Here is a 57,671-nt window from a genome sequence, read left to right on the forward strand (position 1 = left end):
GCTGCGCGCGGAATATTGAATGCTGGAATCTCGTGGGTGATATCGACAATATTAACATCAGACAACTGCGTTAAAAGGCTCCCTTTTAGCGCAGCTTGATAAAAATCTTTATGTCCTAGATCTGTCGTTAACGTAATTACTGCCATTATAACCTATAAATAGACCGAATTGCTGTCGAATTCCCTTTTTGAATGAATAGAATAGATCTTCTGTTGTTTACTTGCTCTGTTGTTGAAAAATCTATTTAAATAGAGAGCAAAATTACTATTTATCAGCTGATTTGTAAAGCTAATTGAAGAACTTATTTTGAATATATCTTTTTTCGATTGATATACACAAACATAGCTTTGTCTTCTGTTGTAAAGAATCGATTTGTGCAGCCTGAAGATCTGCTTTTAATAGCAAAACTCAAGTATGAAATGCAAAAAAAAATATTTGGTTTTCTTTTTGCAAAAATCTCTGTAGGATGGCATATTTTCTCATTAGAATACGTTAATTTTGAATAGTATTACGCTTAGGAGCTATTGCGTAATAGCTACAATCTAATTAATTCTAAAATAGGATAAAATTTGAACGAATTACTAATTGCATTAGATGGTCTGAATTTGCCCATATTATGGGGAGCAGACAATGAGCACTTTGATTATTTGAAGAAACAATTCCCAAAACTGCGAATTGTAGCTCGTGGAAGTGAAATGAAAGTGTTGGGAGATGCGAAGGAATTGGAACTATTTGAGCAATCGTTTAAGGAAGTCATGGCTCATCTAGAGAAATTCAACAACATTACCTTGTTGGATTTTGAAAATCTCCTAGGGGCGAGCGCAGGCTCAGCCGCGCAGCAGGAAAAGGAGATTGCGGCTAAGCAAGCGGCATTTGGTTCTGAGCCCATTGTTTATGGACCTAATGGTGTGATTGTTCGGGCACGGACGGCCAACCAACGACGAATGGTTGATAGTATTTCGAAAAATGATATCTTATTTGCCATTGGTCCAGCAGGGACGGGGAAGACATACACCGCTGTCGCACTTGCTGTCAGGGCACTTCGCAATAAAGAAATCAAACGGATTATTTTGACAAGACCAGCGGTAGAGGCTGGAGAAAATCTAGGTTTTTTGCCCGGTGACCTGAAAGAAAAGGTAGATCCCTATTTGAGGCCACTTTACGATGCGCTAGATGATATGATTCCGGCAGAGAAATTAAAAGGATATTTGGAAAATCGTACCATTGAGGTTGCACCATTGGCATTTATGCGGGGCCGTACACTTGATAACTGTTTTGTCATTTTGGATGAAGCTCAAAATGCAACGGATATGCAGTTAAAGATGTTTTTGACCCGCATGGGGCCTACTGCAAAATTTATTGTCACCGGAGATATGACGCAGGTAGATCTTCCTAAAAAGAATCAATCCGGACTTTCAACATCGATCCGTTTGCTGGAAAATATTGAAGGTATCGATATTATCCACCTAAGCGGTGGCGATGTGGTTCGTCATAAATTGGTGCGACGCATTTTGGAAGCATACGGCGATATTTAAATTATTCGTTGTGACACGGATCGTTGAAATACCCATGATCGCAAAGGAATGATACTGATGTCAATCTGGATATTCGCTATAGCCTAAAAAGGGCACAATATCTGTACTTATCTATGCTGTCAAGTATAGGCATAAACGAATAGTTAAGTGGAATGGATTCATTGAGATGAATGAAAGCCAACATTGATTATTTAATTATATTATTTGAATTTTACTTTGAACATGAACGCTATAAAAGAAACAAATTTCAATTTCGAGAATCAAACTGCTTTTTACAGAGGAAAAGTACGTGACGTGTATACGATTGCCGACACCTACCTGGCGATGGTAGCCTCTGACCGTATTTCGGCATTTGATGTGGTACTCCCTCGACCTATTCCCTACAAAGGACAGGTGTTGAATCAAATTGCAGCTAAATTTTTAAAAGCGACAGCTGATATTATTCCAAATTGGGTCGTATCAGTACCAGATCCCAGTGTGACGATAGGTCAAATGTGTGAACCGTTTAAAGTAGAAATGGTTATCCGTGGGTATCTGTCTGGACATGCTTGGCGTGAGTATGCTGCGGGTAAACGTGAGGTTTGCGGGGAGTCTCTTCCTGAAGGATTGAAGGAGAATGATAAATTGCCTGAGCCAATTATTACACCAACGACCAAAGCCGCCGTAGGTCACGATGAGGATATTTCACGTGCAGATATTCTGAAAAAAGGTATTGTGAGTGAAGAAGATTACGTGCAACTAGAAAGGTACACCAAAGCTTTGTTTCAACGCGGAACCGAAATTGCAGCACAAAGGGGGTTGATCTTGGTGGATACCAAATATGAATTTGGAAAAAAAGATGGTAAAATAGTGTTGATCGATGAGATTCATACACCAGATTCTTCCCGTTATTTCTATGCGGATGGATACCAAGAACGCCAAGAAAACGGGGGAGCTCAAAAGCAATTGTCAAAGGAGTTTGTTCGAAAATGGTTGATTGATAATGATTTTCAAGGTAAAGATGGACAGGTTGTGCCTGAGATGACAGATGAAATCATTGCTTCAATTTCCGAACGCTACATTGAGCTATATGAGCATATCGTGGGTGAAAAATTTGTTTACCCGGATCAAGAGAATGTCTTGGAACGAGTGGAAAGAAATGTGACAAAGGCCTTAAAAGAGCTAAATTATTAGTACATTGTATCCTCAAACTAAGGAGATAGACTTATGAAGTATACTATTGATAAACACGATCGCTATATTGTCATAGAGCCTCATGTCGAAGTGATAGATGCGGAGAATGCAGCTAAACTTAAAGGGGAGTTTTTGTTGCGCAATACAATTGGTCAACGTAATATCGTACTGGATATGATTCATGTCCAGAAGACGGATGAAGTTGGCATACGTCTAGGTATACTGGCGCACCGTTTATGTCAATCTGTTGGCGGGGTATTTATTTTGGTCAATCTTTGCCCTAAATTAATGGATATGGTCCGTGTATCACATTTGGATAAATCGTTAAAAATTGCGCCATCGCTGAAGGTTGCTGAAGATTTGATCTTTGCACACGAATTGGAATCTGAATACCGCGGGACAATCGAGGATTAATATGAAGTTTGAAGTTCTAATATTAGGAAATAGTTCGGCGACACCAATGTTTGATCGGCATCCGACTAGCCAAGTGTTGAACTTTAATGAACAATTATTTTTAATAGACTGCGGTGAAGGCACACAAATGCAGTTGAGCCGATACGGAATTAAAAGCAATCGCATTGCACATATTTTTATTAGCCACTTACATGGAGATCACTATTTAGGATTGGTGGGGCTGCTCTCTTCGATGCACCTCGTTGGCCGCAAAAGTGATCTTCATTTGTATGGACCGGCTGCCTTGAAAGAGATTTTGGATATCCAATTTCTGCATTCTGAAACAGTCTTACGCTATAATCTTATTTTTCATCCGATATCACCCGAAGAGCCCGGTGTTATCTTTGAAAATCGGACCTTAAAAATAAGCACTTTCCCTTTAATACATCGTATAGCCTGCACTGGTTTTCGTTTTGATGAGGGACCAAGGGCCCGGACCTTGCTTGGCGATGTGGTCCAAGCGTTAAATATTCCCACGGTATATTACCCTGCCATTAAGAAAGGGGTTGATTATGTCGACGAAAAAGGGAATGTTTATCCGGCAGATCAATTGAGCTTACCTGCTCCCAAGTCTAGAAGTTATGTGTATTGTTCAGATACAGTGCGCACGGGCGATTATTTGTCCTATATTCAGCATGCTGATCTCCTTTACCATGAATCTACATTTTTGCATGATATGGTAGACCGGGCAAAGGAAACCTTTCATACAACAGCCTTAGAGGCGGGGGAAATCGCGAAAGAAACCCATGCAAAGAAATTATTGCTAGGCCATTACTCTGCTCGGTACCGTGACCTGGGGCCGTTATTGGAAGAAGCCCGAACGGTATTCCCAAATACCGAACTCTCGGTTGAAGGTAAGTGGTTTTCAGTGTAGTTTTTATTGCGCTTCTTGTTGTCATTCCCTTTTAATCGATCCTTTTTTGCACAATGGGAAAAGGATAATTTGCATACAACCATGTCTACCGGTCAGGGACAGTCTTCTGCGAATAAATTGCTTATTATATTGCATTTGATAAACAATTTATCTAAGTTTACGGCTCTAATTTTTTTATAATGGATAATCCATTCAACTTAAACAACCTATTACGGGAAAATATCAAGAAGCTCGTACCGTATTCGTCCGCAAGAGATGAATTTAAAGGGGATGCATCTATATTGATTGATGCCAATGAAAATCCTTTTGGATCCCCACTAAACCATGATTACAACCGATATCCAGACCCACTCCAACATCAAGTCAAAGCAAAACTTTCAACAATAAAAGGTGTTCCATCTGAAAATATTTTTTTGGGCAATGGAAGTGATGAGGCTATTGATATTTTGTACCGCGCATTTTGTACACCCGGCGTGGACAATGTTATCCTCGTTCCGCCGACCTATGGCATGTATGAAGTGTCCGCAAATATCAACGATGTAGCGTTCAGGAAAGTAAACCTTACCGCAGACTATCAATTGGATTTGGATGGAATCGCGAATGCCATAGATGCCCGTACTAAGTTAATTTTTATCTGCTCGCCCAATAATCCCACTGGAAATTCTATCCGACGTCAGGATATAGAAACGATATTGAATAATTTTCAGGGACTAGTTGTGGTTGATGAAGCTTATATCAATTTTTCAGCTGTGAAATCATTTACGCAGGAATTGGCTGAATATCCTAACTTAGTCGTATTACAAACTTTATCCAAAGCCTGGGGACTTGCTGCGTTGCGATTGGGCATGGCATTTGCAAGTAAAGAGATTATAGCGGTTTATAATAAAATTAAACCCCCTTATAACATTAATCAAGCAACACAGGATATTGTGTTGGAGGCGTTGAATAATGTGGATCAAGTCAACGACTGGATCAAAGAGACGGTAGCAGAACGTGATAAACTTGTTCGCCAACTCCTCGAACTGGATTACGTGCAACATATCACACCTTCCGATGCCAATTTTATTTTGGTCAAGATGGAGCAACCCAGACAAGTGTACGACTACTTGGTTCAATATGGAATCATTGTCCGTGATCGGTCTAAAGTAGAACTCTGTGAGGGCTGTTTACGGATTACAGTGGGAACGCCTGCGGAGAATCAAATATTATTAGAAAAACTTAATCAAATCAATAAATAATACTATGCCTGATAACTTAAAACGTGTACTGTTTATAGACCGTGACGGAACGTTAATTTTGGAGCCAGAAGATGAGCAGATCGATTCTTTCGCAAAATTAAAATTCTATCCGGGTGCGTTGCAGTACCTGCCACGTATCGCGAAGGAGCTGGATTTCGAATTGATCTTGGTTTCTAACCAAGATGGCCTCGGGACATCTTCCCATCCGGAAGAAAACTTCTGGCCTGTCCATCATTTTGTGCTAGATACGTTTGCTGCAGAGGGTGTAGTATTTGCCAAAGAACATATAGATAAGACTTTTCCACACGAAAATGCCGATACACGTAAACCGGCTATTGGTATGCTCGGTGAATATTTCGATTCGTCAAAATATAATTTAAGTGAATCGTTCGTTATCGGTGACCGTGTCAATGATGTGAAGCTCGCGCAAAATCTTGGTGCCAAGGCAATATGGCTGCGTGCCAATGATCAATTGGGTGTGTTGGAGAACGTCGACATTGACCCGAAAGTGGTGGCTTTGGAAACAATAGACTGGAAGACAGTATACGAATTTCTTAAGCTTGGCACGCGTACTGCCGAACATCATCGTAAGACAAATGAAACTGATATTTTTATTCAGTTGAACTTGGATGGCTCCGGGAAATCAGAAATTGAAACTGGACTGCCATTCTTTGACCACATGTTGGATCAATTAGCGAGACACGGCGCGCTGGATTTAACGATAAAAGCAAAGGGAGATCTTCATATTGATGAACACCATACCATCGAAGATACAGGGATTGCCCTAGGCGAGGTGTTTTTGAAGGCTTTGGGCGACAAACGTGGTATTGAACGCTACTCGTACACCCTGCCGATGGATGATTGTTTGGCGCAGGTTGCACTGGATTTTGGCGGACGCAACTGGATTGTATGGGATGCGGAATTTAAACGGGAGAAAATAGGTGATATGCCAACAGAAATGTTTTTCCATTTCTTTAAATCCTTTTCTGATGCCTCTAAATCAAATCTAAATATCAAAGCCGAAGGGGATAATGAGCATCACAAGATCGAAGCTATTTTTAAAGCTTTTGCCAAATCAATTAAGAAAGCGGTACGTCGGGATGCGGATCATATGCAATTACCAAGTACAAAGGGAGTTTTGTAGTTTTGTTTAATTAAAAAGGAGAATCAATGCGTAAAGACTAAGGATGACCGCATACCGCGTAAGCTTGTGGCTCCAAAGTCTTAATACTCAAGTCTCAATACTCAAATCTCAAAAATGATAGGAATTATTAATTATGGCGCTGGAAATATCTTTTCCTTAACTGCTGCGCTAGAGCGGGTGGGGCTGTCCTATGGTATGATTAATACGGCGGAGGAGATTGATCTTTACGATCGTATTATCATTCCAGGCGTAGGCCATGCCGGAGCAGCCATGAATAAATTGCGTGAGTCAGGGTTAGTACCTTATATTAAAGAACTCCGTAAACCTGTTCTAGGTATCTGTGTTGGCATGCAATTGTTGACGGATTATTCTGAGGAAGGGGAGGCCGAGATGCTGAAGTTGTTCCCGCTGAAAACGTTACATTTTGAGGCTGGAGTAGCGGGAAAAGTGCCCCATATGGGTTGGAATAGCGTTTCAATACAGGCAAATAATCCTTTATTTGCGAATATAGAAGATCAGAGCTACTTTTATTTTGTCCATTCGTATTATATCGAATACGACACGGCATTCACTGCTGCTAAATGTGATTATGGATTACCATTTTCAGCAGCAATTTCCAAAGATAATTTCTTTGGCGTACAATTTCACCCGGAGAAGTCGGGAAAGGCAGGTGAGCAGTTGTTGCTCAATTTTTCAACAATTCAATTAGACTAAAAATATTCTATTATGTATATCATCCCAGCAATTGACGTATTGGACAAAAAAGTTGTCCGCTTAAGAGAGGGTAACTATGACGACGTTACAACATATGATATTAGTTTAGAAGCTCAAATAGAAAATTACCATGCAAATGGCACCGAACTGGTTCATATTATAGATCTAAATGGTGCCAAAGGAGATTTTAGTAATCAGGCATATTTGTTTGATATCATTCAGAAGACAGAAATGAAAATTCAGTACGGCGGTGGCGTCAGAAGTATTGAAAAGGTAAAGGAATTGGTCGACGCTGGTGTATACCGGGTAATTGTTGGCACACAAGCGATCACAAATCCTTCTTTTTTGGAAGAACTTGCAACGCTAAATGAAGGGCAGGTTAAATACGCGGATCATATTGTGATTGCAATTGACGTATTGGACGAAGTGATTAAATACTCAGGCTGGCTAGAAAGCTCACCAATTAAATTGATCGAGTATATTGATAAATGCTTAGCGCTAGGATTTTTTAGGTTTCTTTGTACTGATATTAGTAAAGATGGTAAATTAGGCGGTGCAGGTGTGGAATTGTATCAAAAATTGTTGAACCATTCACCGATCATCAAATTGATTGCTTCAGGAGGTATCAGTTCGATGGATGACATTCAAAAGCTTCAGGAATTGGGCGGAGTAGAATCAGTAGTTGTTGGAAAAGCAATTTATGAGAATCGGATCTCTATCGATGAAGTCAAAGACTGGAATCTTAAATCATTAATCAGATTTTAACATGTTGGCAAAACGGATAATTCCCTGCTTGGATGTTAAAGATGGACGTACTGTCAAGGGAGTCAATTTTGTTGATCTGCGCGATGCAGGCGATCCTGTTGAACTCGCTTATGAATACTCCCAGCAAGGAGCTGATGAACTTGTATTTTTAGATATTACAGCTACACATGAAGGGCGCAAGACGACAATCGACCTCGTAAAAGCGGTGGCTCGCCAGGTGAATATCCCGTTTACAATTGGTGGCGGTATCAACGAAATCAAAGATGCCGACATTCTATTAAATGCGGGGGCTGACAAGATATCTATCAATTCAGCTGCGGTACGTAATCCGGACCTGATTAATCAAATGGCAGCCGCGTTTGGTGCGCAGTTTGTTGTGGTCGCTGTCGATACGAGATCTATTGAATGTCAGGATTTTGTCCATCTAAGTGGTGGGCGCATCAAGACGGAGATCAATACGCTGGATTGGATCCTCGAAGCGCAAGAACGCGGTGCTGGAGAAATTTTGCTCACATCGATGGATCATGATGGAACAAAGAATGGATTTGACAACGGATTCTTAAAAGCTGTAAACGATCGCATCCATATTCCTTTGATTGCATCGGGTGGAGCAGGCAATCAACAGCATTTTGTCGATGTATTTCAACAAACCAATGTAGATGCCGCATTGGCAGCTTCAGTATTCCATTATGGAGAAATATTGATTCCAGACCTTAAACAGACTTTACGCCATAATGGTATTGTCGTTAGATAGTAGCGAATAAAGTAGCAAAGAATAAAGGAGTAATGATAATATTAGGTAAGCCATCAGGGCTTGCAGAATAAGAAAATTGATTAATGAGTAAGGAGTAGGAACAAAGCTTGTAAGCCCTAGGCTGACACAAGTAAGATCTAAATACTCATATCTCAATACTAAATACTAATACCATGTTAGATTTTGCAAAAAGTGACGGCCTTGTTCCAGTGATTGTGCAGGACGCCCAGACCTTGGAAGTGTTGATGCTAGGTTATATGAATGAAGAGGCTTGGCAAAAAACACAGGCTGAGAAGCGCGTGACTTTTTTCTCCCGTAGCAAAAATCGTCTCTGGACCAAAGGAGAGGAGAGCGGAAACTTTTTAAATGTAAAAAGCATCCATGTTGATTGCGATAAAGATACGGTGTTGATCAAGGCTGATCCTATGGGGCCAACTTGTCATACGGGAAGCCGGAGTTGTTTCAATACAGAATTCAATCAGAATTTTATTTTGGAACTGGAACGTATTGTAAATCATCGTTACGAAAATCCTTCTGACGAATCCTATGTTAATCGTCTGCGTTCTAAAGGGATTAATAAGATCGCTCAAAAAGTGGGTGAGGAAGCCGTTGAAACAGTTATTGCAGCGTTAACAGAAACCGAGACTGATTTTATCAATGAGACTTCGGACCTGTTGTTCCATTTGATCGTACTGCTTCGTGAGAAGGGATTCTCTTTGGAAACAATCGCTAAGAATCTGGAAAGCAGACATCAATAACGTTGTTTTTGCAAAAAGGTCACTATAGAATCAAAGATACACTTGCTCCGAATCATGCGGATAGAAACTTGATGGAATCTAAGAATCGGGCGAGGCTTTAAGGTAATATGACAAAATAGTCTTGAAAGTGCAGTATATTTGTGAATATGCTGCACTTCATTTTTTTATCGTTTTCTAACTTTTGTTTGGAGGCAGGGAACTTAAGTTGATTGTGCAAGCAGGAGCTAAGCGAAGAATAACTTTCCGGTTATCATCCGGAGAATTTGAATAGATGACTATGGATATTAAATTAAGAGCGACGTTACCGGGGCATCAAAACCCAATTTTTTGTGTAGAAAAGGGATACGATCCACATACTTTTTTTACAGGTGGTAACGATAAGGGGGTAGTTGAATGGGATATTGAAAAGAATGGCTTTAAACGTATCCTATGTGCAGTAACCTCCTCGGTGTATGCTTTAAAATTAATACCTGGAACAGCGATCCTAGTGATTGCGCAGCGTGAGGGAAAGCTTCTTTTCGTGGATGTACAAGAACAAAAACTTGTAGCGAGTTTGCAGCTAGGTAATAAGGCTATCTTTGCACTTTCCCATATCCAGAAAAAAAATGAACTGCTCGCCGTAGGGGAAGAAGGACGATTGTATGTTATTGAACTTGCAACATACAAATCTATTTACGAATTACAGCTGTCCCAAACAACGGTTCGGAGTATCGCCGTTGATGCGGATGAAACCAAGATTGCTTTGGGCGATAAAGATGGTTGGGTATATTTGTTGGATAGCCAAGACTTCCATGTCATCGAACGCAAGAAGTTGCATAGCTTGCCTACAACCTCCTTGGCTTTCCTTCAAAACCAGCTGCTAAGCGGCGGAAGAGATGCCCAGCTTATCATTTCGGACGTGAACCAATTAAGTAATAACTTTTCCTTTGTGCCGCACTTGTTCACTGTCTATGGGATTTATCCACATCCTTTTGAACCATTTTTTGCGACAGTAAGCCGGGATAAGTCACTGAAATTTTGGTCTAATGCTGATTTTGCCCTATTGAAAAATATGAGCCGTGACAAAATGCAGGACGGCCACCATTTATCCGTCAACGCGGGGATATGGTCTGAGGATGGCCAGTATTTCTTTAGTGTCAGTGATGATAAGCTTGTCAAAATTTGGGAATTACATTAGCGGAAAATCTTCTATCTAACGGCTATTATGCTGCTCATATAGTTGTAAAAAAATAAGATTGCTTGTAGCGAAATCATAGATATATCGTTAACTATTGTGATTATAAATTTAATTGACCATATAGTTATGTATTTTATGAAAAAAGCTTGGCTTATTTTATTCGGAGGCCTGTTCCTCTTGGGCTGTGACAAAGTAGAACAGAAAGGGCAATATTTAGCTCGGGTTCCTGTATTTGAAACGATGGAAAGCATTCGGACCAAGGCCAATACGGTCAGTACCCCTAGGACGATCGTTCAAAGTGGTAAGATTTACATCTATCAGGACTACTTATTTATCAACGAGCCTAACAAGGGAATTCATATTTATAACAATGCCGACCCTTCAAAACCAAAAGCAATCTCTTTTGTAAATATTCCGGGTAATGTAGACTTAGCTGTTCAGGAAGGAAAGCTCTATGCCGATAGTTTTGCGGATCTATTGACATTCGATCTTGCGGATCCCACTGCACCAAAGTTGCTCGCTCGCAATGAAAATGTATTTAAAACCGTACTCCAAAAGGACTATATCAACAATATACCAGACGTGGTAGTTACCGGATATCGTGATTCCCTAGTTAGTTATGCTTCCAAAAGTAAATACACTCCCTATCAAAAGGAGGAGTTTGAATACAATGAATCGAACTCAGGGGTGGGACAAGGCGGATCTATGGCGCGCTTCACCTTAGCCAACCAACATCTATATGCGGTGGATCATAGCACATTGCATTTGTTTAACGTGCAAGACTCCCGTAAACCCATATATGTGAAAGATGTCAAGCTGGGATTTGGTATCGAAACTGTATTCCCATATAAGAATAACCTATTTATTGGTTCCAATACAGGTATGCTCATTTTTGATATATCCACAGCATCTGAGCCGATGGAATTATCACGCTATACACATATAAGAGCCTGTGATCCTGTCGTCGTCAATGATAAATATGCCTTTGTTACATTACGCACCGGATCGGCATGTGGTGGGCAACAGAATGTGCTGGAAGTGATCGACATACAAGACCTCAAAAATCCGACATTGAAGTATACCTTTTCTTTGGAAAATCCGCATGGTTTGGTCCTGTCAGATCAAACGTTATATGTCTGCGATGGTGATTATGGGTTCAAATCTTTCGATGCCAGTGATGTGAGTAAAATTGGGGATAAACTCCTTGAAAACAAAAAGGAGCTCAAAAGTATGGATGTGATTGCCGGACCTAAATCGCTTCTGGTCACAGGAAGGAACGGTCTTTATCAATACGATTATAGCAATCGGGCAAAATTGAAAGAACTAAGTGTTATTTCAGTAGCCAAATCGAATTAAAAAAACGTCCAGTATACTATTTTATGAAAAGATTTTCGGTTATCCTTTTGGCCCTTTTTACGTATTTAACAGCAACGGCCCAAATAAAAAAATATACAAATCATAACGAATTTTCAGTTGTCACCTATGGACCAATTTTTCTTGAATCAGGATTCGCGCTACACACCTTCCATGGGTTAAATCTGAATGAGAAATTTGCAATCGGTCTAAATACAGGCTTAGATCGCTATCCGGTAGATGACAATGGTGAAAAATGGTTTTTACCGTTGTCGACAAAAATCAACTATGTAGAATATCCAAAGCGAAAGCGTTCTTTCTTTGCGGGAATAGACCTGGGGTATGGATTCGCCTTTCTTAATAAAACCTTCCAGACGAATAATTTAAAATCTAAATATCGGGGTGGTGTCTTGTTCAGTCCGCAATTGGGCTGGCGATTTAAATTTAAAGATTCACAATCATATTGGTCGTTGGCTACAGGGTATAGATACCAGCAATTCAACCGGGAAGATAGCTATTCAGCTCCTGCATCAAGTCTACCGAATGTAGACAATGGGTATGGATTAATTCACAATGAAACCCGTTATCATTTACATCGGTTCACGTTACAGGTCGGAATTGGCTTTTAGGGTGTACACTATTGTTCAATAATTACACTGTTTATGCCCGCTTTTATTCGTCCTTGCTTGTCGACATCTGTCGACTGAAGTAGGCATTGATTAAATTCTATTTAATAAAGGGGGCAATGATAGGGGAGTACCTATCGGATCTACTTGTCCAGCAACTGCAAGACTTGGGTAAGGTATTTTTCGTCAATTTCGTCGAAGCTATCCAATTCGCTGCTGTCAACATCAAGCACACCGATAATTGCTCCCTGTTTGTATACCGGCAATACGATTTCAGACCGTGATAGGGAACTGCAGGCAATATGTCCGGGAAATTGGTCCACGTCGGGTACGATAAGCGTTTTCGCCTGCGCCCAAGCCCCGCCGCATACTCCTCTTCCTTTTTTTATACGTGTACAGGCAACGGGACCTTGAAAGGGACCAAGAACAAGCTCGTCTGCACTATCTACCAGATAAAAACCAACCCAAAAAAAACTAAATTGTTCCTTTAATGCTGCCGCGATATTGGCTAGGTTGGCAATCTGATTATTTTCTCCCTGTAGCAATCCACCTATCTGTGGAAGTAAATTTTGATATTGTTCCTCTTTGCTCCCTTTGGCAATTGATAGATCCTCAGCCATAAAAATTCGTTTTATATTCTTGTGATGATATTACACTGTAATAAAAAAGCGCTAATACCTGTTCAAAGGTAACAGAATATTAGCGCTTTCGCATGAGCGGTGTGATATTATTTCTTTGTATTGATAATGTTTACCCGAATGTAGTTGCTCCGTTTTCCGGAAGGTGTCACAACCACGGCTTTAAATACACGCTCTTTACTGTTTGGAACGGTGACTTTCACTGGGCCGGTGTATTCAAGATCCAATTCTGAAGGATCATAGTTGTCTAGTGTATAATAAATTTTTGCTCCTTCGACAGATGGTTTTAAATCCCGGATGGTATATTCTGATGCGTATATCGTCGTGTCAACGATACCATATACCTCCGGTACACGGTAGAATGTGCTCGTCTGATCGATCTTTGCCAATTGGCGCGCCGCACGTTGTTCTGAGAAGTTTTTCCAGTTTTTCTTTTCAGGTTGTGTCCATGCGATCTCCGAAAGTGCCAACACGCGTGGTAAGATTGTAAATTCTACTTTGTTTGAAGAACCAATATATTCTGTCCAGATATTCGCTTGCACACCCAAAACGTGCTTTTTGTTGTTTTCGGAGATTTTGGTAGGCATAGGATCCGCGGTATACACTTTACGCAAGGTCGACAGACCACCAATACTCAATGGTTCTCTATTTTGGTCAGCACCTTGTTTATGGTCAAAGTAAAGGCCATAACTATTCGCTGTGATGATGACATCGTGGCCTTGATTTGCCGCATCAATAGCGCCTTGATCTCCACGCCAGCTCATGACAGTCGCATTTGGGGCTAATCCACCCTCTAAGATCTCATCCCATCCAATAATACGTTTGCCTTTGCTATTGATGTATTTTTCCATACGTTGAATAAAATAGCTCTGCAATTCATGCTCATCTTTGAGATTGTTATCTTTGATTCTTTTTTGACAATATGGACAAGTTTTCCATCTTGTTTTAGGGCATTCATCGCCGCCGATGTGGATGTACTCGCTTGGGAACAACGGGATCACTTCGTCAATAACATCTTCCAATAGCTTGAATGTTTCTTCTTTTCCAGCACAGAATACATCGTCAAATACACCCCATGTCTGCGCTGCTGTATAGGGCCCTGGTTTATCGCCACAGCCGAGTTCTGGGTAAGCCGAAAGTGCAGCAAGGGCATGACCGGGCATTTCAATTTCGGGGATGACGGTGACATACTTTGATTTTGCATAAGCCACGACTTCTTTGATCTGGTCTTGGGTATAGAAACCACCATAAGGGGTATTATCGTAGTCACCGTCAGTCTTGTAGTTTCCTAACAGTGTTTGGTTGCGGTAACCTCCGATTTGTGTCAGCTTAGGGTGAGATTTAATCTCAATGCGCCATCCCTGATCATCGGTCAAATGCCAGTGAAAAGTATTCAACTTGTAAGAAGCCAAAATATCAATGTACTTCTTCACAAATGCTACGGGGAAGAAATGACGGCCGACATCAAGATGTAGTCCGCGGTATGCAAAACGAGGCTCATCCTGAATGGAAGCTTGTTGAATTTCGATGCTCGCTTTTTTATCGACAGGAAGCAATTGAATCAGCGATTGCATACCATAAAACAAGCCCGCTTCTTTTCCTTTGACCGTAATTTGATCGGAAGCAATGTTAAGTTCGTAGGCTTCTTTATTGCTTGATTTTGCATTTTTAGACGAGAAATAGATGCTATTTTTGCCCACCGATTTCACGAGGGATAAATTGAGGTTGTAGTTGCTTTTTAAAAAATCCTGAAATAAAGCGGCAACTTTTTTGTCTTCATCGCTATCAAAAGCAATTTTGGTGTTTCCATTGATGTTAAATGATCCATTTTTGATTTGGACGTGTTGCGGTAGAGGTACAATGTTTAATGTGACATCTTTTTTTTCCTGCGCAAATAATGTTGCTCCTAAACTTAAAGCGAGCGCAAGCGAAAATAGTTTTTTCATGTGTGTGATTATAACTGAAATAAGAAGCCCTAAAAATAAAAGAATAAATACGATTTAGCAAAACCGTATTGTAACAAATACTGTGCTTTCTTAAAGCCTCTTTAGTGCTAATTTGATCATAGCCTCCACCGAAAGACCGCTTTCTGTTTTTAAAATGGTATTCAGTACTTTCTCGGCAGCGACTTTGTTAAATCCTAACATCACCAGTGCAGATAAAGCTTCGTCCGGTATGGACTGTGACTGAATGGTGGTTGAAAGGGCGTCCCCGCCTTGCTTTTTCAATTTATCCTGAAGTTCCAATATCAACCGCTGTGCAGTTTTAGGACCTATACCTTTGATTTTTTGAATCAAGGCCACCTGACCGTTGGCAATGGCTGATTGTATTTCATCAGGCGTGTTGGACGATAAAATCATCCGGCCCGTATTGGGGCCGATGCCCGAAACAGAGATCAGATTCTCAAACAGTTTTTTTTCACCTTCGGATGCAAAGCCATATAGTGTATGGGAGTCTTCGCGGACTTGCAATGAAATAAATAATTTACAGTTTTCCTGATCCTTGATTTGGGAAAAGGTATAGAGAGAGATGTGAACATAGTAGCCAATCCCACTCACGTCTATGATAACGTGAGTGGGGGCTTTATATGCTAATTTTCCATTGAAATATTCGTACATAGTATTACGAATATAGGAAGATTTTAAGCGATTCTATAAATTTTTGAGATGTGCTTGAACATCAACTACGGCAATGGTCACCATATTGACGATTTCGCGTACAGAGCTATCCAATTGTAGTACATGGATCGGTTTGTTCATCCCCAATAGAATTGGACCTACAGCTTCGGCTTCACCTACTTCCTGTAAGAGTTTATACGCAATATTACCCGACTCTAGGTTAGGGAAAACAAGTGTATTTGCCGATTGTCCATTTAGACAGCTGAATGGGAAATTTGCTGTCAGCATATCACTGTTCAGGGCGAAGTTAGCTTGCAGGTCACCATCAGCGATGATATCAGGATGTTGTTCATGTAAAATCTGTGCCGCTGCTCTTACTTTCGTTGGTGTTTTTCCTTCACTTGACCCGAAGTTAGAATACGACAATAAAGCAATACGAGGTTGAATATTCATGCGTTTAACAGCTTTGTCCAAAAGTAACGTGATATCCGCCAATTCTTGTGCTGTAGGATCCTCATTCACGGTTGTATCCCCCATGAAAATAGGACCTTTTTTGGTTAACATCATATACATACCTGCTACCCGGCTGCCTGGTTTAGCACCGATAACATGCAATGCTGGACGAATGGTGTTTGCATAATTTTTGGTCATACCAGAAATCAAGGTATCAGCTTCGCCAAATTCAACCAAAGAAGCACCAAAATAGTTGCGGTCGAACATCAATTTGCGTGCATCGTACAGGGAGATTCCTCTACGTTGTCTTTTATTGTAAAGGTGTTCGATGAATTTTTTTGAACGCTCTGTTTCACCATCAACCTCAGCAATCGGATCAATAATTTCTACCCCATCCAATTCGAAGGCATATTCATGGATCAAACGTTGGATTTTGTCTTTCTTACCTAATAGAATCGGGATCGCAATACCTTCCTCTTTTACGATTTGAGCGGCACGTAACGTTTTGTAATTATCAGCTTCGGCAAACACAACACGTTTTGGATCTCTTTTAGCGGCCATTGTTAAGTTGCGCATGATCGCATCATCTTTACCAAGACGTTTACGCAGTGCATCACGGTATTTATCCCAATCTTCGATCGCTGTTTTTGCTACTCCAGATTCGATCGCTGCTTTTGCAACAGCCATAGAAACTTCTGTGATCAAACGCGGATCGGTAGGCTTAGGGATGATATACTCTTCAGAGAATTTTAAATTGCTGGTGTTGTATGCTTGGTTAACTTCTTCAGGAACGGGTTGTTTTGCCAAATCAGCGATAGCACGTACAGCGGCAATTTTCATTTCCTCATTAATTGCTGTTGCACGGACATCGAGAGCGCCCCGGAAAATGTAAGGGAAACCCAATACATTGTTCACTTGATTTGGATAATCCGAACGGCCAGTACCCATGATAATATCACTACGGGTAGCCATCGCTAAATCGTAGGCAATTTCTGGATTTGGATTGGCCATCGCCAAAACAATCGGATTAGGAGCCATAGTCAACAACATCTCTGCTGACATAACATCCGCAGCAGATAAACCAATAAACACATCCGAGCCTTTGACAGCATCTGCTAGGGTGTGGATATCACGATCCGTAGCATATTGTGCTTTCATATTATCAAGATTTTCTCTATCCGTACGAATGACACCTTTACTGTCAAGCATCACAATGTTTTCTTTGCTTGCGCCAACGGAAATATACATGGCTGTACAGGACATCGCAGCTGCACCGGCACCATTGACAACGATTTTTACTTTCGAGATATCTTTTCCGATAATCTCACAGGCATTGATCAAGGCTGCACCTGAAATGATCGCTGTACCATGCTGATCATCGTGCATGACCGGGATATTCATTTCCTCTTTTAGGCGACGCTCAATTTCAAAACATTCAGGAGCCTTGATATCTTCCAGGTTGATACCTCCGAAAGTTGGTTCCAATGCTTTTACGATTTTAACGAACTCGTCTACGTTTTTGGTGTCAACCTCGATGTCAAATACATCAATATCAGCAAAAATTTTGAACAGTAAACCTTTACCTTCCATCACAGGCTTGCCAGCTTGAGCGCCGATATCACCTAAGCCCAATACAGCTGTACCGTTACTGATAACAGCAACGAGGTTCCCTTTTGCAGTATATTTATAAGCATCTTCTTTATTCTCGGCAATAGCCAAACATGGCTCCGCTACGCCAGGAGAATATGCTAATGATAAGTCTCTTTGCGAATTTGTTGGTTTTGTCGGAACAACAGCTATTTTACCAGGTCTACCCATTGAGTGGTAATTTAATGCTGCCTGTTTACGATTAGTGTTACTCATTACGATTTTATTAATTTTAAGGCTACAAATCTATCATTCTTTTTGACAATTGAAAATATTTGCCAATATCTTATTATAAATAGACAATAATATGTTATTTTAAGATATCAAGCAATTTAAACATTTGTTTGCGCATATTGGCGCCTGATCCCGAATAATTATTGACCAATAGTGTAAAGGTAAATGACTGCCCGCTTTTATTGGTGTGAACACCGGTATAGCCAAGAACTCCACCAATTGTTCCACTTTTCATCTTCATATCGTTATAGATCGGAAGGCTTTCGTAGAATACAGGATACCAATTTTGCTTTTGTGCATATTGCATGATTTTATTCATGGCTAGGGTAGTGACCCTATTTTGTGGCGAGAGCCCCGAGCCATCCATGCTATTGATCTCACCCGCTTTGATGCCCAATTTAGCATTCCAATATTTCTGGATATAATTAGCGCCATCATCCGTGCCTGTTTTTCCTGCAGTGGTATAGGCGATCGCCTTTAATAAGGCTTCCCCATAGAGATTGATACTTTTTTGATTAAACCAATAGACAATTTTGTCCATAGTAGGCGATAGATGTACATCCAATATTTGTTTTTGGGAGAGGTCTATAGAATCCATCTTTGCACCTGTTGCGGGGGCTTGGGCCGCAATAATAGCCTGCTTATTGAGACTTTCATTCAATTGGAAAGCCAAGTCATAGGCCGGGTCAGGGGAAGCAAGTTCGATGGTCTTCTTTAGATCTTGACCATAAGTACCACGAATAAATATTTTGGTGGAATAGGGTGCTGCGTAGGCATAGACGTTATCACCACTACCGACTTTGCCTGTTGTGGTTTCATTGATAATTTGCAAATAAGGCACTTGGATCGTATAATTGATGATTTCAGCTTTTACCCCCACTTTGGCTGCAGGATTAAAATTAATTCCAAAGGCATTTTCGCGCCAATTGAGTGATGAGATGCCTGCTCCATAATAATTGCCCATATCTGTCCAGATCCATCCCCCCGGTATCTGGTTGCCATTGTACAGCCGATCGTCAGCAATTACTGCGCCATTGATGCTTCGAATTCCGGCATGCTGAATGGCCGAGGCCCATTTGTTCAGCACAACATCAGCTTTGGTCTCTGGGTAACGCTCGCTACCCAATGTGGGATCTCCAGTTCCTGATACGATGATATTGCCATTCAGTACTCCATTTTCATCTATTGTACCTGTATAGTATAAGGTTGTTTTGAATTGATAATTCTTTCCCAAAAAATCCAACGCTGTGGCTGCTGTAATTACTTTCATCGTGGATGCTGTGGCCAACCCGATATTTTCATTGGCGGCATAGATAGGTTGGCCTGTCTTTCCGTCAAATACCGTGAGAGAACTTATGGCGTTCTTAAGATTTTCCTGACTTTGAAATTGATTGAATGCATCTTGGATTTTGGTTCTGGTATCCTGTGCAAATAAAGAATTTGTCACAGCCATCAGTGCGGAGGCGGATAATGCAATGGAATAAAAGGTAAATTTTTTCATCAACATGTAATTTCTTCGGACGGTAATACTGCCCGGTTATTTGATCGTGTACTGCTGGTACGATATATCAATTTATGTAAGTGTATAGCAGTTAACGCTGTTTGTTTTATTTGGCTTAAAGTTAGGCATTCGACCCTAAAAAATCCTAACTTGCATAAAATTGTATAGACGACATGAAGCATATCGAAAAATTAGCTGCTATTCGTGAGGCTATGAAGATTCAAGGAATTGATGGATACATTATCCCATCATCAGATCCTCATATCAGTGAATATTTACCAGAACGTTATAAATGTATTTCCTGGGCGTCAGGATTTACCGGTTCTGCAGGTACGTTGGCGATTACACAGGACTTTGCAGGTCTTTGGACAGACTCAAGGTATTTTGTCCAGGCCAATGAACAATTAGATGGAACGGGTTTTGAATTGGTTAAGTTGAAAGCCCAAGGTGCTGCGGAATATGCAGACTGGCTTGGTGAGCGGTTACATGCTGGAGCGAAAGTTGCTTTTGATGGTAATCTTGCCTCACTTTTGGTGGCGCAAGCTGTCAAAGGTACTTTGGAGCCTTTGGATATACAGGTGGACGGTCATGTTGATTTACTATCTGATTTATGGGTAAATAGACCTGAGTTGCCTAAAGCGCCGGTCTACTTATTGCCCGAAAGCATTACAGGACAATCTACCGGAGCGAAGATTGAAGCAGTAAGGGCCGAAATGAAGAAAAATCGGACTGATGCACATTTAATCTCTTCGTTAGACGATTTAGCATGGTTGCTAAATATCCGTGGGCAGGACGTCCCCTGCAATCCGGTCGTTTTGGGATTTGTATTGATAACGGCCAATACGGCGACGCTCTACATCGAGCGGTCAAAGTTGAGCGCAGAGGCGGTAGCCGAATTAAAGGGATATGGCGTTGAAATCGCTGCATACGAGGATATCTACCAGACTATCGAGACATTATCAGCGAATGCTATCTTAATTGATCCAAAACGTACTTGTTTTGCTGTATTTGATAGTGTACCTGAAAGTGTTAAAATCATAGAAAAAATAAACCCTTCTACGAACTTAAAAGCAGTTAAGAATAAGGTTGAAATTGAAAATAACAGGCATACGTTTGTAAAAGACGGTGTTGCGCTTACAAAGTTTTTTAAATGGTTGGAAGAAAATGTTGCCAGCGAAGGGCTTTCTGAGCTGTCAATTGCAGATAAGCTGCGCGGATTCCGCGCGGACCAGGATGGATTTGTTGACGTTTCTTTCACGACAATAGCTGGGTATCTTGATCATGGTGCATTGCCTCATTATTCAGCGAATGAGAAATCCAACTATACCTTGCGTTCCAAAGGCCTATTATTGGTGGATTCGGGTGGTCAATATAAAACAGGTACAACAGATATTACACGGGTTGTTTCCCTCGGTGGACTTACGCAGGAGGAAAAAGAGGATTATACTTTGGTGTTGAAAGGTACGATAGAAGGTTCGCAGGCAATTTTTCCTGTTGGGACCAGAGGCTATCAGATTGATGCTCTTACCCGTCAGCCACTTTGGGCGACATTGCGTAATTATGGACATGGCACGGGACATGGCGTTGGATTTTTCTTAAATGTACATGAAGGACCACAGGTCTTTAATGCAGCAGCGATAGATGTAGCTGTGGAGCCAGGTATGATCACCTCTATCGAACCTGGGCTCTACCGCGTTGGTAAACATGGTATCCGTATCGAAAATCTAGTGTTGGCACGTAAAGCAGGCTCCTCAGAATTTGGTGAATTCCTGGATTTCGAGACATTGACGCTATGCTATATTGCGACCGACTTGATTGAAAAATCTTTATTAGAGAAAAAGCATATCGATTGGTTGAATAATTATAACCAATGGGTATTTGATCAGTTGGCCATGCATCTTTCGAGCGAAGAGAAGAACTGGCTAGCAGACAAATGCAAGGCAATCTAATAATTTTGAAAAAATAGGGACCTGTATTTTGCCGGTTCCTATTTTTTCAACTAAGACGGTTTTATTGTGTTCGTTATTGGGACCAGCTTCATTTCTCAGCTTTTTGCTCCGATGATGCAGTGTATTATGCGTCTTACCGGCCTATATGGTACTCAGTGGGAAACCATGAATTTTAACGGGCTGTTCTCAAAATTTCATATAATAGTTCTTTGCCAAAAGGTTTCAAAATAAAACCACTTATAAACGGATAATTTACTAGCTGCTCCTGATCTTTCTGACTGGATGAAGAGCTGATGATAAAGATCTCGCTTTGACTGACAAAATCCCTTTTATCCTTTAAGACTTCCATTAATTCCCAGCCTGTCATCAGGGGCATACTGATATCAACAAAGAGTAAGGCTGGTTCTGGCGATACACTGCTATCATGTGACTCCAAAAAATCCAATGCGTTTTCAAAAGGATGAAATTCAATAGGGTAATCTGGAAAACCCTGAAGTATATAGCCAAAAATGGTGCGTAAGATCGCATTGTCGTCTATAAGGATGACTTTTCTTTTATTTTCCTGATTCATTACGCTCTTTCTAAAAATTTGACGGAAAAGCCGCTTTCTTCACCACCCTTTCACAAATCTATTGTTTTACCATCAGGTGATCTGATATTATGTTAAAAACAAGCCAATATCCTTATTCTGAAGCATGCAATGCAAAACCTCCTTAAAACACGAGGTGTCAGGACTTGTATTTAGGTAGATTAATGCTTAGTCCATGCTAATATTTACTCTAAAATAATAAATAAATATTCAAATAGGCAACATTTGTATAAAGAGTTATTAGATATGCTATGAGGTAACACCATTTTAAATCAAAAAAACTTTGGCTGCCAAAGTTTTTTTGATTTTTTAAATACGGTTTTGAGAATAGTTTAGTGTTTTGTTTTCTCCAGCCATAACCAATTAAACCAGAACGGAAGCTGCTGGCGGCTTTTGTAGGTCAGGATATATTTTCCGGGTTTATCAAATTTGAATGTTCCGATTCGTTTTTCTACAAACTCTTCGGTGTAGTTATTTTCATTCGGTTCAACAACCATTTTTTTGCCAGGGGCAAAACTTCCCTTGAGTTGTTGACTAGCAAGATCAATCTCGAACGGAATATGCTCTTTGTTTGGGTTGTGGGCAGAGAGATCCAGCGCATAAGTTCCTACTTCTGGAATAGTGACTTCCCAGTTTATCGTTGTATTTCCGGCAAGTACAGCATGAGTTGGATTTTTGCCGTTATACGGTACAATTTTCAGATTGCTATTTAGGCTATTGGTTGATTTTAGGGAAAAACCGCCAAAGGTTGATTCAGGGACCGTGTTTCTGTCCAGTTCCAAAGAGCCGTCAAAGGTCAGTTTTACCTCTGAGACATAATGATCCGGTTGGTCTCCTGGTAATTCAATATGTATTGAACTAAGTTTCTGTTCATAGTTCAAACTTGTCAAACTACTACCTTTCAGCAGTGCTATGCTAGAGGGCTTGGATTTGATGCCCGTAATACGAAGTTTGTGATCCAATGGCCAGTTAAATACATGCGCATATACAACTGTTTTATTTTGTTCGATTTTGGTGGTCAAATAGCCCCAGTCAAAGTGGTTGTTTTTTAAGGAAAGACCAGTGCCGCCATAGATGCTTTGGCCATAGCTGTTTAACCAGCTGCCGACATTATGTAATCGGCTTACACTTTCGTAGGGGACAGTGCCATCAGCCCGGGGGCCGATGTTTAAGGTAAATCCACCATTGAGGCTAACATTGGAGATCAGTGACTGAAAAATCTGGCTTGTCGATTTCCATTCGTTTTCTTGGCCGTTATAACCCCAAGAATGAGCGATGGTACCTGGTGTCTCCCAAGGATGAGCAATAAAGTTGCTGCCAAACTGGTTGTCACCCAGTGTTTCGAAATCTACATTTTCGGCATCTGTAGGAAGGCCGAGACGTGAATTGATCAGGCAATTCGGCTGTAGCTCTCGGATTAATTTTACCACCTGGAGTAGTTGTTCTTTTTTAATAATAGATTTTTGATAAGGAATCCACATATCAAACCAAATGAGTGAAATATCGCCGTAGTTGCTCATGAGTTCACGGAGCTGTGGAACGACTTTTTCTTGCCAGTACTGGTTATATTGCGCATCTGTCACATGACCGGATAACTCCTGTTGATGGTTCCAGCCATAGGGATGTTCCCAGTCGATCCAATGTGAGTAGTAGAATCCGAGTTTTATCCCATGCTTTTTACAGGCCGCTGCGATTTCTTTGATCACATCGCGGTTAGCACCACTAAGTTTAGGTAAGCTATAAGTGCCTACTTTGGTATCCCAAAGGGCTACACCATCGTGGTGTTTGGTGGTGATGATGATGTATTTCATTCCGGCCTCCTTAGCCAGTAGTACCCACTGTTCGGGATCTATCTTATCCCAATCGAAGCGTTTGGCCAGACTGCCATATTCTTCCTTTGATACCCGGTTGCGGTAGCGCAGCCACTCCGCATAGTTATTCATATAGCGTAAGGGTTCGCCTTTCCATATCCCTTCCGCAGCGCTGTATAGCCCCCAGTGGATAAACATGCCAAAGCGGGCATCTTTAAACCAGTCTGCCTTTCCACTATCTTGTGCAAAAAGTTTGATGGAAGTGCTGAGGAGCAGTAAGGAGAAGATCGCGATTTTTTTGAGTTGTGCTATCATTAGGTTATTCGATTTTGGATTGCAAGATAAGTAAAAAAAAAGAATGCTAAATCGTATTTTTTAATATGTATATACATTTGATGGCGTGGGAAAAATTTATATTTTTATGAAAACCAAAAAAAATAGACCAATTAAACGAACTGAAGATGGGTTTACATTTTTTTAACATGATGTTAAAATTTGGATAACCCCTAATTTCTACTTTCGCCACACATTATCAATCATATGAATAAATTTCTAATTCTACCACTCGCACTTGGAATTGCCTATCAGGGACAAGCATTTCCTAACAAAAAGTCTTTTTTGTTTACTATTGGAAGTAGTGTCTTTCAGGAGCAAGTCACAGGGACAGTAGTTGCGAACAATGGCGTTCCTGTTGCAGGAGTAACAGTTAAAAACGTTCAATCAGGAAAAACAGCAATGACTGATGCACGGGGACAATTTCAATTGTCTGCCAGAAAAGGTGAAACCTTGCGTTTCAGTTTTGTCGGGTACAAGTCCCTCGATCAGCAGGTGACGGGCAATAGCCTTTCCGTGACGTTAGCCGAAGATGCCAGTCAATTGGAGGAAGTCGTGGTGGTTGGTTATGGTACACAGCGGAAGAGTACAGTTTCTGGGGCTGTTGCTACCACGGATCTGAAAGGTACAAACAGCCGTTCAATGGCCGGAATAGGAGAAGTGCTTCAAGGGAAGACACCTGGCGTTACAGTAACAGCAGAGGGGGGAGATCCCACTTCGAAACCAAGTATCAATATTCGTGGTATGGGTGGTATCAATGGTGAACAACCGTTATACGTTGTCGATGGTGTACTCCAGGCAAGAGCTCCAGAACTCAATCCCAACGATATCCAAGATATCAGCGTATTGAAAGATGCAGCGGCCGCGGTCTATGGAGCGCGTGCCTCTGGCGGTGTTATTTTGATTACGACAAAAGGAGGTAAGAACGGTGATTTGAAGATTGATTTTGAGGCTAAGTATGGTGTACAAAAAGCACATAATCTACTGCAATCGCTGAATGCGGCAGATCGGGCAATGATCTCTAATTTGGCCGCTGATAATGCCGGTGTAGCACGCGATCCGGCTTTTGACGCTGCAAAAAATCCCGATGGGCAGATTACCCGTACCGATTGGGTAGATGAAATTTTCCGTACAGCACGTACACAGGATTATAATATATCTGCAAGCGCTGGCAATGAAAAGTCTTCTTTTTACACAGGGTTCAATTACCGAAATGCTGAGGGTATATTGATTAATACCTATACCAAGCGATATAATTTTCGTGTAAATTCGCAGACCCAGGTAACACCATGGTTGAAATTGGGCGAAAATATTTCCTACTCCTTTACCAATGGACAGGGCGCCAATACAAGCTCGGGTTATACAGGCGCAGTATTATCCGCGATTCACTATCCAAGGAATGTATCTGTTTATGATGCCGCAGACAAGTTTTCGGGACTTCCAGAAAAATATGGTCCCGGATCTTACGGTGATGTCATCAATCCGGTAGCTTATCTGATGCGATTGGATGTCAATAATCCAGTGCACAATCTATTGATCAACCCGTATGTTGAGTTTAAATTGCTTCCCGGGTTGAGGTTTAAGTCAAATTTTGCCTATACAAAGCAATTCACCGATTTCAAAGAATTTACCGCACGAATCCCAGAGATTGGAAAACCTTCTTTGTCCAATTCACTTGCAGTCAATACCAATCGTCTGACAGATATCTTGGCTGAGCAGACATTGACGTACGAAAAAGATTTTGGTTTACACCATTTCGACGCCCTGGCAGGATACATGTATCAAAAAACGACAGAGAATTACAGTAACGTGGTGGGCGAAAATTTCGATGATGAAGCCAAAAACTACCGTTACTTAGTCAATGCCGGACGTATTAAGCCTATCGAAGATGGTAAGCTTGAGCAATCTTTAATTTCTTACCTCTTACGTGCAAACTACAATTACGACAATCGTTATATGTTGACCTTGATCGGGCGTCGCGATGGTACTTCATTGGTGGCAAAAGATAACAGATTCCAAAATTACGGTTCTATTTCTGGAGCTTGGGCAATCCATCGTGAGGCATTTCTTTCGGATTCCGAAGTAATCAATACCTTGAAATTAAGAGGAAGTTATGGTATTTTAGGTAATCTGGGATCGTTGACTTCTACGGCTGTAAGTCCGTTATTACAGCGTGTAGACAATTGGGTGGGTAAAATACCAACGTTAATGCCAGGATATGTGGAAAAAATCATGGGCAATCCTATATTGACCTGGGCGCAATCGAAGCAGACGAACATTGGTTTAGATATCGGTGTATTAAATAATCGTTTGACCCTGAATGCGGATTATTTCGTTAAGCGGACAGATCGGATGTTGATGGACATCGCATTAGCAGGGACGACTGGTATGCAGACGAAAACTGTCAATGGTGGACGTGTTACGGACAAAGGAATTGAACTCGCTGTGACCTATAGCAGCAAATCAGACGCAGCCTTCCAATATGATATTTCAGCTTCAGTCAATAAGATCTCCAATAATGTGGATTATCTAATTGATGATTTCCCTCGAATAACCTCGCAGGTAGACTATCGTGGCATCCTGAAACCTTTGTTGACCGAACCCGGTCAGCCACTGTATTCATATTATGGTTTAGAAACTGCTGGTCTTTTTAGATCCAATCAGGATGCTGAGCAATATAAAAACAGTGTTGGGACAAAAATTCAACCGAATGCCCAGGCTGGAGACATGAAATTTGTCGACCAAAACGGGGATGGTAAGATCGATGATAATGACCGTGTATTTTTGGGCAGTGCTTATCCGAATTTTAATTATGGTTTGACTTTTAACGGTAGCTATAAGAATTTTGACGTCAATATCTTTTTCCAGGGGGTACAAGGTAATAAACTATTTAACAGTTTGAAATATACCGGTTTGAATGCCGCATCCGGACAGCCTTATAACATGTTTGAGGAAATTAAGAATGCATATTCAGAGAGCAATCCAAATTCAGATATACCACGTGTGTCGGTAAAAGACCCCAATGGTAACTTCTCGAATGTGTCAGATTTCTATGTAGAAAATGGATCATATCTACGTTTAAAAAACCTGACCCTAGGCTATACGCTGCCGCGGGAGCTGACACAAAGGTATAAGGTGCAGAAGTTGAGGTTCTTTGCTTCGGCAAGCAACCTGTTTACCGTGACGAAATATACGGGAATGGATCCTGAGGTAGGAATGAACAATTATGGTGTGGATGCAGGCCGCTATCCACAATCGCGTACTTTCCTATTGGGAGCAGCTGTTACCTTTTAATTTAAAATTTGGATAGATCAAGGATTAAATAAGGGTTTAAAGTCGGGAAACGAATGGTTAGACTCGACCATCCTATGCATATTTAAATAAATACTCCAATGAAAAAAATAACTCGAACTATATGTTTTGCCCTGCTTTTAGGAAGTATGGGAATATCTTTTCAATCTTGTACCAATAAATTGGATATCCTGCCTGAGGGCGCTCCTTCAAAGGCAAGTTTTTGGAAAACAAAAGAAGATGCGATAAAAGGAGCCAATGGGCTTTATTACCTCTATGATGAAGAAGATTTCTATGGCCGTGGATTTGCGTGGTTTATGAATGCCAGTGATGATATGGTTACCGGAAGAAATAATGCGCAAGCGGAAAACATCCGAACGTTTAACAGTAATTACATCGGTGGTGGTTATACCGAAACACAATGGCAAATGCGTTATGCAGTTATCAAACAGGCCAATGATATTTTGCGCTATGTTCCTTCAATCTCCATGGATGAAGCTTTAAAGAAGCGCATTCTGGGGGAAGCGAATTTTAACGCAGGTTACATGTACTTTCAGTTGGCTGTGAATTACGCGGATGAACGAGCAGGCGTGCCTATTGTTACCGTTGAAAATATGGATAATCAAAAGGCTACACCAAGAGCGGCCAATATCGAAGAAAATTATCGTCATATTGAAAAGTTGCTGAAAGAGGCTGCTGATCAGCTGCCTTTTTTCAATGAATTGGAAGAAGCGGATTATGGCCGGGCGCATAAGGTGGCGGCATGGGCTGTGCTTTCCAAAATGTACCTGTATAAGAAAGATTATAAAAACGCCATCCTCTATGCCGATATGGTGATCAATCAAGGCAAACGTGGATTAGAGAAGTCTTTTACGGATGTTTTCAAAGCAGCGAATAACTGGGGATCCGAATACATCTGGTCTGTCACAAGCACAGCAGCAGGTACCGATGGTTGGGGATCTATTTTACCGGGTGTTATGTTGACCAATGGAGCCTGGGGCCTATACAATGGCTGGGGCTACTATATGCCAACCAAAGAATTGTATGACTCCTATGAAGTCGGTGATGTGCGTCGGGAAGCAACGATTTTGAAGCCAGGGGATAAGTTTATGTTTTTTGGCAAAGAGCGGATATTTGAACCTGCAGGTTCAGCGACTTGTGATATGCAGTTCAATAAATATATGGAGCCTTTCTCGCATACGGATCCAGTAAAAACGGGGCATGTGAGTCCTAATGGGAATCATATGGCGACGGATCTAAATGTGCATTTGATCCGTTTTGCAGAAATATTACTTATTAAAGCAGAGGCTTCGATTATGCTCAACGGTGCCGGGGCCGGAGACAAAGAACTCAATATGATCCGTAATCGTGCCAACCTTATTGAAAAAACAGGGATGAGCTTGGACGATCTGAAACGCGAACGTCGTAATGAGCTGGCAGGCGAATTTGCAGATCGTCACCGCGACTTAGTACGCTGGGGCGATGCGGAGGCAACCTATGCCAAACCACTCCATACCTATGCTATGGTGAACGGTTCAGGTATGCCAATCGAGTTTGCCGGTCGTAAGTTTGACCCGAAAATTCACCATGTATGGGCTGTGCCACGTAGGGAAGTGGATAATAGTGGAGGTCTGATTAAACAGAATCAAGGATGGTAAGTGTTTCAAAGATCTCCCGAAATAAATTGGGGGCCTTATTGATAATCGCCGGCTTGTGTGGGGCACCTGTATGGTCCTCCGCACAAACGCTGAATGAGAAGTTTGAGCAGCTGATGTTCAACCGCGACAAGGGACGGGAAGGAATAATCCACTATGCGGGGCATAGTCACAACGACTATTGGCAGCCGCAACCGTTCTATACAGCTTACTACGCGGGGATGCAGTCCATCGAGGCGGATATTTTCCTCCGTGATGGAAAACTGATGGTGGCACATGAGACAAAGGAAATCAAAATGGAGAATACGCTCAATGCGCTTTACCTGGATCCTGTTGCCAAACTATACAAAAAAAATGGAGGAAATGCATTTGCGGATAAGTCAAAGCACCTTCAACTTTTGATTGACATAAAAGAAAATTACAAACAGCTATTGCCTGTGTTGATCAAAACACTTGAACAGTATGGTGATCTATTCAATCCGCTTAAAAATCCCAATGCTATTAAAGTAATTGTGACTGGTGGAAGACCAAAACCCGATGGGTTTAAGGACTATCCCAAATGGCTGTTTTTTGATGGTGAAGTGAATTGGAACTATGATCCTGCAAGCCTAGCGCAAACAGGGTTGATCAGTGCTGATCTGAAAGACTACACGGATTGGAACGGAAAAGGGTTGCCTGAAAATATTCCAGCGATCAGGAAAGCGATCGCCAAGGCAGATTCATTGGGGCTGCCGTTCCGTTTTTATGGAACACACGATAGCCCAAATGCTTGGCAGCAACTGATTAATATGGGCGTGTATTGGATCAATACCGATCATCCCAAGACTTTAGAATTATTTCTTGATCAGCGTGAACGTTCATCTTTCCAATTAGCAAAACCACAGGCTATCTATACCCCAAGTTTTCAATATGACGGCCAGGATCGCAAGGTGAAACGGATTCTATTGTTAATTGGAGACGGAATGGGACTAGCCGCTGTAAAAGCAGCGACATTAGCCAATGGCGGTGCACTCAATATGACACAGATCAAAACAGTCGGATTGTCACAGACTGAGGCATTGAATTCGGATAATACGGATTCTGCAGCCGGAGGGTCGGCCATCGCCGTAGGGCAGAAAGTAAATAACCGGGCCATTGCGGTAGATTCGAATGGTAAGTCACTTCCAAGCATTGCTGCGGTACTGGCTGATCATGGATGGAAAACAGGAGTAATCAGTATCGGTGATGTGACAGATGCTACGCCGGCTGTATTCTATGCACATCAGCAAGAACGGAATGAGAGTGAATCGATCTTAGGACAGTTTCAACATTCCACCATGGATTTCATTTTGGGAGGAAAACCAGATTGGTTGAAGAAGAAAAGTGACTGGAAAGGATACGCTGGTGTTTCGGTTGAGAAGGATCAGATCAATCAAGCCGGAGGTAAGCAAATGGTGTTTCTCTCAGATGAGCTGTTGAAGCCAGCGAAAGATGGTCGCCAAATGATTTTGAAACAGTCTATGCTGGACGGCATAAAGTTTCTGTCCCGCGATAACAAGCCATTCTTTCTGATGGCTGAATCTGCGCAGATTGATTATGCCGGTCACGCAAATGATCTCAAATATTCAGTCATGGAAACATTGGATTTTGATAAAACAGTAGCGGAAGCCCTCAAGATCGCCGATCAGGATCCGGAGATGCTGGTTGTAGTAACTGCTGATCATGAAACCGGGGGAATTACATTGCTCGATTCCGACCGTAAATCAGGACGTGTGCTAGTTAATTTTAGTAGTAACGATCATACGAATGCTTTCGTTCCGGTATTTGCTTACGGAGCTCGCTCGTTTTTATTCCGAGGAGTATACGATAATACCGCAATTTTCCACAAGCTTTTGGAAGCTGTAAAATAAAGTATTTAATTTCCTTTACATTTTCAAACCCCGTCTGTGTGTGAAGTCACAGCGGGGATTTTTTTGATAAAAAGCCTTTAAAAGGCGGCGATGGAATAAATTACTCCTTGTACTCTTTTCCGGTATAGATGTCAATGTGATAATAATTATCTCCATTTCCCTTGTCTTTTACCCGTACTAGACCACTTGGGTTGATTGTATCATAGCTTTTGGTCCCGATCTGCTGTTTTGTTTTATTATTGTACAAGGTAAAAGGACCATCTTTTTGCATCTGTAAGGCAAAGATCTGTCGTTGGCCATTCAGGATATCAATATGCTGAAAATTCGGCATCAAATCCCATGTTTTGGTCTCGGCATTCCAAAGACCCATAGTTGGGTCCTGCTTACCTTTTTTGACGTTGATAAGATATAATGCTTCGGTTTGATAAACATAATTTATTTTCCCTGTTTTCCAGTCTTTTTCAAGGGCGTTCTTTGTAAATAACATATGCTTATCTGGCCAGACTAGATAACCTACCTGATCCAAAATAAAGAAATCCTTGACGTTGATCTCATCCAATAAATTACCCTCCTTGTCAAGATACAGCCAGTCATAGGCCCATACCTCGTGGTCATAATTAAATCTTCCCAAAATAAAGTAAGGTGAATTATTGACAGAATACACAAGAGAAACTTCCTTCAAAAAAGCTATCTGTCCGGTGTTAGCCCGTTTGATCTGTTTGGGCAAAGCTTTCTCATATTGCGGAAAAACATAGATGGCACCCGTGTTGCTGTCTTTTAACAATTTGGGCACTGTTGGTTTATAGCGATCCTGATTGATGGAATCCAACTGTAAGGGCTGGCCGTTCCAAAGCAAATCTATTTTATCCACACCGACTAGATTGGAAGAAATAGGCTGCTTATGTTGAATATCGTAGATTTCAAAACGATTTTCAGCGCTGGGAATATATCGGCCATTTTCCAAAAGCATATCAATTTTTGTACTAAGCTTTTTTAAATACTGATTTTTTAGTTCATAAAGGTTTCCATTTAGGACGAAATGTTTATCATCCAGTTGGTATGCAGCCGAATTGTACTCGTTTTCGTCGTAGGAAACATCTTTGTTCAACAGGATCTGGTCGGTTTCAAGCACACGGATTTCTACCTTAACATAGGATGCTGTTTTTTTTATGCCACCGCCCATGATATTCCAGTCCCAGTTCCAGAAAGGCAGTTTTTTCTCATGTTCCCGACGTTTCATGAGCAGCGTCACCTGGCCTAGTGGTTGTACCCCAAGATCTGTATCAGAATAATTTTCTATAAAATCTCCTTTTGAATTAATCAAAGCCTGCTGATTCTTGTCATTTGAGACGATAGCGTAACCAGTGGGGGTAAAAGGTTCAGCCCTATAGAATTTTTGCGTCAGTTGCTTCTGGAGCGAGCTGTCCACATAGACGAATTGTTTGTCCTGGGTCTGCATCGGAATCCAATGGATGGATTTCAAGGATGGATTTATGGTGGATTCTTGTGCACAGGCTGTCATACAAAGAATGGATATTAAACCTACTATTATTGATTTGATCATCTTTTTTCTTTTTAATTGAAAGCGTTAGCTGTTAAAAGAGCAACGAAAAGCTTCGTATACGCTCATTGTGTCAATGCAACGCTTTATGATAGGATTCAGCTGAATACGGGGATCCTGAAGCTAAAGTAGGCGAAAATAGCCTTTGGAAAAATAGCCGAATTCAGTGATTATGAAGCGACTTGATTGGTTGCTGGGACAGCCATATTAAGCCCGTTTGTTCCTGCATTATTTTTTTCGATGAGCCGATTGAATTAGCTAATCGGCTCAAAATTTGCTTATATTTGAGCCGATTAGAATTTAAAATCGGCTCAAATGTATAATTGGCAATATAAAGAATGGCCCCATTTCAAATATAGTATCGAAGAGATTCTACCTATAGCTGTTGCATTTGCAAAAGAAATGGGAGAGCTTAATGGTTTGTTAACAGGATTAAATGCGGAACTAAAACAGGAAGCATTTATGGAGATTCTGATCGCTGAGGCAATGAAAACTTCAGAGATCGAGGGCGAATATATGAGCAGAGAGGACGTAATGTCCTCCATCAAAAGAAATCTCGGTATTAAAGATGACGTGGTCGTTCATGACCAAAGAGTTACTGGTGTTACGAAATTGATGACAACCGTACGGGAGAGTGCGGTAAAAGAATTAAGCGTCGATTTGATCAAGCAGTGGCATGCCATACTTATGGCAGGATTTCCGAAAATTAATGCGGGAGTATGGCGTACAGGTGATGAACCTATGCAGATAATTTCCGGCTCATATGGTAAAGAAGTTGTCCACTATGAAGCTCCTCCATCAGTTGTTGTTCCAAAAGAGATGGAGCAACTGGTTCATTGGTTTAAATCCTATGAAATTAAAGAGTCGGAGTATATTATCGGCGCCCTGATTAAGACAGCTATTGTCCATTTGTATTTTGAATCTATTCATCCTTTTGAAGATGGGAATGGACGGATCGGAAGAGCGCTGGCAGAATACACTTTATCCAATACATTACAGGCCCCTGTCTTGTTGTCGATATCAAAGACTATTGAAAAAAATAAGCAGGCTTATTATGAAAATCTAAAAATTGCTCAGGCTAGCTTGGATATCACAGGTTGGATAGGCTACTTTACCCAAGTTATTTTAGAATCTCAAAAAGAAGCAAAAGAACTGATTGAGTTTACAGTAATAAAAGCAAAGTTTTTTGATCGAAACCGCGACCTATTGAATGAGCGGCAGATGAAAGTTATTAATCGCATGCTCGAACAGGGAATTGATGGTTTTGTCGGCGGTATGACCGCAAAAAAGTATATGTCCATTACGAAGACCTCAAAAGCGACTGCAACAAGGGATCTGCAATACCTGCAAGAGCAAGGTATAGTTGAACAAATTGGGCTTGGAAGAGCAGTGCGTTATGAACTTATACTTAGTTAGACGACCGATTTTAAAATAATAGATTCAAGCGATATCATTATTTCTTCTCTACCGGAATAAGCTCCGCTCCACCTGCTTTGGGTCGGTACCAGTACTTGTTGCCCAGATTATCTTCAAAATCATAATTTACTTTTGATTTATCTACATTTCTGAAGCTTTTTACATCGGGACCGTCAAAGATTTTATCGCCTACGAAAATATGTCCGGCATCTTTGGCTACGGCATAATGCAAGACTTTAAAGGTGTGGAGATCAGCATTTGGGACTGGCTGTTGATTATAGTATACATGATTTTTATCACTTGCCCAAAAATGGACATTGCTTGATCCTTCCAATATTTTGAAGCTTTCGGCATCCACATCTGCGAAGGGAAAACGTTTTCCCTGAATAATAACCAAATGATCAATAACAATTGATTTTCTGTTCAACAATCTGATGTTGTTGACCGTAGGTAACGCCGTTTCAAGTACACCTATGCCTTGATAAGGTTCGTAATACAGCAGCTTTTTGCCATCCAAAATGATGTATTCATTGTTGAGTACATCAGTCTTATCCGTTGTGTAATTGAGTGGAAGGACACCTTTTTGTGTGACTACATAGAGCCTGTTTTTGTCTTTGACAAAATTTTCATTCAAAATTCTGAATGTTGCGTAATCTACGTCTATGGGTAAGGACTTGTAAAAATACTGTGTTTTGTCTTTGGAGAGAGCAGGAATTTTATCATAAAGTGTTGTATACGTTTCGGGATCAGCCCCTGTTACAACGGTGAGTTGTTGTTTACTGCATTCTCCCGTGGCTGAGGGAAAGCCTGTGAAATGAAAGACGTGATATTGATCCACAGGTATGTCTTTCTCGATTTTAAAGGTATTTGCATCTACGAATTGTTGTGGACAGCCCATAAAATAGATTGTATTCTTGTCGCGGGCATATACATCTTTAATGACAGAAAAACTATTTACATCTGCTTCCGTCTTTCTTGAACCGCGTTCAAAACCATTGCCTCCTGGGATAAAATAGATCGCTCCATTTTTCTTATAGTAGTCTTCAGACAATGGACTGACCTGCTCTTTGCAGGAAAAGAACAAACCTATGCATGTGCTGATAATTCCCATTTTAAAAATATATTTCATACTTTCCTTTCTATTGCTCCCTAATGATACATTGCTACTCCTGGATATAATGAACTGCAAAATCAATCCAATCTGGGATGGATCCAAATCGATATTGGGCCTTACGCTAATGTCGTCAATGAGTTATTGCGGTAGCCGCATCGATCTGTATGTTGGTAAAAACTATTAATCATTATCATAGCCAAATTGGTAAGAAGGTTTCTCGATGAAGATCTCCTTTTACGTTTGATAGATATCATTGTTCAGTTTGTTATATAAATCTATCTAAAAATCGAGGAAGTAAGGTGTTAATTTTAGATTTATTTATGATTCGTTGAATTTTGTTTACGATACGTAACCTTCGTTCCTAAAGGAGGTGTTTAGCATTTTATTGTGGATAATGGTGTTATATTGAACTAGCTATTAGGGTATATTATCGCGTGGGTAGACTACACTTTTCTAGGGATAAGCAGAGGAAGGTTAAAATTGAAAATGCAATCCTATTATTATAAATAATATTTGTATTTATTTTTGTTTATGCATATATTTGTATATATAAACTATAATAATGTATTGCTATTTGTTTTCTGTAAGAGGATTACAAACTGTTATATCCGTTCAATTGCCAACTGCGGACAATAACTTTTTCGCTTGATGAATATTTCAATACATTTTGATTTCCAGATTGGCACTTCCTAATAGACCAAGGGGCAAACGTTTATGTTTATTACCGTCTTGAACCCTATTTCGTCTCCTTGGTGACAACTACTGTTTTTTTACAAATTAAGTGTTTGTTATGTGCAATTATAGCTATCAACAGTCTTTGTTGAGCTATCTGTTGCGCCATTTTTTACCTAAAAATCATGTTTTGGAATGGAAATTAATAGCCAATTGATCATTGATCGTCTATCCGAGCGTATGGATCTCGATCGCGTTTATCTTGTTAAATACCAGTTTTTGGATCAGGAATATTATCATTTACTTCTAGCGCTCAGGCCCGTTAGCGGTCTTTCGCATAAGGTGTTAAAGCCTATAGTGGAGCTATGTTTGATGGATCAGGAGAATGTTTCCTTCGAATTAGTGCCAATTGGCGAAATGCTCAGCAAGATAAAAACAGGCAGTTTATATTATTCATATGCTTCCTTACCTGCGTATAATATTCATTTCGCCAATAAGAAAAAAAATCCACCCCTTAGCGCTAAAGAATTAAAGAGTGTTTTGGAAATTGCTGAAGAACATTATCAAAAGATGTTGCCTGTTTCCAAAAGTTTTCTTGAGGGTGCCGAAATGTTTGCCGAACAAGGAAACTATCAAAGAGCTGTATTTATGTTGCACCAAAGCGTGGAAAACCACTTGCGTTTTTTGCAGATTATGATCGATGGGAAAGCGAATAATGTCCATCATATCAATAACAGGATTAAGAGCCTCAATGAGCACTTTTCTATGCTAAGGGAATCGATAATAGGAAAGAATGAAGATGAAAAGGAGCGCTTCAAACTATTGGATAGTGCCTTCGATGCGGTGAAGCAAAATAAGGATATGGAAATTTCGGTATGTGATGCGTCTTGGCTCTATGATCACTGTACATTTATTCTTGATGTGGTTGAACAACTGTATTTGAGCTTTATAAAGGGCCTCCAAACGGGATATGAAAAATCACTGGTGGTGGAAACTCAGAAGATAAGAGAGGACAAAACCGCCGTATCCGGCAAATGTGTCGAAGCGGGGGAAACCATAATGCAGCAAGACGAACCTTTCTTCCATGCGTTTCCATGGCCGGAGCAGTATCAATCGGATATCTATCATTTGCTAGATCAGATTCGTCAGGAAAATCAACCTGAACAGATCATGTTGCTCAATTACTATGCAAGCAATGCCAGTGGGAAAGGATTATTTGATTATCCAAGGAAAGAAAGTGGGACAGCGGCGATCTATCTGGCCGTGATCAAAAAGAAAATCGGGTCAAGCTACTTTCGAAAAGTTTCATATGGTCATGTGACGGCTGTGGTCGTATTTTTAAATACCAATTTTATAGAGACAAAATTGAGCAAAGGAAGCCGCTTCTCCCAAACGATATGGAATGAGTCTGTTGTGCTTTATCGAAATCCAGCTTATAAACCGACTTATTTTATTTGTCCCATCAATTGGTCGGATACGTTGGTAAAAACCAAAAATACCTGGATACGCAATTTAAAACTTATACGTGATCTCGTGGAAATCATGTCTGGAGGGCATTCTTCCAGTAGGCAATTGGCAGCGCTCCTGTTGAACCAATTGGTGTCAATAGGACTGCATAGCTACCTTTATTTACGGATCGGTTATGCTCCGCCCAATGCTACGATAGAGGACCTGATCGAATGGACTTGCATCTGTGATAAAAAAGTAAAAGCATTTTTTGAACCCCACGGCTCTTTGGAAGAAATACTGAACAGCGAGATATTAAAAGTAATGAAAGGGCGCGTCTATGAACTTCCTGAAGAATTAGCCCAGCTCGATATGGACTATTTTGAGTCTAAGGCCAAAGCAGTTGGATGCTTCTTTACTGATCTGTGCGAGCAGAGTTTGGCGTATATGGAAAAGAAATCCCAGCTTAAATAAATTGAAGCTTACTATGAAACATTAGGTCCTCACCGAAGTCCGGTAGATTCAAAAATTTAAAACCATTATAACTAAACATAAATCAATGAAAAATGAAATAGGGACAACGATTCCATGGCAAAGCAAAGAAGGAAAGTCACTGTCGCTTGTTTATCTTAAAGGATTTTTTAACGAAAGATCTGCAAAATTTGATTGGGATTTTAAAATGCTACTGGAAGAAAGTGTTTTTAATAATATGTATTTATTCGAAGGTTTTTCTAAGGGAAAGGGAAATATTCGTATCCTAATCAGGTTGACGGCTGAGCATTTAAAAGCAAGTTGTTCTTGTGGAAGAGCGAGTGCTGCATTATGTGAACATACCTATAGCTTATTGCGCGAAAAGTTAAGTAGTAATAAATATTATTTTTCTCATCTATATGATCCAAAATGGTTTAAACCGCATTCTAATCAACGCAAACTGTTTAATTTGTCTCTTAAGAACGAACGCAGAGGGATAACGAAAATTGAAATCAATGCAACAGAAGATCATGGTAGCATTTATGGTTTTCATACACCTCAGGAGATATGCCATACAGCTAGCAATAAAATCTGTCCAATTGAACCTCCAATTCCTAAGTCAGAAGGCAAATTTATCGTTGCTATTCCGATCAATAATACGATTGATCAATTGCCTTTTTTACTCCCATTTTTAAGTGAAAATAATAAGAAAAACGTTTTCAAAGAAAGTTATTTGTTAAAGGTTGACATGCCACATCCGAAACATCTTTCCTGCCATGAAATGATGCTGGATACCGTAGCAAAAAAAATCATGGAGCTAGGGATTTTTGCATTTCGTTTCAATGAGGCGGATGAACTTTCATTTATAGAAAAGAATGAAAGGAATTGTCGAATAATGGATTTATGGAGAGATCTTGTGTCAAATCAATTATTTCAGGATGAGGTGATCTTTTTTAACTCCAATACGAACAATTTTGGCCTAAGAAATTGCCAATTCCGCTATAGCTCCAATTTCAATCAATCGCGTAAACTGAAAATAGCTAATGGTGATCTTAAACTTAAGATTAAAGTCATCGAAAACCAAGAAGGTTTGTTGATGGAAGTACTAAGCTATTATAAAGGTAATTTGTTGAAGAAAATAAAGTTTCTGAGCGATGTGCATAGTTTCTTTATGGAGCTGGGATCCAAGAATGTGCTTTTTATTGACGATTTACAAATTGGAAAATTGCTGAATCAATTTCGGCATTCGGCATTCAAAATTTTTGTTTTGCGACAGGATATTGGCAAATTCTATGAGGAAATATTACATCCGATAGCGGAGAAATTCCCTGTAGAATACAGAAATGAGATCCTTCAAGCTCAAACATCAGTAGGAAAGAAAATTGAAGAAACAAAAATATTAGAAGTTTCTCTAAACGACGAATTATTACGATTACGGGCATTTATTGATTTTGGGACAGTTACTTTGCCTATTGTTGAGATGCCTAGTACTACTGTTTTAACTTACATAGATAATGAAATTCAGGTTCAAGAGCGCAATATTGATGATGAGTCGGCCTTTAGCAATTTTATCAAAAATCAACACGAATCTTTTGAAGAACAGGTTTCCGCCCATACTTGGGAGCTGCGAACATCCCTAATTTCCCGAACAAATTGGATAAATAATCTTCGAAAGGCATGTCAAGATCATCAGATAACGCTTAAACTTACGGGATTAGTTAAAGGATCGAGTTACTATCCTTTCTCTTTAAAATGGGAAGTGGTGGGACTGAAGTCTCAATCAAATTTATTATATATCAACATAAAATTTAAACTGGGGAAATTAGTATTAGAACCGACTCAGTTTGAACAGTATTTATTTGAAAAGAAAAATTGGTTCAAAATCACTAATGGGGATCATATCTATATCAGCGACTCGTTGAAATCACTTTTTATACCTCTATTTGGTCAAGCCCGTGTAGAAGATCCATACATTATTTTGACTTCGGCCCAATTGATCTCTTTTCAAACACAATTGGAGAAAATAGATCCCAGGATTATTAATGATGGTACGAGAGATCGTCGCGATAAATTGGCTAATATGGCAGAAATACCTTTATTAGATGTTCCGGATACTGTCAAAGCAACGTTGCGACCCTATCAGAGGGTTGGTTTTAGTTGGATGGGATTCCTCCAAGAATTTCAATGGGGTGGTATTCTGGCGGATGATATGGGACTTGGAAAAACATTACAAGTAATTACTTTATTGGAATACTATTATCAAAATAATCCAGACGCAGACCCTTCCATTGTTATTGTTCCTAATTCATTGCTATTCAATTGGCAAAATGAAATTGAAAAATTTGTTCCGGAACGAAGTTATTATGTTTATCATGGTATGAAAAGAAAAGAGCAAGAGACATTAGCAAAAGCATCAATTGTGCTGACAACCTATGGGACAGCGATGACAGACTTTTCCTTTCTTCAATCTCAATCATTCAGTTATATGATTTTGGATGAATCTCAGATGGTAAAAAATCGAAATTCTAAACGGTTCGAATACCTTTTCTCCATTAAAGCGTTATTTCGAATTGCGATGACGGGCACGCCAATTGAAAATGGTATTCAGGACATCTACGCACAAATGACTATGGTTAATCCCGGCTTTTTTGGGAATTACAGAAATTTTAATAAAATGTTTAAGTCTATGGGAGAGGGGGAGGAAGTCGATACGCCACTCATGAATTTGCAAAAGATGATTGCTCCATTTATTCTGAGGAGAACCAAAAAGCAGGTCGCAATAGATTTACCAGATAAAACGGAGACTATTCTGTATTTGGATATGCAAGACGGGCAACGGAGAATCTATGATAACTATCGTAAAAAATATCGAGAGGAAATTGAAGAGAATTTAAACCGAGAAGACTCTTCAAAATCCAAATTCTTGGCCATAGAGGCATTACAGAAATTAAGACTGCTGTGTAATTCACCCGTATTAATGAAAGATGGCGGTTTAGCCAATGAATCTATCAAATTGGATTTTATTGATGAAATCATGGAAGAAGTAGCTCCCAATCATAAGATTCTTCTTTTTTCATCCTATACTTCTATGCTCAAACTCGTCGGTCAACGGATCGAAAAGTACAATATAGGGTACACCTATCTCGATGGTAGGATGAACCAGGAGCAACGGCAATCAGCGGTTGAAAGATTTCAAAATGAAGATACATGCCGTGTTTTTCTAATCAGCTTAAAAGCTGGTGGAACGGGTTTGAATCTTACTGCTGCGGACTACGTTTACATTTTGGATCCTTGGTGGAATCCAGCGGCTGAAGCTCAGGCAATAGATCGTTGTTATCGCATTGGTCAAGATAAACATGTGATGGCTTATAAGATTGTTTGCCGGGATTCTGTCGAAGAAGGGATTTTGGAACTTCAAGAAAGTAAAAAACGAGTGGCTGAAGGAGTGATTTTGGATGAAGCCAACCTGATGAAGTCTATTAGTAAAGAAGAACTGCTTAAATTATTTGAGTAACCAATTATAAACTTAATTTATGAATACCGAATCTACAATAAAAACTTCCTACGCTGGAATGATGTATTCACATGATTTCCAACTTTGGTATACCTATCTCAAGCGGCGGATAGAAAAAGAGTGGCGGCCCGAAGAGCTTTCATTCTTATTGGGCAAGCCCGATCATGCCTATCTCGATTTTGAGAAAATGTTTCAGGTCCGAAATTTTTTAGCACAACAATCGCCTCTTCTCGATCGGATATATACAAGTTCATGGATCGAAACGATGGAATTCCATCGAGAAGAATATGAAGTTTCTCAAGAGCGCCTGGTACGTCTTAAAATCGAAGAGGATGTGGTGAAATGGAGTTATTCCATTGAGGTGCCTTGGACCTTTTCAACGGGTAAAAAAAAGCCTCCTGCGCCAGGTTTGAGATTTGAGGAATGGAAAGCCGAGAAAGATCTTCAACTTGAATCGGATGCTATGCTTCATGTCCGGCAAAAACTGGAAGCATTACTGGAAAATAAATACTTTGAAAATGGTGCCACAGCGTTGCAAATGTTTCGTCAGGTCGAACGCACCGGTCTTGTTCATTTACAGATTTTACCTCGACATCTCAAAAATGTCCTGTATAGCTTTATTCAACAAAATAAACTCGTTGTCAGAAATATCGAAAATAGCTATTCTTTTTTCTTGCCGGATTTTCAGTAAGCTAGCCACAAACAGTATTTATTAAATGGCTGGCGCTGAGTAGAAAAACAATCATTATATTTATCCCAATGAATACAATGATTCCTGGCAATAGAACATTAATGGTACCAACTATTTTGAAAGGAGTGGCTGGTACCATTTGTATTTTTGCTGTTTTGACTGTCATTTCTTATCAGAATGACCAACCTGTGGATGGCAAGTTAACAATAGGATTTCCATGGGAGTTCTATTCAAGCGGGACAGGCTACAATGTCGAAAGCGATGAATATGCTAGCTTCGAAAATTTTGAACCACTCAAACTGATCGGTAATATCCTTTTTGCAGTAGTTATGTATATGCTGTTGCGGTTGTTACTTCGCGCGCTCTTTGCGAAGAAGAGGAGCTAAGTGCTTTTCCTAGTGTTATCCTTTTGTTAAGGATTAGTTGTGTGCTAACTCGGTTTAGTTAAAAACTATTAACCTTTTATTGATACTGCCTTCATATTGCATTTGTAACCTTGTACCCGTAAATCAAATGCACTACTTATGAAAATTAAAACCAACAATGTCTTTTGGTTGTTATGTGCCATTGCAGCAAGCTCATCCGCTGTTCAAGCCAGACCTCTCACACTCACCAATTCGCAATTCCTACTAGTACAAAATCCTGTTAGAGGCCGTGTGGTCGATGCACAGGGCCATGCAGTTTCGGGGGCAACGATCCAAAATCTGAAAAGTAAAAAGTCGGTTCAATCCGATGAAGCAGGAAATTTTCAAATCGATGCGGAAATCGGTGATCAACTTAGTATTTCTTATGTTGGATTTAGCAATCTCGTCCAACCTATTGCGAAATCAAACGGACAGGTCTTCGCGCTACAGGACAATGAAAACACGCTTGAAGAAGTGACGATTTCGATCGGTTATCAGAAAATACGGAAATCCGATGTTACCGGTGCAATTGCCAGCGTCAAAGCGGAAGAACTAAACCTCAGTGCGCCAAAACTATCACAGGCTTTAGTTGGAAAAGTGGCTGGCGTACAGGTAATGCAAACCAGTGGTGCTCCTTATGATGGAACAAAAATCCGTGTGCGTGGTATGGGATCTATCAACGCTGGTTCGGATCCACTCTATGTTATCGATGGATACCCCGCTGGAAATAATTTAAATATTAATCCCAATGATATTGAATCTATAGATATCCTCAAGGATGCGGCATCCGCTGCCATCTATGGATCCCGTGCGGCAGGCGGTGTGGTATTGATCACGACAAAGCGCGGTAAAGAGGGGAAAAACAATGTCGATTATGAAGTGCTGGGTGGTTTTGGTCAGCTCTCTAAGAAAATTGATGTTTTGAATGCCGAACAGTTTATCGACCTTTTGATTGATGGTCGTAACAACTCTTATAAAGACCTATTGGCTGCCAAAGGAATTACTTGGAATGACAGCCGCCGTTATGATGATAATAAAACCCGTATCGCCAATGTCGGAAATGCTGGTTCGGTCAGTATTCCTGAAGAATATTATGATTTTGCAACAGGTACCGCTAAAAAATCCAAATACGATACCGATTGGCAGGATGCCCTTTACCGTAATGCACCTTTCCAACGGCATAATCTCTCCACTTATGGTGGCAATGAAAAAAATCGCTACTTTCTAAGTGGCTCGTATCAAAACCAACAAGGTATCATGTTGGGTACAGATCAAAAAGTATTTAACTTCCGAGCTAATATTGACAGTAAGGTTAGTAAAAGACTCACTGTCGGAGCCAATGTTTCCTTTACTTACAACGACAACAACGAAGTGACCACTGGTCGGTATGACCGCAGCCCTTCGATGGCAGCGCTAATCTATCTTCCTACATTGCCCGTATATAACGAGGATGGTTCTTATGCCCAATACTTAATGGCCGGGCTTTCTGCAAATAATTATGGTATCCAGAATCCCGAAAATCCATTGGCTTATGTGACTCAGGTCAAAAATAACCGTCGTGGTAAAAAAGGATTGTATAATGCCTTCGCGGACTTTTCGATTATCGATGGATTAAATCTCAAAGTGAATGGTGGATTATCTACCTATGATGAAAAATACGATTATTTCCGCCCAACAAGTATTTCTGACGGAAATAATAAACCTTATTCTCCGCAAGCAATCACAGCTGCCTATGCGGATGCCAAAACCAAAAATGAGGTAGATAAGCTCCTTGAAACGACATTAAATTATAACAAGACTTTTGGTGAGAAACATCAGATTTCTGCATTGTTAGGTTATTCTGCACAACGAACGGATTTCGATTATCAAGGTGTAAGAGCCAATGGATTTAATAGCAATGCTATTGGTGAAATCACCGATAAAGGTGCTGACCCCTCCAATTTTCAACTATTAAAGGACGATACTTTCAAACGTATTACAACACTTCAATCGTATTTCAGCAGGGTAAACTATAGCTTTGATTCGAAATATTTCCTTTCAGCCTCCATCCGGACGGATGGTTCTTCGCGCTTCGGCCCAAATAATAAATGGGGAACTTTCCCTTCCATTTCTGGAGGCTGGACAATTTCCAAAGAGGACTTTTATACGGATTGGTTAGGACAGCAGTCTACGCTGAAATTGAGAGCAAGCTGGGGACGTAGCGGTAACAATAATATCCGAGAATATCGCTCTGTATCTGTGTTTAATTCCCCTGCAGGTGTGATCTTAGGTGATAAAGTGAGTACGGCATATACTGCCGGTGATCTATATGATCCTAATTTGAGCTGGGAAACGACTTCTCAATATAATGCAGGGTTGGATCTTGGACTCCTGAAAGGGCGTTTGAATGTAATGGCTAATTTTTATTTGAGCCGTTCGTTTAATTTATTGTTCGACCAACCTATTTCTGCGGTATCCGGATCAACGACAATTTTGACCAATTTGCCGAATTCCAAAGTACAAAACAAAGGCTTTGACTTACAGGTGGACGCGACATTGATCCGTAAAAGTGAATTTGAATTGGGCATCAGTGGAAATATTAACGTCAACCGCAATAAAGTTTTGGATTTGGGTGGATCGTCAACGATCTTGACCAACGGTGCCGAACGCTCCTACTTGACCCATATCACACAGGAAGGAAGCCCAATCGGTATGTTCTATGGCTTTAAAGTTCTTGGCGTGGCAACAGAGGACAATTACAAATCAGTAGCGCCATCAGCAGCTTCATCTACGCCGCTGCAACCCGGTGACCTTTATTTTGAGGACGTCGATGGAAACGGTATTGTTAATGATGCAGACAAACGGGTGATCGGTAATCCGCATCCAAACTTCACCTATGGCTTTGCATTAAATGCACGCTTTAAATCTTTTGACCTACGTACTTCATTTAACGGTTCCCAAGGAAATAAGGTATTGGACGGCTATGATTATTACCTCTATAACATGGAGGGTTCGGGCAATCAGTATGCCGATGTTGCTCAACGTTACCGCTCGGCACAAAATCCGGGTAATGGCAAGGTCTATCGTGCTTCCCGTGGTGGCACACAGAGTAACAGTACGCGTCTGTCGGATTTCTATCTTCAGGATGGTTCGTTTTTACGCATGACCAATATTTCCCTAGGGTATAATATGCCAAAGACCATCGCAGAAAAATTGAGCCTGTCAGGCATACGCGTGTATGCTACTGTCGATAATCCATTTACTATTTCCAAATACAAAGGTTATAATCCGGAACCGGATTACAACCAACGGGGTAATTTGACGCCGGGTGTAGATTATGGACTTTATCCATTGGTCAGATCCTATAATCTTGGTGTAAAAGTAACTTTCTAATATATACTCATGGCGCAGTTATGATTTTTCAATCACGGAAGATCGCATAGCTGCATTACTAAAAAATACTTCAATGAAAAAAAGATATTTATTCCCACTTGTGTTGTTTTCGCTGTTATCATGTAGCAAGGACTTTTTAAATCAAAAAGATCCGAATGCGATTCAGATTCAAGACTATTTTAAGTCGGAGAATGACGTGCTTTTAGCTGTCAATGGCTTATATCAAACCCTGCGCTCGGGCAGCACAATCGGCGAGGGGAGTACACTATACAACGAAGAACGTTCTGATAATACAGGGCGTAATGATAATCAATCCAATGCCGGTGAACCATTCCAGTTCAATGACTTTTCGTTGTTACCAAGTAACACCTACCTGAAAACACATTGGGCCGCGATGTATGCAGGGATTAGCCGTTGTAATGTAATCCTCACGCATATCGATGAAGTCACTTTCTCAAGTGAAGCGTTGAAGCAGCGCTATATGGCAGAAACAAAATTTGTGCGGGCCTTATTGTATTTCCATATGGTGCGTAAATTTGGCGATATTCCACTGTCAACGGTGCAGGTGACCAGTAAGGAACAGGCGAATGAGCTCGCATTTCGTCAAAAAGAAGCAGTCGTCTATGAACAAATTATAAAAGATCTTACCGAAGCTTTGTCAAGTAATCTGCCTAACACACAAAAGGAATATGTGGTCGGCAGAACATCTAAGGCTGCCATAAATGCAATTCTAGGACAAGTATACTTAACATTAGGCGCAACACAAACGGTTGGAAGCGCTGAAAACTTCGCAAAAGCAGAGCAATACCTTAGCGCATCCTATGGCATGCGGACTTTCGGTAAGTTGAGTGAGATCCCTTACACAGAAGTATTTGATCTAACAAAAAAAAATACCTGTAAAGAGCTTGTTTTTCAAATTCAATATAAACAAGGCGACCAAAATTTCAGTTCGAGTATCGCACGTAATTACCAAGCTAAGGGGGATACCATAAACTCAAAATATCCGTCTACTGGTGTTGGGGAAGTAGTCAAGTTAGATTTGATCAAAGATTATGAGCCGCAGGATTTAAGAAAAGATTTTTCAGTCAAATTTGCAAATGATCCTCAGGTCAACGATTGGTTTGTAACCAAATTCAGAGATATTAGTGATGCTGCAGGAACCAACGGATGGGGTGGTAATGACTGGATCTTGATCCGTTATGCCGATGTGATGTTATTATTGGCTGAAACAAAATACCATCTGGGTAAAGAAACTGAGGCTATTGCGCTATTGGATCAGGTACGCGAACGTGCTGGACTGCCTTCATACGCGACATCAATCCTAAACAATGAGTATCGTACAAAGTATCCGACATTAAAGGAGGCGATCCTGCACGAGCGCCGTGTGGAACTGGCTTTCGAAAATCAACGTTGGTTTGATTTAATCCGGAACTATAATCCGCAGGAATTGGTGACGTACTTTAAAACTAAAAACCAGGCGGATTATGGGAACGCTAAAATCTCCAATTTATCCACAAAGGATCGGTACTATCCAATTCCTTTCGATGAATATAAATTGGATCCAGAGCGTATGTATCAAAATCCTGGTTATTAATAGAATCGGAGATGACAGGTATCATTAAAAAGATCATTTTGTTGACTTTGGGAATATGCGGAATGTATATTTCCAAAGGCCAGCTCCAAGATCCCGCTGGACCTCAGGACTGGGTAATCCGTAAAAATTATTATGCAACCTATCTGTTGCTAAAGGATTCCGCCTTAACACAGCAGCTTTGTGCGTCTCCAGCTGTTTCAGCATTGTTGAACCAGCGGGTTGACCGTTTTAAGCAAAGTGATCATTGCAAAGATCTCAGCTGTTTTCTGGAAGCTTTTAAATGGAAAGATTCCGAGATCGAACTCTTGGCTGAACAAATTTCCAGTCAGACCAAGGCCAACAGGAAATTGGCTGGACTGGTTGAATCAGCTTTGATGCCATCAAAGGCTTACGGTATACCCAGGGATGAGACTGCAAAAGTGTATCTTAAGAAAGCGCTGTTACAGGACTTTGGTGCCATGAACTATGTTGTTGATGTCTATGGCGGTGGCAAGAAGCCCAACTATCCTAAGATTGATTCAATTTCTTTTGATGTGAATCGTAAGGCTTACCTTCAGCTTTTGGATGATATACGTCAGGATGTGCTAAAAGATATTCCGACAGGTAAGGAGGCGCTTTTTATGACAATGATGACAGCAGTAAGGCTGCTTGAAGTCAATGAACGTTGGGATGCCGCGCAATTAGAGCCACTGATAACACTGGAAAATAAAAAGGCGTTTGAACAAGTGAAAAAAACGGATTTTTCAGCCTACCCTTACAGCCTGTTGCTGACTCTGGGTGCAGGGCCAGAAATCTATGGACAGCCGATCAGTCCGGGCGGAATGTTACGTGCACGCATGGCAGCCCGTAGTTATTTTGAAAAATTGGCCCCTTTTGTTGTCCTTTCCGGCGGAAGGGTACATCCGTATAAAACAGCTTATATCGAAGCGATCGAGATGAAAAAATATCTAATGAATGTAATGGGAGTGCCGGAACAAGCGATCTTGATCGATCCGCATGCCCGCCATACGACAACAAATCTGCGCAATACTGCCCGTATACTACTGAACTATGGATTTCCTAAAGATAAATTTGCCATTGTCAACAGCAGTAAGGTACATATCGATGCGGTAGAAAAAATGGCCGACCGTTGTATACGTGAATTGGGATATGTTCCCTACAGTCTTGGAAAACGAATTTCGGATGTTGTCATCGAATTTCGTGCGAGGGAAGAAGCATTTATAATCGATCCTGATGAACCTTTGGATCCGTAGTAAATAATTCTTAGGACATTGATGGGATACGATACAATGAGTCTCCATATGAAATTGTCAAATCTTGTTGGTATATAAGTAAAAAAGGTATGTGAATGATGATATTCACATACCTTTTTGCGTGAAAGATCAATTTAATGTTACCGTCTTTCCCTCTTTTGCGGAACGCTTTGCAGCTTCCAAAATCTCAACCACCGTTACATTGTTACTAATGGAGCCTAGATCTGCTTCAGACTGTTGATTTCTGCTTAAGACGTGCTCCAAATACTGGATGTGATTTTCAAAATAAGGTTGATCCGTTGGGATGACAGTTGGCTTCTCATTATGCTGTGTATATTTCACCAGTCTTTTATCATTTTGTGCATAGAGTTGGGCCTTTGTCCCAAATACCTGAAGATCTTTTACACTATAAGGCCAAGCCCAAGATGCCTGTATAATACCAGTACTGCCATCGCGGTACGTTAAGATAATCGTCGCATCATCCTCGACTTTGGGATAGATCTCGGGTTTCAGTTGATGTGTTATAGCACTGACAGAAATAGGACGCTCGCCATTCTTGATCCAGGTCATTAGATTGGCGCCATAACAACCAAAATCCATTAAAGCACCGCCGCCATTTTTTTGTGGGTCCGTCAGCCAATCAAGAAAATAACTGCTGCATCCGATCTCTTTTGGTCCTTCGTGCCCATCCTTTACAATCATTCGTGTAACAGTTCCCACGGCATTTTGCTCCAATAATTGCTTGAGTTGCTGGTTACTCTTATACCAGGTCGTTTCATAATTGACCAAAAAAGGTGTTTTGTTTTCCCTAGAGAGTGTGGCAATATGTTTAGCATCAGCCAATGTGGTTGCCATTGGCTTCTCCACCATGACCGGTATTTTGAGTGGCAGACAGATTTCTGCTACCTGAATATGTTCATTGGTGGGATTGTAGGCAAGCACTACTTCGGGCTTTACTTTTTTTAATAATGCACCGAGATCCGGATAAAAAACAGACTTCGGTAGATTGTATTGCGCTTGAATCTTATCAACCAGGATGCTGTTGGCTTCTGCTATTCCGATAATCTCTACCTTCTTCTCTTTGTATAAGTTCAGCAAGAGGTAAACATGGTCGTGATTGAGTCCGGCAACGGCTACTTTAAGTAGGCTATCTCCATAAGCAGCATGCTGGAATAGCATGGTCAAGAGAAAAAATACCTTAATTATATGTTTCATCGTATACTGTTTAGGTACAATAAAGATAGCACTTTGAAATCTTTAAATCGTTTTATGAATCCACTCTATCTTTAGGTGTGATTGTATTATTTCCGCTACGATATCAAAATAGGTCTGTCCTTTTCCGGCTTGTAGATCGCTTAGTTTCTGTTGGAAATAAGATTGATTGAATGGCGAGTTGGCAGCGAGTTTCTCCTGATAGTAAGCGAGGGTTGTGGTCATACCCAATGCCGCTCTACTGTCATCGATGTCTTTCCAAATGATGCTGTGCTTTTTTGCATCCTGAAGCTTTCCAAATCCACCATACAGTAGGTCATCAAATCCATCCAGACTTCCAATTTTCCAATTCTCATCGGCCATATAGACCCGATTGATTTCGGCATAAAAGCTTGGGATATCCGCGATATGTTTTCCCTCGATGACGACAAAGCCCAGCTCGGGATGAAGGGAAATGAGTTTCGTGAAATCCTCCCAAAGTTCTGTCATTGGGATTGGTGCTGGCGCCTTAGACCATTTATCTGCAAAACTAAAAAGCTGTGACATTGGGATGTCCCGAGAATATTGAACGAGTATTTCTAAACACGCACCTAAAGTCGCCTTAGGTAGATTACCGACCAAAACTTTAGCGATATTTGTGAGTTGGTTTCTCTCCTTTGTTTCCATCTGTTTCGGATTAGATTCACTCCTCTAAAGGACTAAAAAAAAATGACTTAACGAAATCGTATTGTTCTTTTTAACAAAAAATCTAACTGTCTATGTCATCGTGATGCTGTGCGGCAATGATTTTGGATACTTTCACTTTATTTTTTTATATTAAAAGTATACTTCCCTGTCGATTTAATGCTTTTGGCTTTGAGATTGATGCGGTACAGTTGCCCGCCCCAGACCTTGCTCAGCCGAGGATCGTCCTGTGGAATTGTATCGTAGGATGCAAGGAACTGAGTCGCATTGAAATGAAGTGTCCCCATACCGTCACCCAGGTTTATTACTCCATCGGCAATCTTTGGTTCTTTTGAAACCAAAAAATGAATGATATTGGCCTGGCTTGGGTTGTTTATTTTGAATTCATCCGTTATGTTCAGTCCACTATCCTCAAGCGTATAGCTTCTGTTCCAATGTTCAATATTAGCAGTCTTAGGATAGGCATTTCCGATATTGAGCTGAAACTTATTCTGTTCAGGACGGAAGACAACATCTGTAGCTTTGTATTCCTTGCCGAAAGCCTGATCAATACCATTGATAAGGGGCAGATTGTGGTAGGCACCCTGCATGGTCCAGATGCTATAACGTTGGTCGCTAAAAGTTTTCTTGTTATAGGTTCCTACGCCCGCATCAATAAAAAGGGGCTGTTGATCTTCGTATAGAATAAAACTTCCGACATCATTGTGATTGTGGCTTTCGTTATTAAAGCCACCTTTGGCCGCGAAGAAAAAGCCGCCTTTTTTCAAATAGAGAAACTGGGTTTCTGGATACCACTTATAGGCATTTCCCGGAAGGCCTGGTGCTGCCTGCTGGAGTTGTGGAAAACAACGTAGGTCTTCGAAGGCACGGAAAATATCCCGTGAGGGTCTAAAAATTCCATCGTTAGCACTGCGATCTGTTAAGTAACGTGCAAATTGCATCATTTCGGTACTATGTACATCTTGTCCATAGCGATAGATAAGAAAAGGATCACCACCGCCCTTGGCTGAGGCATCTGCAAAATTCACAACCCACTTGTCACCACCGATATATGATTGTGAAATATATTCGCCCATATCACGAATAAGCGGTCTGTCGAAAATGCTAATCTTGTTTTGGGTTGCCATGGCGAGTATCTTAAGATAGTCGTAGAGCTTTCCGGCTGCATGTCCCCAATACGATGGGCCTTCTTCACAGGCGCCATCTTTTTTGATATAGTCTATAAAACGATCGACTGAGGTCATCGTTTTATATATGCCATTTAGCTGAGTATCTGGATTGTCCTCTACAAGCAATAGACAGGTGAGTACATTAAAATTGCACCATGGATTCCAGTTATTGACCACTTGATTTTCTTTGAGTTCAAATCCTTGCCACCACATGTCGTTGCGATCCAGATAAGGCTGTATTATGCGCTTTTGAATATGCTGTTTAAGACGTAAGCTAATTTCGGGATTGACGCTGTTGAAGGTATCCCGAAAGAAATAGTGTATCCAGGACAGCAAGGAGCCGACATCACCCGCCATCAGGTCGACGACATGTGTTCTTTCTTGTGGTAGCGATCTTTTGCTGGATTGAAAAGCCGGTAGGTGTGCGGATAAAGACCAGGTAGACATTTCCGTCAAATGCCAGGTACCGTTGAGAATCTGATCGATATAACGTCCTTTTCCTTCGGCTAATTCAGCCAATAGCAAGTTTGTTAGCGCGGTACAATTTTCATTCATCGGCTTTTCCATTATGCTACGATTGCCCGAACGTTCATATTCCAGGTAATCCGTTGCCTTGACCACCTGCCACTGATAGTGGAGTGCATTATTGCCATTGACGATTAGCTGATCCCTGAACGGTGCTATCAGCTCATTCCAAGCCTTACGGTCTGAATAACTTGGATAAGGAATCCAGGATTTCTGCTGATTTAGGTTACGCTTGAGGTCCTCTTGTTTAAAATTGCTGGTCAATATGTTGAAGCCCTTCGCGGATAACCGTAGAAAAAAAGTATGACTAAGGATGACTAGTAGGATGAAATATGCTCTCATTGTCTTATTTAGGAAGTGGTCACAATTTATTTGAAAATGAATCATTGACTGTCTTGGACAGTTCTCCTTCAATATAAAGTTTCCTGAAATATACCTATTTGTGCAAGAATAAAGAGTGCGATTTATCGCAATCGTTTGCGAACAGTTTGGGACTTATCTGCAAACTATCCCTAAGAAGTTATTCACTCCTTAAGGACAATTTGAAGGACAAGATGCGCTGTCGGGCGCTAGAATTCAATCCGATAATTAATGGTAGGTATAATTCCGGTCCATTTTTGGGGTTCGATAATCCTTTTACTGAAATTATAATGCATACCGACCGTATTTTCTCTGTTGAGGATATTCTGAATATCCAAGATAATGAGATGGCTCACCTTTTTACGGTTGATGCGGTAGCTAGATGAAAAATCAAGTCGGATATAGGGATCAGCGGTTAACGTATTGATCCGGCTCTGATCAATGATTTCTTCATCCAATCGTAGCGATTCTTCTTCTAATACTGGGGAGTATTTTCTCCCCCCAGCGTAGATCAGTTTGGTATTCATACCGAATAGGTTATTTTTATTTTGTCCTATTGCCCATTCTTTTCCCAGCAACAGATTGCCGACATAGCGTGTGTTGAATGTGGTATTGTATTCTTTACCATTGAGCGCTTTGAATTTGGAGTCAAATATAGAGGTGGTTGCCATAAAATAATAACCCTTACTGAGCGATTTCTCAAGCGTTAGCTCAATGCCATAATTTCGACCTGTCCCTTTGTTGACCAGCTGACGATAGGTCGATGTACCAATTGCCGAAATATCCGATACGTTGAGCAGGGAAAAGTTCATGTCTGGGTCGGAAGAAACGGGGACATTGTATAAATGTTGATAATAGACTTCGGTTTTGAATCTCAGCGTGCGGCTTAGATTTTTTTCATAACCTATAACGGCCTGTGCAGATTTGGTAGGGGATAGCGCTGTATTGTCGGATGTATTTTGACCGGTTCCGCTCTTGGCAAAATAGTAGCTGAGCGGTTCTAAACGATTGTAGAGCCCCGTACCAAAGGATATCGTTTGATCTGCTGCAACTTTCCAGTTTAAGCCCAGTCTCGGTTCTGCAGTCCAACTCTTGCTTAAGGCAAAATAGTTGGCATGCACCCCAGTATTTAAGGTCAGACGATCGGATAATTCAGTTTTGAGTTGCGCGAAAGCGTCATAGGTACTGGTATTCCCCTTTTCATTGATCCGTTCTTTTAAGGCGGCAAGTTCAGTATCGTAGGTGAGGGCATAGAGATCATAGCGAAGTAAACTAGCGTTGATACCGGCACGGATCGTGTTTTTACTGTTTGCTCTATAATTCAGGCTACCGGCATAACGGATTGCGGTATTTGTAAATTTATCTTTGTGATATAGGCTAGCCACGTAATCCTGTGTCAGGGTATCTGTTTTATTGGAATTGTGGCTAATTGATGCTGAAATAATGTTATTGAAATACAATCTATCGTTGGCGATATATTGATGTTTTAGCCCGGCACTTCCAGCGTTAAATCCCAGGTTCATGTCCTGCGCATCTGTACGTTCCTCCCATTCCTGGAAATTACGTTTGGCAGTTTCCTTTATTTTTCCGAGACCGCCGATCCCAAAGAGCGAAAATGTTCCGGCCTTCTTGGTCGGAAAAACAAAATTGAAGGAGAGGTCCTGGTATTTTGGGATACCGGTATCCGAGACTTTTACACCTACTTTTTCCAATAGACTCAACGAGGAGTAACGGTAGCTGATTAAATAAGATGCATCACTTCCTTTTTTGAAAGGCCCCTCTAAAGTGGCGCCTACCCCCAACACCCCGACGTTGAATGTATACTCACGTTTATCCGTATTTCCCTTTCTGAATCTGAGGTCAAATACCCCCGATATGGCGTTGTTGTATTCCGCGGCTAGTCCGCCTGTATAGAAATCGGATTTTCCCAAAACCATTGTATTAAGCATACTAATCCCTCCGCCAGCGGCACCTTCAGCACCAAAGTGGTTAGGGTTTACAATCTCGATACCTTCCAATCGCCACTGTAAGCTTTTAGGTGAATTTCCGCGCACGATAATCTCGTTGTCGTCACCACCGGCAACAACTCCGGGAAAACTTTGTGCCATTCTGGCTGGGTCAAAGAAAGCTCCGGCATAACGGTTGGTCTCCTCTGGAGAAAAAGAGCGCCCGCTGACCATCGCCATTTGATTTAAAGGCTGCTTTCCGGTGTTGGCATAAACCACAGCTTCGCTTAAGGTGTTTGCCTGTGGTTCCATTTCAATATTAAGGATATTCTCACGGCCAGAGGTGATGAGAAGTTCTGATAGTTCTTCCTGTCGATAGCCTGCCATACGTACCCGTAATACTTGACGTCCAACAGGAACGTCCAGGAGCCTAAATAAGCCTTGGTGATTTGTACTAACAGATTTTATATTGCCGCTAGCGGATAATATAATCGTGGCGCCAATAAGTGGCAGTCTCGTATTTTTGTCCAGAATGGTGCCTTTGACAGTCTCTGTCACCATCTGCCGGTCTGTTTTCGTCGAATCTTGTACTTGGGCAAGCGATTGTGTGGCCTGGGTCGCCAATGCAATTATTAAGATTGATGTTAGTTTCATATTGATTAAGCTTTATTTTTATGACAGCTAACTTTCGCTTTACCCTTAGCGAGCAGCATAAATTTTTTTTAATAGATTCTTTTTTGTTTTTTTAATAGGATGCTGTAAAAATGTTATTAACAAAAACAATTCTGATATACAGTAGATTAACAGTGTTATTAACATTTTTTTTGTACAAAGCGATTGCATGATACGCTGAAAAAATCGGACGTTGAATTGATTATTTCTTATAGGTAAACACAGAAAATTACCCGCCCGATGCTGGGCAGGTTTTCAACAAAATGTCTTTTAATACTTAGGTACTTAACATGGTTATTAACAAAAATAAAGGCTTATTGTATAATATCGATCCCATCTCATTTAAATGGGAAGATTGTGTTTGAAATCTTCTGGAAAACTTAACATTCGCGTAATCTTGTGCCACTATCTTTGTAGGGTGAAAACGACCAAAGCCAATGTAGATAACCACTATTTATCACTTTTTAAAGCGGGTAATCCCAAAGCTTTTACCTATTTTTTTGAATTGTATTGGGAGGAGTTATACACAATGGCCTACCGCCATTTTCAAGACGAAGTTCCTGCAAAAGATCTGGTGCAGGAAGTTTTTATACACATTTGGGAAAAGCGCGATCTCATTAATACTGAATATAGCTCCTTAAAATCCTACCTCTATAAATCAGTTAAAAACAAAGTGCTTAATTATTATGCAGCTGAACGGGTCCGAAAACAGGTATTAGACCAAGCAACCGAACGGATGGAGCGATTTGCTAATTTAGATGACCATAGCTTGGCGAAATACAAAGCTTTAGAGCTGATCGTGGATGATTCTATCGAACGGTTGCCCAAGCTAATGCGATCAGTTTATTTGATGCGTTATGAGAACTATTCAATCGCGCAAATCGCCAAGGAACTGAACCTGGCCGAACAGACCGTCAAGAATTATTTATCGGATGCGAAAAGGATACTGCGTCAAGAATTGAGGCAACGATTTGCTGACCATGATTCTATTTTTCTGCTCTTTATTGGTAATTATCTACTTCATTATTATTTAATATAAAAAACATGTTGCGTTAAAGTACTTTGAGGGTATTCACCTGTATTAGAATAAAAAATAATACAAGTGAAGATCGAGAAATTTAAAAGTATAATACGAGATTACCTCCATGGGAAATTGACCGACAGGGATCGTGAACGGGTAGATGCATGGTATCAATCTATTGCAGACGATGCCATTGATCCATTTCATGATTCGGCCCATCGTCATGCCGTAAAGGATGAGTTGCGTAAACGCCTTGCTCCATTTGTACAGACCGAAAGAAAAAAGGCGTTTCAGCTCCCACGGATTCGCTGGCTATCCGCTGCTGCTGCGATACTCTTGCTAGGTATCGCTTCACTTCTATTTTTTCAGGACCATCAATCAGCGCTTAATTCTGGGGCAACAGTATCCGAAATGCAGCTTACGCAAACAGTGACGAAAGCTGGTGAGTTGCGGGAGATTTTTCTTCCCGATGGCACTTCTGTTTTTCTCAATGGAAACGCACAGATTCGCTATGATAAGATAAACTACGAGAAAAGTAGAACCATTTTTTTAGATCGCGGCGAAGCCTTCTTCAGTGTCAAACGTGATACCTTGCATCCTTTTACAATAGCCACAGGGGCTGTTAGGGTTGCCGTATTGGGAACATCCTTCAATGTTAATCATTCGCAGGCTTCGGGACAGGTTACGGTGAAAGTTAAAACCGGACGTGTAAAGGTGTCAGCCGAAGAAAATGGGGAGCAGCATATCCTAACTTCTGGCCAAGCGGTACGGTACAGTCTTGCTGAAAAACACTTTGAGATCTTTGATCAGAATCCGACCACCGTAAACCTATGGACACAGGGAGGAATGCTATTGAGTAATGTGCGATTCAAGGAGCTTAAAGAAATTGTCTATAACCGTTATGGCGTTGTATTGGTTGCCGAAAACCTCGATACAGATAAATTTAGCTACTCACTGATGATTCCACAGGTTCGGTCTTTGGGCCAGGTCTTGAGTATGATCTGCACCATTCATCAATTAAAATTTAGGAGGGAAAAAAATGAAATAATCTTACACAAATAAGCTGCCTTTCAGCGCGCAGCAGAAAATTTACCAAAGAAAAAGTGCTCAACCGGTAAACCGCTAAATCGACCAGAGAGCACCTTTATAAGTCATGTTAAAAACATTCATACAAATATATGTATAAAATAATAAAGCTCATCAGCCTGGCAACGAAGCTTGCACTCTGTTCGGTGTTTTCGATGTCGGGAACAAACAGTAATGCTAGGTCGATGGATAGCATACATCTGATCCAAGGAGACTATATCAATATTCATCTCCATAGTGGTAATGTGGCACAGGCCGTGCTCCAACTGTCGCAGCAAACTGGTCAAGCCATTGGCTATGATCGGAATATTCTCCA

At 40.7% G+C, this 57,671-nt stretch carries 42 protein-coding genes (2 of these 42 cut by a window edge); 28 read left to right on the plus strand and 14 right to left on the minus strand.

What is annotated here, in order from left to right:
* Positions 1-146 carry the 5' portion of an SAM hydrolase/SAM-dependent halogenase family protein gene (locus B4A24_RS16915; protein WP_108636061.1) on the minus strand. The gene continues 643 nt to the left of window position 1, outside the view, so 146 of the gene's 789 nt are visible here — the first part of the coding sequence; its start codon is at positions 144-146; the stop codon falls past the left edge of the window.
* Between the two features lie 423 nt (positions 147-569).
* Here B4A24_RS16915 and B4A24_RS16920 point away from each other — a divergent pair, with 423 nt between their 5' ends.
* The 13 genes from B4A24_RS16920 (at position 570) to B4A24_RS16980 (ending at position 12,567) form a co-directional block, all read left to right on the plus strand.
* Positions 570-1,535 (plus strand): PhoH family protein, encoded by a 966-nt coding sequence (locus B4A24_RS16920; protein ID WP_288809099.1) that lies wholly within the window; start codon positions 570-572, stop codon positions 1,533-1,535.
* A gap of 222 nt (positions 1,536-1,757) precedes the next feature.
* Positions 1,758-2,708, plus strand: a complete 951-nt coding sequence (locus tag B4A24_RS16925; protein ID WP_293946245.1) for a phosphoribosylaminoimidazolesuccinocarboxamide synthase — start codon at positions 1,758-1,760, stop codon at positions 2,706-2,708.
* A gap of 33 nt (positions 2,709-2,741) precedes the next feature.
* Positions 2,742-3,122, plus strand: coding sequence for an STAS domain-containing protein (locus B4A24_RS16930; RefSeq protein ID WP_293946246.1), 381 nt, complete (start codon positions 2,742-2,744; stop codon positions 3,120-3,122).
* A 1-nt stretch (position 3,123) separates the two neighbouring features.
* Positions 3,124-4,035: a ribonuclease Z gene (locus tag B4A24_RS16935; protein WP_293946247.1), complete on the plus strand. Its 912-nt coding sequence runs from the start codon at positions 3,124-3,126 to the stop codon at positions 4,033-4,035.
* A gap of 179 nt (positions 4,036-4,214) precedes the next feature.
* Positions 4,215-5,273 carry a histidinol-phosphate transaminase gene (hisC, locus tag B4A24_RS16940; RefSeq protein ID WP_293946248.1) on the plus strand — a complete coding sequence of 353 codons (1,059 nt, stop codon included), beginning with the start codon at positions 4,215-4,217 and terminating at the stop codon, positions 5,271-5,273.
* 4 nt (positions 5,274-5,277) lie between these two features.
* Entirely contained in the window at positions 5,278-6,417 is a 1,140-nt protein-coding gene (hisB, locus tag B4A24_RS16945) for a bifunctional histidinol-phosphatase/imidazoleglycerol-phosphate dehydratase HisB (protein ID WP_293946249.1), read from the plus strand.
* Positions 6,418-6,531: 114 nt separating this feature from the next.
* Positions 6,532-7,131, plus strand: coding sequence for an imidazole glycerol phosphate synthase subunit HisH (hisH, locus tag B4A24_RS16950; RefSeq protein ID WP_172393639.1), 600 nt, complete (start codon positions 6,532-6,534; stop codon positions 7,129-7,131).
* A gap of 12 nt (positions 7,132-7,143) precedes the next feature.
* A complete protein-coding gene (locus tag B4A24_RS16955; RefSeq protein ID WP_172393640.1) occupies positions 7,144-7,896 on the plus strand; it encodes a HisA/HisF-related TIM barrel protein in 753 nt (250 codons plus the stop codon).
* 1 nt (position 7,897) lies between these two features.
* Positions 7,898-8,650 (plus strand): imidazole glycerol phosphate synthase subunit HisF, encoded by a 753-nt coding sequence (gene hisF, locus B4A24_RS16960; protein ID WP_293946250.1) that lies wholly within the window; start codon positions 7,898-7,900, stop codon positions 8,648-8,650.
* Positions 8,651-8,823: 173 nt separating this feature from the next.
* Positions 8,824-9,408 (plus strand): bifunctional phosphoribosyl-AMP cyclohydrolase/phosphoribosyl-ATP diphosphatase HisIE, encoded by a 585-nt coding sequence (gene hisIE, locus B4A24_RS16965; RefSeq protein ID WP_293946251.1) that lies wholly within the window; start codon positions 8,824-8,826, stop codon positions 9,406-9,408.
* A gap of 277 nt (positions 9,409-9,685) precedes the next feature.
* On the plus strand, positions 9,686-10,585 hold the full coding sequence (locus B4A24_RS16970) for a WD40 repeat domain-containing protein (protein ID WP_293946252.1): 900 nt from the start codon (positions 9,686-9,688) through the stop codon (positions 10,583-10,585).
* Between the two features lie 135 nt (positions 10,586-10,720).
* Positions 10,721-11,941 (plus strand): LVIVD repeat-containing protein, encoded by a 1,221-nt coding sequence (locus tag B4A24_RS16975; RefSeq protein WP_293946253.1) that lies wholly within the window; start codon positions 10,721-10,723, stop codon positions 11,939-11,941.
* A gap of 23 nt (positions 11,942-11,964) precedes the next feature.
* Positions 11,965-12,567: a hypothetical protein gene (locus tag B4A24_RS16980; protein ID WP_293946254.1), complete on the plus strand. Its 603-nt coding sequence runs from the start codon at positions 11,965-11,967 to the stop codon at positions 12,565-12,567.
* A 140-nt stretch (positions 12,568-12,707) separates the two neighbouring features.
* Here the strand turns inward: B4A24_RS16980 and B4A24_RS16985 are convergent, their stop codons facing one another.
* The 5 genes from B4A24_RS16985 to dacB all read right to left on the minus strand — a co-directional run bounded on the left by B4A24_RS16985 (position 12,708) and on the right by dacB (position 19,655).
* Complete coding sequence (locus tag B4A24_RS16985; protein ID WP_293946255.1) at positions 12,708-13,184, minus strand: GAF domain-containing protein; 477 nt, start codon at positions 13,182-13,184, stop codon at positions 12,708-12,710.
* 107 nt (positions 13,185-13,291) lie between these two features.
* Positions 13,292-15,148 (minus strand): beta-N-acetylhexosaminidase, encoded by a 1,857-nt coding sequence (locus tag B4A24_RS16990; RefSeq protein ID WP_293946256.1) that lies wholly within the window; start codon positions 15,146-15,148, stop codon positions 13,292-13,294.
* A 90-nt stretch (positions 15,149-15,238) separates the two neighbouring features.
* The gene (gene ruvA, locus B4A24_RS16995) at positions 15,239-15,820 is read right to left on the minus strand and encodes a Holliday junction branch migration protein RuvA (RefSeq protein ID WP_172393646.1); all 582 of its coding nucleotides are present in this window, start codon (positions 15,818-15,820) and stop codon (positions 15,239-15,241) included.
* Between the two features lie 33 nt (positions 15,821-15,853).
* Positions 15,854-18,136, minus strand: a complete 2,283-nt coding sequence (locus tag B4A24_RS17000) for an NADP-dependent malic enzyme (RefSeq protein ID WP_293946257.1) — start codon at positions 18,134-18,136, stop codon at positions 15,854-15,856.
* Between the two features lie 94 nt (positions 18,137-18,230).
* On the minus strand, positions 18,231-19,655 hold the full coding sequence (dacB, locus tag B4A24_RS17005) for a D-alanyl-D-alanine carboxypeptidase/D-alanyl-D-alanine endopeptidase (RefSeq protein WP_293946258.1): 1,425 nt from the start codon (positions 19,653-19,655) through the stop codon (positions 18,231-18,233).
* 173 nt (positions 19,656-19,828) lie between these two features.
* Here dacB and B4A24_RS17010 point away from each other — a divergent pair, with 173 nt between their 5' ends.
* The gene (locus tag B4A24_RS17010; RefSeq protein WP_293946259.1) at positions 19,829-21,604 is read left to right on the plus strand and encodes an aminopeptidase P family protein; all 1,776 of its coding nucleotides are present in this window, start codon (positions 19,829-19,831) and stop codon (positions 21,602-21,604) included.
* Positions 21,605-21,776: 172 nt separating this feature from the next.
* Here B4A24_RS17010 and B4A24_RS17015 read toward each other — a convergent pair whose 3' ends face one another.
* Positions 21,777-22,175, minus strand: coding sequence for a response regulator (locus tag B4A24_RS17015; RefSeq protein ID WP_293946260.1), 399 nt, complete (start codon positions 22,173-22,175; stop codon positions 21,777-21,779).
* Positions 22,176-22,525: 350 nt separating this feature from the next.
* On the minus strand, positions 22,526-24,319 hold the full coding sequence (locus B4A24_RS17020) for an alpha-L-fucosidase (RefSeq protein WP_293946261.1): 1,794 nt from the start codon (positions 24,317-24,319) through the stop codon (positions 22,526-22,528).
* A gap of 225 nt (positions 24,320-24,544) precedes the next feature.
* Here B4A24_RS17020 and B4A24_RS17025 point away from each other — a divergent pair, with 225 nt between their 5' ends.
* The 3 genes from B4A24_RS17025 (at position 24,545) to B4A24_RS17035 (ending at position 31,172) form a co-directional block, all read left to right on the plus strand.
* The gene (locus B4A24_RS17025; RefSeq protein WP_293946262.1) at positions 24,545-27,631 is read left to right on the plus strand and encodes a SusC/RagA family TonB-linked outer membrane protein; all 3,087 of its coding nucleotides are present in this window, start codon (positions 24,545-24,547) and stop codon (positions 27,629-27,631) included.
* Positions 27,632-27,729: 98 nt separating this feature from the next.
* Positions 27,730-29,286, plus strand: a complete 1,557-nt coding sequence (locus tag B4A24_RS17030) for a RagB/SusD family nutrient uptake outer membrane protein (RefSeq protein WP_293946263.1) — start codon at positions 27,730-27,732, stop codon at positions 29,284-29,286.
* Positions 29,280-31,172 carry an alkaline phosphatase gene (locus B4A24_RS17035; RefSeq protein WP_293946264.1) on the plus strand — a complete coding sequence of 631 codons (1,893 nt, stop codon included), beginning with the start codon at positions 29,280-29,282 and terminating at the stop codon, positions 31,170-31,172. The genes B4A24_RS17030 and B4A24_RS17035 overlap by 7 nt, the downstream gene beginning before the upstream one ends.
* Positions 31,173-31,272: 100 nt before the next feature.
* On the opposite strand, the gene B4A24_RS17040 is transcribed toward B4A24_RS17035, so the two are convergent.
* Complete coding sequence (locus B4A24_RS17040; RefSeq protein ID WP_293946265.1) at positions 31,273-32,736, minus strand: hypothetical protein; 1,464 nt, start codon at positions 32,734-32,736, stop codon at positions 31,273-31,275.
* Between the two features lie 312 nt (positions 32,737-33,048).
* On the opposite strand from B4A24_RS17040, the gene B4A24_RS17045 reads away from it, so the two are divergent.
* Positions 33,049-34,149 carry a Fic family protein gene (locus B4A24_RS17045; RefSeq protein WP_293946266.1) on the plus strand — a complete coding sequence of 367 codons (1,101 nt, stop codon included), beginning with the start codon at positions 33,049-33,051 and terminating at the stop codon, positions 34,147-34,149.
* Between the two features lie 37 nt (positions 34,150-34,186).
* Here B4A24_RS17045 and B4A24_RS17050 read toward each other — a convergent pair whose 3' ends face one another.
* Positions 34,187-35,278: a DKNYY domain-containing protein gene (locus B4A24_RS17050; RefSeq protein ID WP_293946267.1), complete on the minus strand. Its 1,092-nt coding sequence runs from the start codon at positions 35,276-35,278 to the stop codon at positions 34,187-34,189.
* 852 nt (positions 35,279-36,130) lie between these two features.
* Here B4A24_RS17050 and B4A24_RS17055 point away from each other — a divergent pair.
* The 7 genes from B4A24_RS17055 to B4A24_RS17085 all read left to right on the plus strand — a co-directional run bounded on the left by B4A24_RS17055 (position 36,131) and on the right by B4A24_RS17085 (position 48,680).
* A complete protein-coding gene (locus B4A24_RS17055) occupies positions 36,131-37,855 on the plus strand; it encodes a hypothetical protein (RefSeq protein ID WP_293946268.1) in 1,725 nt (574 codons plus the stop codon).
* Positions 37,856-37,940: 85 nt separating this feature from the next.
* Positions 37,941-41,366 (plus strand): DEAD/DEAH box helicase, encoded by a 3,426-nt coding sequence (locus tag B4A24_RS17060; RefSeq protein ID WP_293946269.1) that lies wholly within the window; start codon positions 37,941-37,943, stop codon positions 41,364-41,366.
* A gap of 19 nt (positions 41,367-41,385) precedes the next feature.
* Complete coding sequence (locus B4A24_RS17065) at positions 41,386-42,057, plus strand: hypothetical protein (protein ID WP_293946270.1); 672 nt, start codon at positions 41,386-41,388, stop codon at positions 42,055-42,057.
* Between the two features lie 68 nt (positions 42,058-42,125).
* The gene (locus tag B4A24_RS17070; protein ID WP_293946271.1) at positions 42,126-42,443 is read left to right on the plus strand and encodes a hypothetical protein; all 318 of its coding nucleotides are present in this window, start codon (positions 42,126-42,128) and stop codon (positions 42,441-42,443) included.
* Between the two features lie 138 nt (positions 42,444-42,581).
* A complete protein-coding gene (locus B4A24_RS17075) occupies positions 42,582-45,833 on the plus strand; it encodes a SusC/RagA family TonB-linked outer membrane protein (protein ID WP_293946272.1) in 3,252 nt (1,083 codons plus the stop codon).
* 73 nt (positions 45,834-45,906) lie between these two features.
* Entirely contained in the window at positions 45,907-47,427 is a 1,521-nt protein-coding gene (locus B4A24_RS17080; RefSeq protein WP_293946273.1) for a RagB/SusD family nutrient uptake outer membrane protein, read from the plus strand.
* A gap of 11 nt (positions 47,428-47,438) precedes the next feature.
* Positions 47,439-48,680 carry a YdcF family protein gene (locus B4A24_RS17085; protein WP_293946274.1) on the plus strand — a complete coding sequence of 414 codons (1,242 nt, stop codon included), beginning with the start codon at positions 47,439-47,441 and terminating at the stop codon, positions 48,678-48,680.
* A gap of 129 nt (positions 48,681-48,809) precedes the next feature.
* Here the strand turns inward: B4A24_RS17085 and B4A24_RS17090 are convergent, their stop codons facing one another.
* The 4 genes from B4A24_RS17090 to B4A24_RS17105 all read right to left on the minus strand — a co-directional run bounded on the left by B4A24_RS17090 (position 48,810) and on the right by B4A24_RS17105 (position 55,230).
* Positions 48,810-49,895, minus strand: a complete 1,086-nt coding sequence (locus B4A24_RS17090) for a Gfo/Idh/MocA family protein (protein WP_293946275.1) — start codon at positions 49,893-49,895, stop codon at positions 48,810-48,812.
* Between the two features lie 42 nt (positions 49,896-49,937).
* The gene (locus tag B4A24_RS17095) at positions 49,938-50,558 is read right to left on the minus strand and encodes a hypothetical protein (protein WP_293946276.1); all 621 of its coding nucleotides are present in this window, start codon (positions 50,556-50,558) and stop codon (positions 49,938-49,940) included.
* A 137-nt stretch (positions 50,559-50,695) separates the two neighbouring features.
* Positions 50,696-52,612, minus strand: a complete 1,917-nt coding sequence (locus tag B4A24_RS17100) for a heparinase II/III domain-containing protein (RefSeq protein WP_293946277.1) — start codon at positions 52,610-52,612, stop codon at positions 50,696-50,698.
* Positions 52,613-52,839: 227 nt separating this feature from the next.
* Positions 52,840-55,230 (minus strand): TonB-dependent receptor, encoded by a 2,391-nt coding sequence (locus B4A24_RS17105; protein WP_293946278.1) that lies wholly within the window; start codon positions 55,228-55,230, stop codon positions 52,840-52,842.
* Between the two features lie 436 nt (positions 55,231-55,666).
* On the opposite strand from B4A24_RS17105, the gene B4A24_RS17110 reads away from it, so the two are divergent.
* From B4A24_RS17110 to B4A24_RS17120, 3 genes are all read left to right on the plus strand, one after another.
* The gene (locus tag B4A24_RS17110; RefSeq protein WP_293946279.1) at positions 55,667-56,287 is read left to right on the plus strand and encodes an RNA polymerase sigma factor; all 621 of its coding nucleotides are present in this window, start codon (positions 55,667-55,669) and stop codon (positions 56,285-56,287) included.
* 63 nt (positions 56,288-56,350) lie between these two features.
* A complete protein-coding gene (locus B4A24_RS17115) occupies positions 56,351-57,331 on the plus strand; it encodes a FecR family protein (RefSeq protein WP_293946280.1) in 981 nt (326 codons plus the stop codon).
* 116 nt (positions 57,332-57,447) lie between these two features.
* Positions 57,448-57,671 carry the start of a SusC/RagA family TonB-linked outer membrane protein gene (locus B4A24_RS17120; protein WP_293946281.1) on the plus strand. The gene runs 3,430 nt beyond the window's last position, so the window shows 224 of its 3,654 coding nt (coding positions 1-224); the start codon lies at positions 57,448-57,450; its stop codon lies beyond the right edge, outside the window.

Source organism: Sphingobacterium sp. UBA7249 (assembly GCF_002472835.1).
GTDB lineage: Bacteria > Bacteroidota > Bacteroidia > Sphingobacteriales > Sphingobacteriaceae > Sphingobacterium > Sphingobacterium prati.

Coding starts and splice junctions, on each gene's coding strand:
- B4A24_RS17020 (WP_293946261.1), bottom strand. CDS start 24,319: ATGATAGCACAACTCAAAAAAATCGCGATCTTCTCCTTACTGCTCCTC.
- B4A24_RS17065 (WP_293946270.1), top strand. CDS start 41,386: ATGAATACCGAATCTACAATAAAAACTTCCTACGCTGGAATGATGTAT.
- B4A24_RS16955 (WP_172393640.1), top strand. CDS start 7,144: ATGTATATCATCCCAGCAATTGACGTATTGGACAAAAAAGTTGTCCGC.
- dacB (WP_293946258.1), bottom strand. CDS start 19,655: ATGAAAAAATTTACCTTTTATTCCATTGCATTATCCGCCTCCGCACTG.
- B4A24_RS16980 (WP_293946254.1), top strand. CDS start 11,965: ATGAAAAGATTTTCGGTTATCCTTTTGGCCCTTTTTACGTATTTAACA.
- hisH (WP_172393639.1), top strand. CDS start 6,532: ATGATAGGAATTATTAATTATGGCGCTGGAAATATCTTTTCCTTAACT.
- B4A24_RS17010 (WP_293946259.1), top strand. CDS start 19,829: ATGAAGCATATCGAAAAATTAGCTGCTATTCGTGAGGCTATGAAGATT.
- B4A24_RS16975 (WP_293946253.1), top strand. CDS start 10,721: ATGAAAAAAGCTTGGCTTATTTTATTCGGAGGCCTGTTCCTCTTGGGC.
- B4A24_RS17040 (WP_293946265.1), bottom strand. CDS start 32,736: ATGATCAAATCAATAATAGTAGGTTTAATATCCATTCTTTGTATGACA.
- B4A24_RS17055 (WP_293946268.1), top strand. CDS start 36,131: ATGGAAATTAATAGCCAATTGATCATTGATCGTCTATCCGAGCGTATG.
- ruvA (WP_172393646.1), bottom strand. CDS start 15,820: ATGTACGAATATTTCAATGGAAAATTAGCATATAAAGCCCCCACTCAC.
- B4A24_RS17085 (WP_293946274.1), top strand. CDS start 47,439: ATGACAGGTATCATTAAAAAGATCATTTTGTTGACTTTGGGAATATGC.
- B4A24_RS16930 (WP_293946246.1), top strand. CDS start 2,742: ATGAAGTATACTATTGATAAACACGATCGCTATATTGTCATAGAGCCT.
- B4A24_RS16925 (WP_293946245.1), top strand. CDS start 1,758: ATGAACGCTATAAAAGAAACAAATTTCAATTTCGAGAATCAAACTGCT.
- B4A24_RS17100 (WP_293946277.1), bottom strand. CDS start 52,612: ATGAGAGCATATTTCATCCTACTAGTCATCCTTAGTCATACTTTTTTT.
- B4A24_RS17090 (WP_293946275.1), bottom strand. CDS start 49,895: ATGAAACATATAATTAAGGTATTTTTTCTCTTGACCATGCTATTCCAG.
- B4A24_RS17070 (WP_293946271.1), top strand. CDS start 42,126: ATGAATACAATGATTCCTGGCAATAGAACATTAATGGTACCAACTATT.
- B4A24_RS17050 (WP_293946267.1), bottom strand. CDS start 35,278: ATGAAATATATTTTTAAAATGGGAATTATCAGCACATGCATAGGTTTG.
- B4A24_RS17060 (WP_293946269.1), top strand. CDS start 37,941: ATGAAAAATGAAATAGGGACAACGATTCCATGGCAAAGCAAAGAAGGA.
- B4A24_RS16970 (WP_293946252.1), top strand. CDS start 9,686: ATGGATATTAAATTAAGAGCGACGTTACCGGGGCATCAAAACCCAATT.
- B4A24_RS17030 (WP_293946263.1), top strand. CDS start 27,730: ATGAAAAAAATAACTCGAACTATATGTTTTGCCCTGCTTTTAGGAAGT.
- B4A24_RS16985 (WP_293946255.1), bottom strand. CDS start 13,184: ATGGCTGAGGATCTATCAATTGCCAAAGGGAGCAAAGAGGAACAATAT.
- B4A24_RS17000 (WP_293946257.1), bottom strand. CDS start 18,136: ATGAGTAACACTAATCGTAAACAGGCAGCATTAAATTACCACTCAATG.
- B4A24_RS17035 (WP_293946264.1), top strand. CDS start 29,280: ATGGTAAGTGTTTCAAAGATCTCCCGAAATAAATTGGGGGCCTTATTG.
- B4A24_RS17095 (WP_293946276.1), bottom strand. CDS start 50,558: ATGGAAACAAAGGAGAGAAACCAACTCACAAATATCGCTAAAGTTTTG.
- hisC (WP_293946248.1), top strand. CDS start 4,215: ATGGATAATCCATTCAACTTAAACAACCTATTACGGGAAAATATCAAG.
- B4A24_RS17075 (WP_293946272.1), top strand. CDS start 42,582: ATGAAAATTAAAACCAACAATGTCTTTTGGTTGTTATGTGCCATTGCA.
- B4A24_RS17015 (WP_293946260.1), bottom strand. CDS start 22,175: ATGAATCAGGAAAATAAAAGAAAAGTCATCCTTATAGACGACAATGCG.
- B4A24_RS16935 (WP_293946247.1), top strand. CDS start 3,124: ATGAAGTTTGAAGTTCTAATATTAGGAAATAGTTCGGCGACACCAATG.
- hisB (WP_293946249.1), top strand. CDS start 5,278: ATGCCTGATAACTTAAAACGTGTACTGTTTATAGACCGTGACGGAACG.
- B4A24_RS16990 (WP_293946256.1), bottom strand. CDS start 15,148: ATGAAAAAACTATTTTCGCTTGCGCTCGCTTTAAGTTTAGGAGCAACA.
- B4A24_RS17080 (WP_293946273.1), top strand. CDS start 45,907: ATGAAAAAAAGATATTTATTCCCACTTGTGTTGTTTTCGCTGTTATCA.
- B4A24_RS17105 (WP_293946278.1), bottom strand. CDS start 55,230: ATGAAACTAACATCAATCTTAATAATTGCATTGGCGACCCAGGCCACA.
- hisIE (WP_293946251.1), top strand. CDS start 8,824: ATGTTAGATTTTGCAAAAAGTGACGGCCTTGTTCCAGTGATTGTGCAG.
- B4A24_RS17025 (WP_293946262.1), top strand. CDS start 24,545: ATGAATAAATTTCTAATTCTACCACTCGCACTTGGAATTGCCTATCAG.
- hisF (WP_293946250.1), top strand. CDS start 7,898: ATGTTGGCAAAACGGATAATTCCCTGCTTGGATGTTAAAGATGGACGT.
- B4A24_RS17045 (WP_293946266.1), top strand. CDS start 33,049: ATGTATAATTGGCAATATAAAGAATGGCCCCATTTCAAATATAGTATC.